58 protein-coding genes and 2 pseudogenes (2 of these 60 only partly in view) are annotated in these 55,458 nt (G+C 73.4%); 28 read left to right on the forward strand and 32 right to left on the reverse strand.

Annotation, left to right across the window (positions count from 1 at the left end; translation table 11 throughout):
* The 5 genes from AES38_RS14175 to AES38_RS14195 all read left to right on the forward strand — a co-directional run.
* Positions 1-633: the 3' portion of an MBL fold metallo-hydrolase gene (locus AES38_RS14175; RefSeq protein WP_210768430.1), read on the forward strand. 147 nt of this gene lie to the left of the window's left edge; only the last 633 of its 780 coding nucleotides appear in the window; its start codon lies off the left edge, out of view; it ends in the stop codon at positions 631-633.
* Positions 630-1,367, forward strand: a complete 738-nt coding sequence (locus AES38_RS14180) for a histidine phosphatase family protein (RefSeq protein ID WP_053775515.1) — start codon at positions 630-632, stop codon at positions 1,365-1,367. The genes AES38_RS14175 and AES38_RS14180 overlap by 4 nt, the downstream gene beginning before the upstream one ends.
* A complete protein-coding gene (locus AES38_RS14185; RefSeq protein WP_053775516.1) occupies positions 1,351-2,244 on the forward strand; it encodes an NAD(P)H-hydrate dehydratase in 894 nt (297 codons plus the stop codon). The genes AES38_RS14180 and AES38_RS14185 overlap by 17 nt, the downstream gene beginning before the upstream one ends.
* Before the next feature lie 92 nt (positions 2,245-2,336).
* Positions 2,337-2,540: a hypothetical protein gene (locus AES38_RS14190; RefSeq protein WP_043667874.1), complete on the forward strand. Its 204-nt coding sequence runs from the start codon at positions 2,337-2,339 to the stop codon at positions 2,538-2,540.
* Positions 2,541-2,677: 137 nt separating this feature from the next.
* Complete coding sequence (locus AES38_RS14195) at positions 2,678-3,370, forward strand: hypothetical protein (protein WP_053775517.1); 693 nt, start codon at positions 2,678-2,680, stop codon at positions 3,368-3,370.
* A 62-nt stretch (positions 3,371-3,432) separates the two neighbouring features.
* On the opposite strand, the gene AES38_RS14200 is transcribed toward AES38_RS14195, so the two are convergent.
* Positions 3,433-3,648, reverse strand: coding sequence for a hypothetical protein (locus tag AES38_RS14200; RefSeq protein WP_053775518.1), 216 nt, complete (start codon positions 3,646-3,648; stop codon positions 3,433-3,435).
* A 111-nt stretch (positions 3,649-3,759) separates the two neighbouring features.
* On the opposite strand from AES38_RS14200, the gene deoC reads away from it, so the two are divergent.
* Positions 3,760-4,482: a deoxyribose-phosphate aldolase gene (gene deoC / locus AES38_RS14205; protein WP_053775519.1), complete on the forward strand. Its 723-nt coding sequence runs from the start codon at positions 3,760-3,762 to the stop codon at positions 4,480-4,482.
* Complete coding sequence (locus tag AES38_RS14210; protein WP_053775520.1) at positions 4,482-5,777, forward strand: M18 family aminopeptidase; 1,296 nt, start codon at positions 4,482-4,484, stop codon at positions 5,775-5,777. Before deoC ends, AES38_RS14210 begins: the two co-directional genes overlap by 1 nt.
* Positions 5,778-5,902: 125 nt before the next feature.
* Here the strand turns inward: AES38_RS14210 and AES38_RS14215 are convergent, their stop codons facing one another.
* Positions 5,903-6,616: a DUF305 domain-containing protein gene (locus tag AES38_RS14215; RefSeq protein ID WP_053775521.1), complete on the reverse strand. Its 714-nt coding sequence runs from the start codon at positions 6,614-6,616 to the stop codon at positions 5,903-5,905.
* A gap of 55 nt (positions 6,617-6,671) precedes the next feature.
* On the opposite strand from AES38_RS14215, the gene AES38_RS14220 reads away from it, so the two are divergent.
* From AES38_RS14220 to AES38_RS14230, 3 genes are all read left to right on the forward strand, one after another.
* Positions 6,672-7,322: a dienelactone hydrolase family protein gene (locus tag AES38_RS14220; protein ID WP_053775522.1), complete on the forward strand. Its 651-nt coding sequence runs from the start codon at positions 6,672-6,674 to the stop codon at positions 7,320-7,322.
* Positions 7,323-7,422: 100 nt separating this feature from the next.
* On the forward strand, positions 7,423-7,842 hold the full coding sequence (locus AES38_RS14225; RefSeq protein ID WP_043583712.1) for a DUF4383 domain-containing protein: 420 nt from the start codon (positions 7,423-7,425) through the stop codon (positions 7,840-7,842).
* Between the two features lie 115 nt (positions 7,843-7,957).
* Positions 7,958-8,650, forward strand: a complete 693-nt coding sequence (locus AES38_RS14230) for a hypothetical protein (RefSeq protein ID WP_053775523.1) — start codon at positions 7,958-7,960, stop codon at positions 8,648-8,650.
* Between the two features lie 27 nt (positions 8,651-8,677).
* On the opposite strand, the gene AES38_RS14235 is transcribed toward AES38_RS14230, so the two are convergent.
* The gene (locus tag AES38_RS14235; protein WP_053775524.1) at positions 8,678-9,979 is read right to left on the reverse strand and encodes an ATP-dependent DNA helicase; all 1,302 of its coding nucleotides are present in this window, start codon (positions 9,977-9,979) and stop codon (positions 8,678-8,680) included.
* A 109-nt stretch (positions 9,980-10,088) separates the two neighbouring features.
* Here AES38_RS14235 and AES38_RS14240 point away from each other — a divergent pair, with 109 nt between their 5' ends.
* Together AES38_RS14240 and AES38_RS14245 are read left to right on the forward strand one after the other, a co-directional pair.
* Entirely contained in the window at positions 10,089-11,108 is a 1,020-nt protein-coding gene (locus AES38_RS14240) for a hypothetical protein (RefSeq protein ID WP_053775525.1), read from the forward strand.
* A gap of 112 nt (positions 11,109-11,220) precedes the next feature.
* Complete coding sequence (locus tag AES38_RS14245; protein WP_053775526.1) at positions 11,221-11,643, forward strand: VOC family protein; 423 nt, start codon at positions 11,221-11,223, stop codon at positions 11,641-11,643.
* Positions 11,644-11,651: 8 nt separating this feature from the next.
* Here the strand turns inward: AES38_RS14245 and AES38_RS14250 are convergent, their stop codons facing one another.
* From AES38_RS14250 to AES38_RS14260, 3 genes are read right to left on the reverse strand one after another with little or no spacing between them, the layout of a single operon-like run.
* On the reverse strand, positions 11,652-12,491 hold the full coding sequence (locus AES38_RS14250; RefSeq protein WP_053775836.1) for an ABC transporter ATP-binding protein: 840 nt from the start codon (positions 12,489-12,491) through the stop codon (positions 11,652-11,654).
* A gap of 19 nt (positions 12,492-12,510) precedes the next feature.
* The gene (locus tag AES38_RS14255) at positions 12,511-13,575 is read right to left on the reverse strand and encodes a FecCD family ABC transporter permease (protein WP_053775527.1); all 1,065 of its coding nucleotides are present in this window, start codon (positions 13,573-13,575) and stop codon (positions 12,511-12,513) included.
* Positions 13,572-14,630, reverse strand: coding sequence for a FecCD family ABC transporter permease (locus AES38_RS14260; RefSeq protein WP_053775528.1), 1,059 nt, complete (start codon positions 14,628-14,630; stop codon positions 13,572-13,574). The genes AES38_RS14255 and AES38_RS14260 overlap by 4 nt, the downstream gene beginning before the upstream one ends.
* Before the next feature lie 93 nt (positions 14,631-14,723).
* Between AES38_RS14260 and AES38_RS14265 the strand changes: the two genes are divergently transcribed.
* A complete protein-coding gene (locus AES38_RS14265) occupies positions 14,724-15,728 on the forward strand; it encodes an iron-siderophore ABC transporter substrate-binding protein (protein ID WP_053775529.1) in 1,005 nt (334 codons plus the stop codon).
* Between the two features lie 136 nt (positions 15,729-15,864).
* Positions 15,865-16,527 carry a DUF998 domain-containing protein gene (locus AES38_RS14270; protein WP_053775530.1) on the forward strand — a complete coding sequence of 221 codons (663 nt, stop codon included), beginning with the start codon at positions 15,865-15,867 and terminating at the stop codon, positions 16,525-16,527.
* Between the two features lie 33 nt (positions 16,528-16,560).
* On the opposite strand, the gene AES38_RS14275 is transcribed toward AES38_RS14270, so the two are convergent.
* From AES38_RS14275 to AES38_RS14335, 13 genes and pseudogenes are all read right to left on the reverse strand, one after another.
* The gene (locus AES38_RS14275) at positions 16,561-18,540 is read right to left on the reverse strand and encodes a bifunctional copper resistance protein CopD/cytochrome c oxidase assembly protein (protein ID WP_053775531.1); all 1,980 of its coding nucleotides are present in this window, start codon (positions 18,538-18,540) and stop codon (positions 16,561-16,563) included.
* Between the two features lie 132 nt (positions 18,541-18,672).
* Positions 18,673-18,960 (reverse strand): HU family DNA-binding protein, encoded by a 288-nt coding sequence (locus tag AES38_RS14280; protein WP_012039622.1) that lies wholly within the window; start codon positions 18,958-18,960, stop codon positions 18,673-18,675.
* A 131-nt stretch (positions 18,961-19,091) separates the two neighbouring features.
* Entirely contained in the window at positions 19,092-19,397 is a 306-nt protein-coding gene (rpsN, locus tag AES38_RS14285; protein WP_015491493.1) for a 30S ribosomal protein S14, read from the reverse strand.
* A gap of 2 nt (positions 19,398-19,399) precedes the next feature.
* On the reverse strand, positions 19,400-19,567 hold the full coding sequence (gene rpmG / locus AES38_RS14290; RefSeq protein ID WP_011187086.1) for a 50S ribosomal protein L33: 168 nt from the start codon (positions 19,565-19,567) through the stop codon (positions 19,400-19,402).
* The gene (rpmB, locus tag AES38_RS14295; protein WP_015491494.1) at positions 19,567-19,803 is read right to left on the reverse strand and encodes a 50S ribosomal protein L28; all 237 of its coding nucleotides are present in this window, start codon (positions 19,801-19,803) and stop codon (positions 19,567-19,569) included. Before rpmB ends, rpmG begins: the two co-directional genes overlap by 1 nt.
* 177 nt (positions 19,804-19,980) lie before the next feature.
* Positions 19,981-20,427 (reverse strand): Fur family transcriptional regulator, encoded by a 447-nt coding sequence (locus AES38_RS14300; RefSeq protein ID WP_053775532.1) that lies wholly within the window; start codon positions 20,425-20,427, stop codon positions 19,981-19,983.
* Positions 20,424-21,350, reverse strand: coding sequence for a metal ABC transporter permease (locus AES38_RS14305; RefSeq protein ID WP_053775533.1), 927 nt, complete (start codon positions 21,348-21,350; stop codon positions 20,424-20,426). Before AES38_RS14305 ends, AES38_RS14300 begins: the two co-directional genes overlap by 4 nt.
* On the reverse strand, positions 21,347-22,246 hold the full coding sequence (locus AES38_RS14310; protein ID WP_053775534.1) for a metal ABC transporter ATP-binding protein: 900 nt from the start codon (positions 22,244-22,246) through the stop codon (positions 21,347-21,349). The genes AES38_RS14305 and AES38_RS14310 overlap by 4 nt, the downstream gene beginning before the upstream one ends.
* Positions 22,243-23,196, reverse strand: coding sequence for a metal ABC transporter substrate-binding protein (locus tag AES38_RS14315; RefSeq protein WP_053775535.1), 954 nt, complete (start codon positions 23,194-23,196; stop codon positions 22,243-22,245). The genes AES38_RS14310 and AES38_RS14315 overlap by 4 nt, the downstream gene beginning before the upstream one ends.
* A gap of 72 nt (positions 23,197-23,268) precedes the next feature.
* Positions 23,269-24,671: pseudogene (locus AES38_RS14320) on the reverse strand (dihydrolipoamide acetyltransferase family protein).
* 41 nt (positions 24,672-24,712) lie between these two features.
* Positions 24,713-25,678 (reverse strand): alpha-ketoacid dehydrogenase subunit beta, encoded by a 966-nt coding sequence (locus AES38_RS14325; RefSeq protein ID WP_053775837.1) that lies wholly within the window; start codon positions 25,676-25,678, stop codon positions 24,713-24,715.
* A gap of 89 nt (positions 25,679-25,767) precedes the next feature.
* Positions 25,768-26,880, reverse strand: a complete 1,113-nt coding sequence (locus AES38_RS14330; protein WP_053775536.1) for a thiamine pyrophosphate-dependent dehydrogenase E1 component subunit alpha — start codon at positions 26,878-26,880, stop codon at positions 25,768-25,770.
* 9 nt (positions 26,881-26,889) lie between these two features.
* Positions 26,890-28,005 (reverse strand): pyridoxal phosphate-dependent aminotransferase, encoded by a 1,116-nt coding sequence (locus tag AES38_RS14335; RefSeq protein WP_053775537.1) that lies wholly within the window; start codon positions 28,003-28,005, stop codon positions 26,890-26,892.
* A gap of 70 nt (positions 28,006-28,075) precedes the next feature.
* Between AES38_RS14335 and AES38_RS14340 the strand changes: the two genes are divergently transcribed.
* Positions 28,076-28,471 carry a phage holin family protein gene (locus tag AES38_RS14340; RefSeq protein WP_043667795.1) on the forward strand — a complete coding sequence of 132 codons (396 nt, stop codon included), beginning with the start codon at positions 28,076-28,078 and terminating at the stop codon, positions 28,469-28,471.
* Positions 28,472-28,478: 7 nt separating this feature from the next.
* Here AES38_RS14340 and AES38_RS14345 read toward each other — a convergent pair whose 3' ends face one another.
* Both AES38_RS14345 and AES38_RS14350 read right to left on the reverse strand, forming a co-directional pair.
* Positions 28,479-29,861, reverse strand: coding sequence for a hypothetical protein (locus AES38_RS14345; protein ID WP_244629189.1), 1,383 nt, complete (start codon positions 29,859-29,861; stop codon positions 28,479-28,481).
* Complete coding sequence (locus AES38_RS14350) at positions 29,840-30,160, reverse strand: hypothetical protein (protein WP_053775539.1); 321 nt, start codon at positions 30,158-30,160, stop codon at positions 29,840-29,842. The genes AES38_RS14345 and AES38_RS14350 overlap by 22 nt, the downstream gene beginning before the upstream one ends.
* A gap of 134 nt (positions 30,161-30,294) precedes the next feature.
* Here AES38_RS14350 and AES38_RS14355 point away from each other — a divergent pair, with 134 nt between their 5' ends.
* Positions 30,295-30,822: a low molecular weight protein-tyrosine-phosphatase gene (locus tag AES38_RS14355; protein WP_053775540.1), complete on the forward strand. Its 528-nt coding sequence runs from the start codon at positions 30,295-30,297 to the stop codon at positions 30,820-30,822.
* Positions 30,823-30,835: 13 nt separating this feature from the next.
* On the forward strand, positions 30,836-32,218 hold the full coding sequence (purB, locus tag AES38_RS14360) for an adenylosuccinate lyase (RefSeq protein ID WP_053775541.1): 1,383 nt from the start codon (positions 30,836-30,838) through the stop codon (positions 32,216-32,218).
* 82 nt (positions 32,219-32,300) lie between these two features.
* Here purB and AES38_RS14365 read toward each other — a convergent pair whose 3' ends face one another.
* Complete coding sequence (locus tag AES38_RS14365; RefSeq protein ID WP_043668444.1) at positions 32,301-32,570, reverse strand: hypothetical protein; 270 nt, start codon at positions 32,568-32,570, stop codon at positions 32,301-32,303.
* A gap of 2 nt (positions 32,571-32,572) precedes the next feature.
* A complete protein-coding gene (locus AES38_RS14370; RefSeq protein ID WP_072174655.1) occupies positions 32,573-33,247 on the reverse strand; it encodes a DUF308 domain-containing protein in 675 nt (224 codons plus the stop codon).
* Between the two features lie 363 nt (positions 33,248-33,610).
* Between AES38_RS14370 and ppgK the strand changes: the two genes are divergently transcribed.
* Complete coding sequence (gene ppgK / locus AES38_RS14375) at positions 33,611-34,495, forward strand: polyphosphate--glucose phosphotransferase (RefSeq protein WP_081001914.1); 885 nt, start codon at positions 33,611-33,613, stop codon at positions 34,493-34,495.
* A 49-nt stretch (positions 34,496-34,544) separates the two neighbouring features.
* Positions 34,545-35,666: a glycerate kinase gene (locus AES38_RS14380; protein WP_053775543.1), complete on the forward strand. Its 1,122-nt coding sequence runs from the start codon at positions 34,545-34,547 to the stop codon at positions 35,664-35,666.
* Between the two features lie 54 nt (positions 35,667-35,720).
* On the opposite strand, the gene AES38_RS14385 is transcribed toward AES38_RS14380, so the two are convergent.
* Both AES38_RS14385 and AES38_RS14390 read right to left on the reverse strand, forming a co-directional pair.
* Entirely contained in the window at positions 35,721-36,905 is a 1,185-nt protein-coding gene (locus AES38_RS14385) for a glycosyltransferase (RefSeq protein WP_053775544.1), read from the reverse strand.
* Positions 36,906-36,932: 27 nt separating this feature from the next.
* Positions 36,933-38,480, reverse strand: a complete 1,548-nt coding sequence (locus AES38_RS14390) for a SulP family inorganic anion transporter (RefSeq protein WP_081001936.1) — start codon at positions 38,478-38,480, stop codon at positions 36,933-36,935.
* A 242-nt stretch (positions 38,481-38,722) separates the two neighbouring features.
* Here AES38_RS14390 and AES38_RS14395 point away from each other — a divergent pair, with 242 nt between their 5' ends.
* The 3 genes from AES38_RS14395 (at position 38,723) to AES38_RS14405 (ending at position 41,234) form a co-directional block, all read left to right on the forward strand.
* A complete protein-coding gene (locus AES38_RS14395; RefSeq protein WP_053775545.1) occupies positions 38,723-39,112 on the forward strand; it encodes a MerR family transcriptional regulator in 390 nt (129 codons plus the stop codon).
* Between the two features lie 85 nt (positions 39,113-39,197).
* Entirely contained in the window at positions 39,198-40,823 is a 1,626-nt protein-coding gene (locus AES38_RS14400) for a peptide chain release factor 3 (protein WP_053775546.1), read from the forward strand.
* A gap of 60 nt (positions 40,824-40,883) precedes the next feature.
* A complete protein-coding gene (locus AES38_RS14405; protein WP_053775547.1) occupies positions 40,884-41,234 on the forward strand; it encodes a CHY zinc finger protein in 351 nt (116 codons plus the stop codon).
* A 122-nt stretch (positions 41,235-41,356) separates the two neighbouring features.
* Here the strand turns inward: AES38_RS14405 and dnaB are convergent, their stop codons facing one another.
* From dnaB to AES38_RS14435, 6 genes and pseudogenes are all read right to left on the reverse strand, one after another.
* Positions 41,357-42,736: a replicative DNA helicase gene (dnaB, locus tag AES38_RS14410; RefSeq protein ID WP_053775548.1), complete on the reverse strand. Its 1,380-nt coding sequence runs from the start codon at positions 42,734-42,736 to the stop codon at positions 41,357-41,359.
* Positions 42,737-43,189: 453 nt separating this feature from the next.
* Positions 43,190-43,642, reverse strand: a complete 453-nt coding sequence (rplI, locus tag AES38_RS14415; protein WP_012039647.1) for a 50S ribosomal protein L9 — start codon at positions 43,640-43,642, stop codon at positions 43,190-43,192.
* A gap of 11 nt (positions 43,643-43,653) precedes the next feature.
* A complete protein-coding gene (gene rpsR, locus AES38_RS14420) occupies positions 43,654-43,917 on the reverse strand; it encodes a 30S ribosomal protein S18 (RefSeq protein ID WP_012039648.1) in 264 nt (87 codons plus the stop codon).
* 36 nt (positions 43,918-43,953) lie between these two features.
* Positions 43,954-44,499: a single-stranded DNA-binding protein gene (locus tag AES38_RS14425; protein ID WP_043667767.1), complete on the reverse strand. Its 546-nt coding sequence runs from the start codon at positions 44,497-44,499 to the stop codon at positions 43,954-43,956.
* Between the two features lie 102 nt (positions 44,500-44,601).
* Positions 44,602-44,946: pseudogene (rpsF, locus tag AES38_RS14430) on the reverse strand (30S ribosomal protein S6); the annotation flags it as partial.
* Between the two features lie 184 nt (positions 44,947-45,130).
* A complete protein-coding gene (locus AES38_RS14435) occupies positions 45,131-46,561 on the reverse strand; it encodes a CCA tRNA nucleotidyltransferase (RefSeq protein WP_053775549.1) in 1,431 nt (476 codons plus the stop codon).
* Positions 46,562-46,654: 93 nt separating this feature from the next.
* Between AES38_RS14435 and AES38_RS14440 the strand changes: the two genes are divergently transcribed.
* The 6 genes from AES38_RS14440 (at position 46,655) to AES38_RS14465 (ending at position 54,705) form a co-directional block, all read left to right on the forward strand.
* Positions 46,655-48,949: a DUF6049 family protein gene (locus tag AES38_RS14440; RefSeq protein ID WP_053775550.1), complete on the forward strand. Its 2,295-nt coding sequence runs from the start codon at positions 46,655-46,657 to the stop codon at positions 48,947-48,949.
* Positions 48,950-49,014: 65 nt separating this feature from the next.
* The gene (gene murJ / locus AES38_RS14445) at positions 49,015-50,613 is read left to right on the forward strand and encodes a murein biosynthesis integral membrane protein MurJ (protein ID WP_053775551.1); all 1,599 of its coding nucleotides are present in this window, start codon (positions 49,015-49,017) and stop codon (positions 50,611-50,613) included.
* A 157-nt stretch (positions 50,614-50,770) separates the two neighbouring features.
* Positions 50,771-51,805: a thioredoxin-disulfide reductase gene (gene trxB / locus AES38_RS14450; RefSeq protein WP_053775552.1), complete on the forward strand. Its 1,035-nt coding sequence runs from the start codon at positions 50,771-50,773 to the stop codon at positions 51,803-51,805.
* A gap of 77 nt (positions 51,806-51,882) precedes the next feature.
* A complete protein-coding gene (gene trxA, locus AES38_RS14455) occupies positions 51,883-52,206 on the forward strand; it encodes a thioredoxin (protein WP_043667755.1) in 324 nt (107 codons plus the stop codon).
* A 173-nt stretch (positions 52,207-52,379) separates the two neighbouring features.
* Positions 52,380-53,702, forward strand: coding sequence for an aminotransferase-like domain-containing protein (locus AES38_RS14460; RefSeq protein ID WP_053775553.1), 1,323 nt, complete (start codon positions 52,380-52,382; stop codon positions 53,700-53,702).
* 34 nt (positions 53,703-53,736) lie between these two features.
* Positions 53,737-54,705, forward strand: coding sequence for a D-alanine--D-alanine ligase family protein (locus tag AES38_RS14465; RefSeq protein ID WP_053775554.1), 969 nt, complete (start codon positions 53,737-53,739; stop codon positions 54,703-54,705).
* A gap of 80 nt (positions 54,706-54,785) precedes the next feature.
* Here the strand turns inward: AES38_RS14465 and AES38_RS14470 are convergent, their stop codons facing one another.
* Positions 54,786-55,458: the 3' portion of a ParB/RepB/Spo0J family partition protein gene (locus AES38_RS14470; RefSeq protein ID WP_053775555.1), read on the reverse strand. It continues 332 nt past the right edge of the window; 673 of the gene's 1,005 nt are visible here — the last part of the coding sequence; the start codon falls outside the window, past its right edge; its stop codon occupies positions 54,786-54,788.

Below are 55,458 nucleotides of genomic sequence, written 5' to 3' on the forward strand. Positions count from 1 at the left end.
CCGGCCACCTGGCCGCACCTGCTGCGCGCCCTCCGTGCCATCGGCCGCACCCCCGACGACGTGCGCGCGATCGTGCTGACGCACGGGCACTGGGACCACGTCGGATCCGCCGCCCGTGCCGCGCGCGAGCTCGGCGTGCCGGTGCACGTGCACCCGGGCGACGCGCACCTCGCGCGCCACCCCTACTCGTACCGCCGCGAGCGCACGCCCTTCGTCTACCCGCTCCGCTACGGCCGGGCGATCCCCGTGGTCGCCGCCATGGCCGCCGCCGGCGCGCTCCGCGTCGAGGGCGTCGGCGCCGTGACCGACCTCGTCGCCGGGCCGCTCGACGTGCCGGGGCGCCCCGTCGTGATCCCCACGCCCGGCCACACCGACGGCCACGTCGCGCTCCACCTGCCCGACCGCGACGCGCTCATCACGGGCGACGCGCTCGTGACGCTCGACCCGTACACGGGACGCACCGGCTGCCGCATCGTCGCGGGCGCCGCCACCGCGGACAGCGGACGGGCGCTCCGGTCGCTCGCCGCCCTCGAGGAGACGGACGCGCGCATCGTCCTGCCGGGGCACGGCGCGCCCTGGACGAACGGGATCCGGGCCGCCGTCGCCGCCGCCCGCGCGGTGGGCCCGTCATGACCGGCCTCACCGAGCTGTGGCTCGTCCGGCACGGCGAGAGCACCGCGAACGTCGCCGCGAGCCGGGCCGACCGCGAGGGAGCGGAGGTCATCGACATCGACCACCGGGACGCGGACGTGCCGCTGTCCGCGACCGGCGAGGCGCAGGCCCGCGCGCTCGGCCGCTGGCTCGCGAGCCGCTCCGACGTGCCCACGACCGTGTTCTCGTCGCACTACCTGCGTGCCCGGAGCACGGCGGCGCTCGCCCTCGAGGAGGCGGGCATCGACGTCGCGGTCCGGCAGGACGAGCGCCTGCGCGACCGCGAGCTCGGGATCCTCGACCTCCTCACCTCCCGCGGCGTCGACGCCCGCCACCCCGACGAGGCCGCGCGCCGCCGCTTCCTCGGCAAGCTCTCCTACCGGCCGCCGGGCGGGGAGTCGTGGGCCGACGTGACGCTGCGGATCCGGTCGTTCCTGCAGGACCCCGAGGTCGAGGCCGCGGACGGCCGCGCCCTCGTCACGACCCACGACGCCGTCGTGATGCTCTTCCTCCACGTGGGCCTCGGCCTCACCGAGGCGGAGCTCCTCGACTTCCAGTCGACGCACACCGTGGCGAACGCGTCCGTCACGATCCTCGAGCGGTCCGCCCCGCGCGGCCCGTGGACCCTCCGGACCTTCTCGGCCACGGAGCACCTCGACGGGCAGGGCGCGCCCGTCACCGAGCACGGAGGAGAACCCGATGAGCGACGACGATGACGCCGTGTCGGACGGCCCCGCGGAGGTCGTGACCCCGGCCGGCCTGCGGGACTGGGCGCTGCCCGCGGCGACCGGATCCAAGTACGGCCGCGGCCAGGTCGTGGTCGTCGGCGGCGCCCTCCGCTCCCCCGGCGCGGCCATGATCTCCGGCCTCGCGGCGCTGCGGGTCGGCGCCGGCCGGCTCACGCTCGCGGTGGGTGCGTCCGTGGCGTCCACGGTGGCCGTCGCCGTGCCCGAGTCCGGCGTCGTGCCGCTGCCCGAGACCGCGGACGGGCACGTGCGCGGCGACGGGATCCGCGACGCCGCGGACGACATCGCCTCCGCCGACGCCGTGCTCGTCGGCCCGGGCCTCGACGACGCCGACGAGGCCGAGCGCATGGTGGCGCTCCTGCCGACGATCGTGGGCGACGACGCCGTCGTGGTGCTCGACGCCTTCGCCCTCGGGGTCCTGCCGTCGTGCCGGGAGGCGGCGGCGCGCCTGGCCGGGCGGCTCGTGCTCACGCCCAACTCCTCGGAGGCCGCGCGGCTGCTCGACCGCGAGGCGGGCGACGACGCCGTGGCCGACGCCCGCGAGATCGCCCGCGGGTACGCGGCCGTCGTCTCGATGAGCGGTGTGGTCGCCGCCCCCGACGGACGCGCCTGGACGATCGGCGCGGGCGGCAGCGGACTCGGGACCTCCGGATCCGGCGACGTGCTCGGCGGGGCGATCACCGGCCTCTGCGCCCGGGGCGCGGATCCGGCGCAGGCGGCGGTGTGGGCGACCCACGCGCATGCGGCCGCGGGCGACCGGCTCGCCGTGCAGGTCGGGCCGCTCGGCTACCTCGCGAGCGAGCTGCTCCTCGAGCTGCCGCGCGTGCTCGTCGAGCTCGAGGCGTGAGCCGGTCCCTCCCCAGGGCCCGGCGCTCGGGCATCCGCTGGGGATCCCGGTCGGGCCCGGTCGCCGCGTCCTGACGGTCGTAGGGTCGGACCATGACTGATTCCACGTACACCGCACAGCTGGTCGGCCCCGACGGCACGGAGGAGACCGAGGTCGAGTTCCTCAACGGCGAGCCCGTCAAGAGCTTCGTCCGCGCCACCTCGCTCAGCGAGGAGGAGGTCGTCTGGGAGATCGACCCCGACGCCGACGGCTACGTCTACCGTCCCGCGGGCATCCCGGGGGCCGACTACTCCTGATCCGCGGCGCCGCGCACGCGAGCGGCCGGAGTGTCCACCCCCGACCATCCGCCCACGAAGGGGGAGGGGGCGCGTAGCGTCCGAGGCACACGCCGACAGGGATCCCCGTCCGGCGGAGACGCACGGAAGGAACCTTCATGAGCACCCCGGACACCCCGCGCGACAGCGCGTCCGACGACGGTCGCGACCGCGTCGGTCGCGACGACCGGCGTCACGACGTGGATCACGACCGCACCGCCGTCGCCGCCGGCGACCACGACACGCTCCGCCAGGACGTGCTCGCCCGCGAGAAGGACCGCTTCGGCGGCATCAAGTTCGGCTCGGCCTTCTTCGGCTGGCTCACCGCGACCGGCACGGCCGTGATCCTCACCGCGCTCGTCGCGGCGACGGGCGCCGCCGTGGGCCTCGGCCAGAACGGCGGGGACACCGGCGAGGCGGCCGACGCCGCCGCCCGGAACGCCGACACCGTCGGCTGGGCCGGCGCGATCGCCCTCGCCGTCGTGATCCTCATCGCCTACTACTGCGGCGGCTACGTCGCCGGCCGCATGGCCCGCTTCGACGGCGCCAAGCAGGGCCTCGCCGTGTGGCTGTGGGCCGTGATCATCGCGATCGTCGTGGCCGTGGTCACCGCGGTCGCCGGGTCGCAGCTCGACGTGCTCGGCAGCGTCAACGCGTTCCCGCGCATCCCGATCGGCGAGGGAGACCTCACGCTCGTCGGCATCGTCACCGCGGTCGCCGTCGCGCTCATCAGCCTCCTGGGCGCCGTGCTCGGCGGCCTCGCCGGCATGCGCTTCCACCGCAAGGTCGACCGCGTGGGCCTCGGCCGCTGACGCCGGCCTCCGCCTGCACGCCGACGCGGCCCGTCCTCCCCGAGGACGGGCCGCGTCGGCGTTCATGCCGAGAGGAAGGCGACGCAGCAGAGGATGCTGATCGCGATCCAGCCGAGCGAGGCGAGCGTCCATGGGAGGACGGGCCGGGCGAAGAGCTTCGCCCGCCCCCAGCCGTGCTCGCGGACACCCTTCCACGCGCCGACGCACTGCAGCGCCATCCCCACGAAGAGCGCCCCGAGGGCCACGTACAGGAGAGCGCTGGTCGTGTCGACGGACATCACGTGTCGCACGCTGTACGCCCGGTGTCGCGACGACAGCCCCCCGCCCGGCCGGGCCGATCCGCGCCCCGGCCGTAGGATCGAGGTCCCGCACGACGTGAGGAAACCCGCATGAGCACCAGCCCGTCCACGCCCCCGGCCGACACCGCCGCGATCGCCCGCATCATCGACCACACGCTCCTCAAGCCCGAGGCCACGCGCGACGAGGTCGCCGCGCTCGTCGCCGAGGCCGTCGAGCTCGGCACCTACTCGGTGTGCGTGTCGCCGTCGATGCTGCCGCTGGAGCTGCCCGCGGGATCCGACCTCAAGGTCGCCGTGGTCTGCGGCTTCCCCAGCGGCAAGCACCACAGCGACATCAAGGCCGCCGAGGCCGCGCTCTCCATCCGCCAGGGCGCCGACGAGGTCGACATGGTCATCGACGTGGGCGCCGCCCGCGAGGGCCGCTTCGCCGACGTCGAGGCCGACATCCGCGCCGTGCGCGAGGCCGTGCCCGCGCCCGCCGTGCTCAAGGTGATCATCGAGTCGGCCGCCCTCGACGACGACCAGATCGTCGCCGTCTGCCAGGCGTCCGTCGCCGCCGGGGCCGACTTCGTGAAGACCTCCACGGGGTTCCACCCCACCGGCGGCGCGACCGTGCACGCGGTCGAGCTGATGAGCCGCACCGTCGACGGGAAGGCCGGCGTGAAGGCGTCCGGCGGGATCCGCACATACGAGACCGCCGTGCAGATGATCGAGGCCGGCGCCACGCGCCTCGGCGTCTCCGGCAGCGCGGTCGTGCTCGCGGGCCCGGTGCAGACACCCGAGAACGGCGCGCTCGGATCGAGCGGCTACTGATGCCGGCGGACCGCCGCGCGCACCTCGCCGACCTCGGCCTGTTCATCCAGGCCTCCCCCTCCTCGTTCCACGCCGCCGACGAGGGCGCCCGCCGCCTCGAGGCCGCGGGCTTCGCGCGCCTCGACGAGCGCGACGCCTGGCCCGTCGGCGCTGGCCGCCGGTTCATCGTCCGCGACGGCGCGCTCCTCGCGTGGATCCAGCCCGCCGGCGCGCACGCCACCACGCCCTTCCGCGTGCTCGGCGCCCACACCGACTCCCCCGGCTTCAAGCTGAAGCCGAAGCCCACCGTCGGATCCGACGGCTGGGTGCAGGCCGGCGTCGAGGTGTACGGCGGCCCGCTCCTCAACTCCTGGCTCGACCGCGACCTCGAGCTCGCCGGCCGGCTCGTCACGCGCGACGGCCGCCGCCACCTCGTCCGCACGGGCCCGCTCCTGCGCTTCCCGCAGCTCGCCGTGCACCTCGACCGCGGCGTCAACACCGACGGCCTGCGGCTGGATCCGCAGCGCCACATGTCCCCGATCCTCGGCACCGGCTCCCCCGCGGACGCCGACGTGCTCGGCCACCTGGCCGGGCTCGCGGGGCTCGCCGCGGACGACGTGCTCGGCTACGACGTGGGCGTCGCCGACACGCAGGCGCCCGGATCCCTCGGCCTCGACGGCGAGCTGTTCGCCGCCGGCCGCATGGACAACCTCAGCTCCGTGCACGCCGGCCTCGCCGCGCTCCTCGAGCTCGCGGCCACCGCGGACGACGACCCGGACGCGCCCATCGCGGTGCTCGCCGCCTTCGACCACGAGGAGGTCGGATCCGCGACCCCGTCGGGCGCCGCCGGCCCGATCCTCGAGGACGTGCTCGGCCGCATCTCCGCCGGCCTCGGCGCCGGGTCCGAGGAGCGCCGTCGCGCGTTCGCGTCGTCCTGGTGCCTCTCCGCCGACGCCGGCCACGCGGTGCACCCGAACTACCCGGACCGTCACGACCCCGCCAACCGGCCGGTGCCGAACGGCGGCCCGCTGCTGAAGATCAACGCGAACCAGCGGTACGCGACGGACGGCGTCGGCGCGCGCGAGTGGGCGCTGGCCTGCGAGCGCGCGGGCGTCCCCACCCAGGAGTTCGTCTCCAGCAACGCCGTGCCGTGCGGCTCGACCATCGGGCCCATCACGGCGACGCGGCTCGGGATCCGCACGGTCGACGTCGGCATCCCGCTGCTCTCGATGCACTCGTCCCGCGAGCTGTGCGGCGCCGACGACCCGGGGCACCTCGCCGCCGCGGCCGCCGCGTTCCTCCGCCCGGCCGCCTGATCCCGGCCGCCTGAGGCCGACCGCCGTCCGCACGCACGCTCACGCCTCCGGGGACCCGGCCGCGCACGACGAGGGCCCGACGCGATCCGCGCCGGGCCCTCGTCACGCGGATCGCGACGCGCGGATCAGCCCTCGTACGACGCCAGCAGCGCGCGCATCTTCGTCAGCTGCTCCTCCTGGGCCGCGGACATGGCGCCCGCGAGCTCGAGCGCCTCGGTCGAGGTGCCGAGCTGCGCCTCCCCGTCGGCCAGCTCGATCGCCACCTCGTGCCGGGCGATCATCCCCTGCAGGAAGAGCCGGCCGGCGTCCGCGCCGGTCGCGGCCTGGAGGGCCCGGACCTCGGCGTCGAATGCCGCGTCGCTCATCTCCTCCGTGTCGGTCTGCGATCCGGAGCCCGCCGCGGCGCCGTCCTCGGATCCGGTGCCCGCCTCGGATCCACCGGCCACGCCGCCCGCCTCCTCGCGGTCCTCGGTGCCCTGGGCGCCGGACGCGCCCTCCTCCTCGCCCCACCCCTCGGCCAGCTGCGCGAGCGTGCGCGCCTGCGGGCCCTGCTCATCGCGGATCTGCACGGCCAGCTCCTCCGCCCCCGGCGGCAGGTCGCGCACCTGGAGCGCGGCCACGGCGAGCTCGACGGATCCGGCGGCGTGGTCGCCCATCTCCTCCGCGAAGGAGAGGTCGGCGCGGTTCCAGCCCTCGGACTCCGTCTCGATGGGCGCGGCCGCGTCGGCGCTCGGGCTGGCGGCGTCCTCGGGCGTGCGCGGGGGCGTCGAGCAGCCGGCGAGCCCGGCGGCGAGGACGATGGCGGTCGTGGCGGCGGCGAGTCGGTAGCGGTATCCCATGGGACGATCCTCCTCCACGGCGCGGCGCGTGACGGCCCGACGATAGGTTCTCCCCATGCCCGAGATCGTCGACCTGCCGCATCCGGGCGTCACGCTCGAGTTCGGGGAGCCCGGGAAGCCCGTCGTCGTGCTCGTCCACGACGACCACGGACGCCTCCCCTGGCTCGACCAGTACGCCCTCGCGCTGGCCCGCGCCGGCTTCCACGTGCTCGTCCCCGACCTCTACGACGGTCGCGCCACCCTCGACGACGGCCTCGCGGCGAGCCTGGCCGCGCAGCTCGACGTGGGGTACGCCCTCGGCACGATCCGCGACGGCATCGACTCCGCGCGGGCCCGCGGATCCGAGCGCGTCGGCCTCGTCGGCTTCGCGCCCGGCGGCTGGCTCGCGCTCCTCGAGGCGCAGGACGGCGGCGCGGACGCCGTGGTCGCGTACTGCGCGAGCCTCGGGCCCGAGGAGCACGGCGTCATCCCGTGCGCGGTGCTCCTCCACCTGGCCGAGCACGACGAGTGGATGGACGACCAGCGGCCCGAGGCGTTCATCGGCCGCCTGCGCGAGCACGGCACCCCGGTCACCTCGCACACCTACCCCGGCACGCTCCCCGTCTTCCCCAACGCGAGCCTCCGCGACCGGCTCGACCCCGACGCCGCGGCCCTCGCCTACCGCCGGACGGAGGCGTTCCTCGCCGACCATCTCGGAAACCCGTGACCGATCAGTGTCGCATCGGCACCAATCCACGCGCGTAAGCGGTACGAATGTAGGGAGCCTGGGAGAACCCCGGCTCTTCCCTACCAGTGGAGGCACCATCATGAGCTCGTCCCCGAACCGCCTGCTCGGCACCGTCTTCGGCGCCGTCTACGTCCTCGTCGGCCTTCTCGGCTTCCTGTTCCCCCCGCAGAGCGGCGGGTTCTTCTCCTCCGACGGCGGTCTGCTGCTCGGGATCTTCATGGTGAACCCGTTCCACAACGTGGCCCACCTGCTGATCGGCGCGGCCCTCCTCATCGGCGGCCTCTCCAGCGTCGCGTCGGCCAAGGCCGTGAACTCGACCATCGGGTTCGCGTACCTCGCGCTCGGCATCGTCGGCTTCTTCCTCGTGAACACCGACTTCAACATCCTCGCGCTGAACACCGCGGACCACTTCCTGCACCTCGGCAGCGCCGTCGTGCTGCTGATCGTGGGCCTCGGCGCCGAGAAGGGCGTCCGCAACCGCGCCGCCCGCGCCGCCTAGGCAGCACCGCCGCCGCGCCGCTGCACCGGGCGCGTCACGCATCACCGCACGTCAGCACCACCAGCACGCAGCACCGCACCACCCGCGGCGCCCGGGACGACGAAGGGACCAGCACGTGTCACTGCTCATCCGCCACTGGCTGGCCCTCGCCGCCCTGGGCGCCGCGCTCATCCACCTGGCCGTCGGCGCGGGATCCCCGCCCGCGGCCATGGTGGCCCTCCTCCTCATCGGCGTCGCCGAGGGCGCGTGGGCCGTCGCGGTCCTCCGCTCCGACCGCCTGCCGGTGCCCGCCTGGGCCGTCGTCGGCGCGCTCGTGCCGGTCGCCGGCTGGGCGCTCCTCGTCACCGCCGCGGTCGTCATGTCCGCCCCGGGCATCACGAGCGACCTGCCCGCGATCCCCATGCTCGCCGCCACCCTGCTCGACCTCGTGGTCGCCGCGGTCGTCGGCCGCCACCTCCGCGCCCGCGCCGAGACCGACGCCCGGGCCGTCTGCACGGCCGTCGAGGCGGGGTTCCCGGCCGAGGCGGCGCTCGTCGGATCCGGCGCCGCGCTCTCGTCCGCGTCGCCCGCCTCGCCCGCGGCCGCAGCGCCGACCCGCGCTCCCGCAGCCTCTCCCGCGCCCGCGCCCGCCGAGTCGGAGCCCACGGGCGGCCGCTACCTCGCGGGCGTCCTCGTCGGGGCGTTCGTCGTCGCCGGCCTCGTCACGCCCGCGCTCTCGCTCACGCGCGCCGGCGAGTTCGCCGTGCCGCACGGCCAGCACAGCACCCTCGACCTCGACGGCATCCAGGGCGAGCACTCCGGCCACTGAGCCGGAGCACGGGCGGCCGCCGCGGGATCAGCTCGCGGGCGTGACCGCCGGCGTCACGCGGATCCGCGTCGCCTCGCTCATGAACCGCCGCACGTTCTCGTCGACGATGATGTCGCCCGGGCGCAGCGGCCGCGTGAGGTACAGGCCGCCGATGTCGGTGATCCGGCTGAGCGCCACGTACGTCTGCCCCGGGCTGAACACGCGCGCCCCCAGGTCGACGACGGCCCGGTCGTAGGTCTTGCCCTGCGACTTGTGGATGGTGACCGCCCACGCCAGCCGCAGCGGGAACTGGGTGAAGTCGGCCACGACGTCGCGCCGCAGCTGCTTGGTGGTGGGCGAGTACGAGTACTTGTGCTTCTCCCACGTGACCGGCTCGACCTCGTGCACGACGCCGTCGAGCTCGACGTACACGTTCGTGTCGATGCGCGTGACGACGCCCACGGATCCGTTCACCCAGCGCTGGTCGACGTCGTTGCGGAGGAACATCACCTGCGCGCCGATCTTGAGGTCGAGCTTCTCGTCGGCCGGGTAGGTGCGGCCGCCGAAGTCGCCCGTGACGTCGGCGGTGGCGGTGAGCGAGCGGCCGGGCAGGCGCTTGAGGGCCTCGGCGTTGATCCGGTTCACGGTGTCGTTGCGGGTGGCCAGCGTGATGGCGCCGTCGGTGGGCGCGGGCCTGGCGCCTGCCGCGTTGAGGACGCCCGCGATCTCCGCCGTGACGCGCCCGTGGCGCACGGCGTTCAGCATCTCCTTGAACGCCTCCTCGTGCTGCCGGTGGATCTCGGTGAGCTCGTAGATCCGCAGCTGCGCCTCCTCCCACACCTTCGCGTCGAAGAACCACATGGAGCGGTAGCGGTCGGCGAAGTAGGCGCGCTCGTCGCCGTCGCCCGGCACGGGGGCCAGCTGGTACGGATCCCCGAAGAGCACGACCTGCACGCCGCCGAACGGCACGTCCTTCTTGTGGCGCGCCTGGCGGAGGCTGCGGTCGATGGCGTCGACGAGGTCGGCGTTGACCATGGAGACCTCGTCGATGACGAGCGTGTCGATGGTGTTGAGGAGCTTCCGCAGCTCGCCCGTCTGCTCGATCTCCTCGTCGGCGATGACCCCGATGGGCAGCTTGAACAGCGAGTGGATGGTCTGCCCGCCGACGTTGAGCGCCGCGACGCCCGTGGGCGCGCAGATCACGATCTGCTTCTCGGTGTTCCACGACAGGTGCGTGAGGAGCGTCGACTTGCCGGTGCCGGCGCGGCCCGTGACGAAGATGTGGTCGCGCGTGCCCTCGATGGCCTGGAAGACGGCGGCCTGCTCCGGGGAGAGGGGGACCGTGCTCACGCGGGGCTCCTGGCGGGTCGGGGACGGGAGGGTGCGCGGATGCGCACTCGAATCTACCCCGGCGCCCGCCGCCGGGAGGCCCCAATGCCCCGCCCGTAGGATGATCCGCATGCCGAGCCCCGCCGTCGCCGCGCGCGGCGAGCTGCGTCGGGCCGCCGTCGTGTGGTCCCTGCTCGCGGTGCTCCTCGTCGGCGCCTTCCTCGGCACGGTCGCCTCGCTCAACCGGGGCACCTTCAGCGCGCACGGGTTCGTGCGCTCCTACCTCGACGCGCTCGCCCGCGAGGACAGCCGCGACGCGCTCGCCACCCCCGGCGTCGTGCTGCCCGACGAGGGCAGCCGCGCGCTCCTCGACGCCCGCGCGCTCCCCGGCCTCGCCGACGTCGAGCTCGTGTCCGACGAGCCCGCGGGCGACGGCGAGCGCGCGGTCACGTACTCCTACACGCTGCCGTCGGGGCCCGGATCCACGGAGTTCCGCGTGCGCGAGCTGCCCGCGGCGCTCGGCCTGTTCGCGCGGTGGGAGTTCGCGACGAGCCCGGTCGCGGCGATCGACCTCGAGCTGCGGCACGCGGCCACGTTCACGGCCAACGGGCTGGCGGTCTCCGCGACGGCGGGCGGCGACGCGGCGGCGGGCGCCGGATCCACGTACCTGGTGCTCGCGCCCGGCGCGCTCGCGCTCGACCACGCGTCCGAGTACCTCCAGGCGCAGGAGGCCGAGGTCGCCGTCACCGAGCCGGGGAGCGTCGTGCCCGCCCGCGTGGACGCCGAGCCGACGGACGACCTCGTCGCGTCGGTGCAGTCGGAGGTCGAGGCGTACCTCACCGAGTGCACCACGCAGTCCGTCCTGTACCCGTCGGGCTGCCCGTTCGGGAAGACGATCCGCGACCGGATCACGGCGCCGCCCGTGTGGAGCATGACCGCCATGCCGCAGATCACCCTGCAGCCCGCGAGCGACGACCCGGCCGACCTCGACTGGGTCGTGCCGTCGACGGTCGGCACCGCGCACATCAGGGTCCCCGTCCGCTCGCTCTACGACGGCAGCGTGAAGGACCTCGACGAGGACGTGCCGTTCAGCGTCAGCTGGCGCGTGAGCGTGGACGAGGCCTCGGGCGTGCGGATCCAGGGCCGCTAGCCGCCGGCACCCTGCCCGCGCGTGACGGTGCGCACCGGCGACGACCGGGCCAGGATCGGGACGCAACAGGGTCGCCGCGACCGCGGGGATCCGCCAGCCGAGGAGCGCCCCCATGTCCGCGATCATGACCCCCTACCTGTCCTTCCGCGACCAGGCCGCCGAGGCGCTCGGCTTCTACCGGGGGATCTTCGGCGGCGAGGTCGAGACCACGACGTTCGGCGAGGGCGGCCTGGTCCAGGACCCGGCCGAGGCCGACAAGGTCATGCACGGCCGGCTGACCTCGGACGCGGGCTTCGTGCTCATGGCGTCGGACACGCCGGCGTCCATGGGCGTGCCGAGCGGATCCGCCATCACGCTCTCGCTCTCCGGCGACGACGAGGGGGTGCTCGGCGGCTGGTGGGACGCGCTGACGGCCGACGGCACGATCGTCCTGCCGCTCGAGGTGGCGCCGTGGGGCGACCGGTTCGGCATGTGCACGGACCGGTACGGGATCGACTGGATGGTGTCGATCAGCCCGGCGCCGACCGCCGCCTGAGACGCGCCTCAGGCCCAGCGGCCTCCGCGCGGGATCACGAGGGGCGTGCGCGAGACGGGGTCCTCGATCACGAGGCACGGCAGGCCGAAGACCTCCTCGACGAGCTCCGACGTGACGACGTCGCCCGGGGCGCCCGCGGCGACCACGCGGCCGTCGCGCATCACGATGAGGTGGTCGGCGTAGCGCGCGGCGTGGTTGAGGTCGTGCAGCACGGCGACGATCGTGCTGCCGTCGCGGTGCAGGTCGGCGAGGAGGTCGAGCAGCTCGATCTGGTGGGCGATGTCGAGGAACGTCGTCGGCTCGTCGAGGAGCAGCACGGGCGTCTGCTGCGCGAGCGCCATCGCGACCCACACGCGCTGGCGCTGGCCGCCGGAGAGCTCGTCGACGTGGCGGTCGGCGAGGTCGGCGACGCCCGTCGCGGCCATCGCCTGCTGCACGGCCTCCTCGTCGGTCGGCGTCCACTGGCGGATGAGGTTCTGGTGCGGGAACCGGCCGCGCGCGACGAGGTCGGCCACCGTGATCCCGTCGGGCGCGATGGCGCTCTGCGGGAGGAGGCCGACGATCCGCGCCGCCTCCTTCGCCCGGTACGACGCGAGCGGGCGGTCGTCGAGGAGCACGGCGCCCGCGGTCGGCGCGAGGAGGCGCGACAGGGCGCGGAGCAGGGTCGACTTGCCGCAGGCGTTGGGGCCCACGATCACGGTGAACGAGCGGTCGGGCACGGACACGTCGAGCCCGGAGGAGATCACGCGCCGGTCGTAGGAGAGCGTGACGCCCTCGGCGCGGAGGCGCGGGGCGGCGGGACCGGTCGGCCGGGCGGCTGCGGTGTCGTCCACGGGTGGGTCTCCCATCGGGTCGGGGGCGTCGGCGTCAGGCACGGCGGGACGCCTCGCGGATCAGCAGCGCGATCAGGTAGAGCCCGCCGACGACGACCGTGACGATCCCCACGGGCACCGTCCCCGGCAGCGCGTGCTGTGCGGCGGAGTCGGCCGCGAGCAGCAGCAGGCCGCCCGTGAGCGCGGCCGGCACGAGCGGGAGGCCGGCGCTGCGGGTGAGGCGGCGGGCGATCTGCGGGGCCGCGAGCGCGACGAACGCGATCGGCCCCGACGCCGCCGTCACGATCGCGGTGAGGGCGACCCCGAGGACCAGGAGCGCGAGCCGCGTCGGCTCGGCCCGCACGCCGTGGGCGCGCGCGGCGTCGTCGCCGAGCTCGAGCTGCCGCAGCGGCGCCGAGAGCAGCAGGATCGCGGGCGCCAGCACGAGGAGGGCGACGAACGCGGGCAGCGCGCGGTCCCAGCCGACGAGCGCGAGGGATCCGGCGCCCCAGATCGAGGCGGCCATGGCCACCTCCGTGCCCGCCTTCAGCAGCAGGAAGGTGTTGACGCCGTGCAGCACGGCCGTGACCGCGATGCCCGTGATGATCAGCCGGAACCCCTGCACCCCGCCGCGGTACGCGAGCAGGTAGACGACGAGCGCCGTGCCGAGCCCGCCCGCGAGCGCGCCGACCGCGGTGGGCAGGAAGGACGCGCCGGCCAGCGTGGTGACGACGAGGGCGCCCGTGTACGAGCCCGTCGAGAAGCCGATGACGTCGGGCGACCCGAGCGGGTTGCGCGTCAGCGACTGGAAGACCGCGCCCGCCACCCCGAGCGCGGCGCCGAACGCGACGGCGGCGAGCACGCGCGGCAGGCGCCACTCGAGCACGATGGTCGACGCGAACGAGCCGTCGGGGAGCAGCATCGCGCGGATCACCTCGGGCACCGTGAGCGGGAAGTCGCCGGTGCCGAGCGCCACGAGCGCGAGGGCCGCGGTCGCCACGGCGAGCGCCGCGCCCACGAGCACCTCGCGGCGGCGCAGACGCGTTCCGACCACGGGAAGGCGGACGGTGCCGGGGAGGCGCGCGACGGGTCGGCGGCCGGCGCGGGCGGGCGCGCTCACAGCGCCGACGCCCTCTGCCGGCGCACGAGCAGGATCAGCACGGGCGCGCCCAGCACGGCCGTCACGATCCCCGCGGGCAGCTCGGCCGGCCGCAGCACGACCCGGCCCACGATGTCGGCGGCGAGCAGGAGCACGGGCGCCAGCACGATCGTGTACGCGAGGATCCAGCGCTGGTCGGGCCCGACGATCCAGCGCGCGACGTGCGGGATCATCAGCCCGACGAACGCGATCGGCCCGGCCATCGCGGTCGCCCCGCCCGCGAGCAGCGTCACGGCGACGACCGCCACCGCGCGCACCACGACCACGTTCGCGCCGAGGGAGCGCGCGAGGTCGTCGCCGAGCGCGACCGCGTCGAGGCTCCGGGCGATGAGCGCGGCCAGCAGCACGCCCACCGCGAGGAACGGCGCGACGGGCACGAGGGCGTCCCAGCCCCGGTCCTGGAGCGAGCCCGACTCCCATGCGCGCATCGCGCTGAAGCCCTGCGGGTCGGCGAGCAGCATCCCCGAGGTGATCCCCGCGAGCACCGCGCCGAGGGCGACGCCCGCGAGCGTGAGCCGCACCGGATCCCCGCCGCCGCGCCCCGCGGATCCCACGACGTAGACCACCACGGCCGCCACGAGCGCCCCGCCGAAGGCGAACCAGAGGTAACCGCTCACGGCGGTCACACCGAGGACACCGGTGGCGATGGCCACCGCGAAGGCCGAGCCCGCCGTGACGCCGAGGATCCCGGGATCCGCCAGCGGGTTCCGCGTGACAGCCTGGATGAGCGCGCCCGCGACCCCGAGCGCGAGGCCCGCGGCGAGGCCGACGAGGGTGCGCGGCACGCGGAGGTCGGTGATCACGACGAGCTCGGCCGGGTCGCGCGGCCGCCCCGCGAGCGCGTCGACCACGGCGCCGAGCGGGATGTCGCGCGACCCCACGGCGATGCTCGCCAGGCACGCCAGCACGAGCACCCCGAGCGCGAGCGCGAGGCCCGCCGAGCGCGAGAGGCCGCTCCGTGCCCGGCCCGCGGGGGCGTCGGGGGCGGAGGCGCGCGCGAGGACCCGGAGCGACATGGCCCGGTCAGCCTACCGTGCTCTTAGGTTAGGCTGCCCTTGCCTGACGGGATCCGCACCGGCCCGTCATCTGTACCCGAGAGGCCCCGCACAATGAGGTTCCCCACCACCGGCTCCGCGCTCGTCGCGCTCACCGTCGCGACGCTCGCCCTCACCGGATGCAGCGCCGCCTCCGACCCGGCGGCCTCCGCCCCGCCGGCGTCCGGCTCCGCCACCGGCACCTTCCCCGCCACCGTCGACACGAAGTTCGGCGAGGTCACCGTGCCGAGCGAGCCGAAGCGCGTCGTCGCCCTCGGCTGGGGCGACGCGGAGACCGCGCTCGCGCTCGGCGTGCAGCCCGTGGGCGCGTCCGACTGGCTCGGCTTCGGCGCGGACGCGGACGGCGTCGGCCCGTGGGCGCAGGGGCTCTACACCGAGGAGCCGCAGCTGATCGAGACGCTCGAGCCCTCCTACGAGGCGATCGCGGCGCTGAAGCCCGACCTCATCCTCGACACCAAGGGCTCGGGCGACCAGGCCCGCTACGACCGCCTGTCGCAGATCGCGCCCACCATCGGCGTGCCCGAGGGCGCCGACAGCTACCTCACCGACATGGAGGACCAGGTCGACATGGTGGCCGAGGCGCTCGGCCGCGAGGACCAGGGCGACGCCCTCCTCGACGCGGTCGACGAGCGGTTCGACGCGGTCGAGGCGGCGCACCCCGGCTGGAAGGGCAAGACCGTCACGGCGGCCACCAGGACCAGCGAGGGCTGGGGTGCGTACGTCGAGGGCAGCGAGCGCGTGGCGTTCCTGGAGAAGCTGGGCTTCGAGCAGAGCCCGACCATCGCCGGGATCCCCGCGAACGCCGGCGGCTTCTCGGTCGACGTGTCCTCCGAGCAGCTCGACCTGCTCGACGCCGACGTGATCGTCGCGTTCCCGATCTTCATCGACAAGGCCGTGATCACCGACGACCCGCTGTGGCAGGCGATCCCCGCGGTCGCGGCCGGCCACTCCATCGTCCTCGACGGCGACGTGTCCTCCGCCTACTCGATCGGCACCACGCTCTCCACGGGCTACGCGCTCGACCGGCTCGTGCCGCTGCTGGAGACCGCGACGTCCTGATCCGGATCCGCAGCCTCGAGGGCCCGTCGCGCACACGGCGCGGCGGGCCCTCGTCGTCGCATGGACGCCGTCCCCTCGGGCGTCCGCCATCATCGAGGGGTCGCGTCCCATCCAGGCGCCTCCCCGAAGGAGACCGATGAGCACCCGCACCGCCCCCGTCCCCGCCGCCGCCGGCATCGCCTGGGTCGCCGCCGCGGTCGTCTACGTCGGCACCGAGGCCATCGCCGCTTCCGCCTTCCCCGGTTACAGCTACTCCGCCAACTACATCAGCGACCTCGGCGTCCCCGAGGTCGCCGAGTTCCAGGGCCGCACCATCGACTCGCCGCTCTCCGCCGTGATGAACGCGGGCTTCGTCCTGCAGGGCGTCCTCTACCTGGTGGCCGCCGTCATCGCGACCCGCGCCCTCCGCGCCGGTCCGCGCCACGCGTTCCTCGCCCTCGCCGTCGTGCACGCCGTCGGGATCACGGTGGTCGGCCTGGTCCACGGCAGCGCCTCGAGCGCGGCCAGCGGCATCGGCTGGATGCACGTGGTGGGCGCCGGCATGGCGATCATCGCGGGCAACGTCGCCTCGATCGTCGCGGGAGCGGGTGGCCGGCACGCGTCCGCGCCCCGCGGCTTCCGCGTCGCGAGCGTCGCGCTCGGCGTCGTGGGCCTGGTCGCGCTCGTCGTGCTGCAGTCGCTCGGCGGATCCGACGTCGACGGGATCTGGGAGCGCGGCTCCGTCTACACCGTCACCGCGTGGGAGCTCATTGCCGGCATCGCCGCGCTCGTGGCCGCCCGCCGCGTCCGCGCCGCCTGACGCCCCCTCGGGCGCGCCCGCAGCGCCCGACGATCAGCGCCGCTCGGTCGCCCGCAGCGCCTCGAGGTTCCGGTTGTAGGCCTCGAGCTCGGCATCGCCGTCGCGGTCGGCCTTGCGGTCGTACCGCACGGAGTCGCGCGTGTCGCTCCGGCTCCACATGATCGCCGTGACGATCGCGAGGACCACCGTGGGGATCTCGCCGATGCTCCACGCGATGCCGCCGCCGGCCTGCTGGTCGGCCAGCGCCGACTCGCCCCACGGCCGGCCCATCGCGCCGAACCAGTCGGCGAGCAGCAGCCCGGTGCCGGTCATGAGCGAGAGGCCGAAGAACGCGTGGAACGCCATGGTCGCGAGCAGGAGCAGCAGCCGCATCGGGTACGCGAGGCGCACCTTCATCGGGTCGACGCCGATGAGGTTCTGCGTGAAGAGGTACCCGACGATGAGGAAGTGCACGATCATCCACTGGTGCCCGATGTGGTCGGTCGTGGCCCAGCTGAACAGCGGCGAGTAGTAGAAGACGATGAGCGACCCGGCGAAGAGCACGGCCGCGATGACCGGGTGGCCCACGAAGGACGCGAACCGCGAGTGCACCGCCAGGAGGATCCACTCGCGTCCGCCGCGGCTGCCGTCCTGCCGCTTGCGGATGGCGCGCATGGCGAGCGTCACGGGCGCGCCCGGCACGAGCAGCAGCGGGATCACCATGGCGAGCACCATGTGCGCCAGCATGTGCGAGCTGAAGAGGTACTTCTGGTAGACGTTCACGCCGCCGTTGGTGATGTAGAAGAGCCCCACCATGCCGGCGACCCACAGGATCGTGCGGTGCACGGGCCACGCGTCGCCGCGCTTCCGCAGGCGGTGCACGCCGGCCAGGTAGAAGAAGATCCCGAACGCGCACAGCAGGATCCAGAGCAGGTCGAGGTTCCACTCCGTGAGGTAGCGCAGGGGCGTCAGCTCGGGCGGCAGGGGCTCGCCAGTGAGGATCTGCGCGGGCGTGGGATCCGGCAGCTGCGTCGCGACGACCTGGCTCACGGGCGGGGCCGTGCGGGCGAGGGCCGCGGCGACGCCGGACGCGACGCCCATGAACGCGAGCTCGGCGGTGACCAGCCACCAGAACGGGCCGCGCGCCGCGGATCCGCGCTCCTCGAGCCGCCCGATGAGCACCCGGCGGTACGCGGCGCCGAACAGGCCGAGCGCGAGCAGGGCCGCGACCTTGATGAGGACCAGCAGCCCGTAGGCGGTCAGCAGCCGGTCGAGCGACCCGACCCGGATCTCCGCGCTCACGTACCCGGACGCCGCGACGACCACGAAGCACACGAGCGCCACGGCCGAGTAGCGCCGGAGCACCGGCACGAGCCGGTCGCCGTCGAGCTTCGACCGCAGCAGCACCATCGTGAGCAGGCCCCCCAGCCACACGGCGGCGAAGACGAGGTGGAGGCCGAGCGCGTTGACCGCGGCGTCGTGCCCCTCGGTGCCGCCCGCGTGGCCCTGCTGCGCCATGGGCACGAGGCCGCCGACCGCGATGACGAGCACGAACGCGATGGCCGTGTGGTTGCGCACCGCGAAGCACAGCACCGTGACGGTGGCGGCGATCAGCGTGGTGGCGAGCCAGGCCTGGCCCACGGAGATCTGCGTGAGCACGAGCCCGAGGCTCGTCCCGAACTCCGCGCTGAAGGAGAAGGGCGTGCCCGAGACGCTGAGGAAGGTGAAGAACGCGGTGATCGCGGAGGCGACCGTCCAGAGGGCGGCGCCGGCTGCCGCGATGTCGAGGGCCCGGCCGTACTCCGGGCGCTGCCGGGAGAGCGCGAAGGCCGCGAGCAGCAGCGCGCCGATGGCCGTGGCCGCCGAGATGTTGACCATCATCTTCGCGGCGGGCAGCCCGTAGCGGACCACGGGACCCGCGTCCTCGAGGAGCTGGGGAGCGGCTCCTCCGCCGATGGCGAGCGCGGCCAGCAGGGAGAGGAACGCGACGATGAGGAGGGCGGATGGCCCCGCGACGCGGAGGAGTCTGGGCATGAGGGGATCAGCCTAGCTCGCCCGTCCTGACGGGCGGCTGGCGGCCGCGGGGCCGTCCGCGACCGGCCCGGGACGCGACAGCGGGGGCGCCGACCGGAGTCGGCGCCCCCGCTGGGCGTGAGGTGAGGAGGACTACTTGACGGCGGCCTTGAGCTTGCTGCCGGCGGAGACCTTGACGCCCTTGGACGCCTTGATCTCGAGGGGCTCGCCCGTCTGCGGGTTGCGGCCCGTGCGCGCGGCGCGAGCCGTCTGCTCGAACGCGACCCAGCCCGGGATGGTGACCTTGACGCCGTCGGCGACGTTGGTCGCGACGGTGGAGAAGAGCGCGTCCAGCACGCCGTTGACGGCGGCCTGGCTCTGGCCCGACTCCGCGGCGACGGCGGCAACGAGCTCGGTGCGGTTGAGTGACTTGTCAGCCATGGGTGTCCTCCTCGGACCTGGTGCCGTTCATCTCGAGCGGCCGTGTGGTGGATGGTGTCTGTCTACGTCAGCGGACCGTTCGACCCGACGGGGCCATCGGCGGTCCGTTCGGCCGTACGGCCGCTTGGAACCTACCAGCTGGACTTCGTGATGCCCGGAAGCTCGCCGCGGTGGGCCATGTCACGGAAGCGCACGCGGGAGATGCCGAACTTCGACAGGTTGCCGCGGGGGCGACCGTCGATGCCGTCGCGCTGGCGGACGCGGACGGGCGAGGCGTCGCGCGGGAGGCGCTGGATGCCGGCGCGGGCCGCCTCGCGGCTCTCGTCGGTGCCGTTCGGGTCCACGAGGGCCTTCTTCAGCTCGAGGCGCTTCGCGGCGTACCGCTCGACGATGACCTTGCGCTGCTCGTTGCGGGCGATCTTGCTCTTCTTGGCCATGGTTAGCGCTCCTCGCGGAAGTCGACGTGCTTGCGGACGACCGGGTCGTACTTCTTCAGCACGAGGCGGTCGGGGTTGTTGCGGCGGTTCTTGCGGGTCACGTACGTGTACCCGGTGCCAGCCGTCGAGCGGAGCTTGATGATCGGACGGACGTCCTGCTGCTTGGCCATTAGATCTTCACCCCACGACCGAGGAGGTCCTTGACGACGGACTCGATGCCGCGGGCGTCGATGACCTTGATGCCCTTCGCGGAGAGCGTGAGCTTGACGTTGCGACGCAGCGAGGGGACGTAGTACGTCTTCTTCTGCACGTTCGGGTCGAAGCGGCGCTTGGTGCGCCGGTGCGAGTGCGAGATGTTGTGTCCGAAGCCGGGGACGGCGCCGGTCACCTGGCAGGTTGCTGCCATGGTTTCCTCCGTAGGTACCGTAGGGCGAGACCGCCCTACCCAAGATTTCTTGTCGGCACGCCGGGACCCCGGATCTCGATGAGGAGGGGGATCGGCGCACATGCGAGCGGATGAGCCGCTCGGCCAAGGATCGAGGCTACGCGACGACACGCCCGGACGCAAGCCGGAGGCCCGGGATCATGCGGATGCGGGCGTCCCCGCCTGGCGCGCGGAGGCGTCGGCGGAGGCCGCGTCGGCAGCGCGGCGCGTGCACTCGGCGCAGAGGCCGAAGACGTCGACCACGTGGCTCGGCGCCGTGAAGCCGTTGCGGGCCGCGACGTCGTGCGCCCACGACTCGACCTCGTCGGCCGCGATCTCGACCGTCTTGCCGCAGACCCGGCAGATGAGGTGGTGGTGGTGGCCGCCCGTGGCGCACGTGCGGTAGAGCGCCTCGCCGTCGGGCGACTGCAGGGAGTCCGCGTCGCCCTCGGCAGCGAGGTCGCCGAGCGCCCGGTAGACCGTGGCGAGGCCGATGGGGGATCCGGCGTCGTGCAGGCGCGCGTGCAGCCGCTGCGCGCTCACGAAGTCCGAGGACGCGTCCAGCGCCTGCCGCACGGCCTCCCGCTGCCACGTGTTCCGCTTCATGCCCGTGCCCTCCCGGCGGGCGATCCTCCCCGCCCTGCCAGGGTACGCGTCCCGCCCGACGTCCCGGTGCGCGCGCGGATCGCCTCGATGATCCGGCAGACCAGGTAGATGGTGAACGAGATCGTGGTGACGTACGGGCTGATCGGGATGCTGCTGCCGAGCGCCAGCATGATGCCGCCGACGATGCTCGTGAGCGCGAACAGCACGCTGAGCGACACGACGACCCGCGGCGTCGAGGAGACGCGCATGGCGGCGGCGGCCGGCGTGACCAGCAGCGAGAGCACGAGCAGCGCGCCGACGATCTGGATGGAGACCGCCGTGCCGAGCCCGAGCAGCACCATGAACACGATGGAGAGCAGGCGCACGGGGATGCCCCGCGCGGCCGCCACGTCCGGGTCGACGCTCGCGAACATCAGCGGCCGCCAGACCACGGCGAGCCCCAGGATGACGACCGCGCCGATGGCCACGAGGTAGCCGAGCTGGGGGTTGTCGACCGAGACGATCTGGCCCGTGAGCAGGCCGAACTTGTTGCTCGCGCGGCCGTCGTACAGGGCGAGGAACAGGATCCCGAGGCCCAGGCCGAACGGCATGAGGACGGCGATGATCGAGTTGCGGTCCTTCGCGCGCGTGCCGAGCACGCCGATGGCGATCGCGGCGATGAGCGAGCCCACGAGGGATCCGCCGACCACGTTCACGCCGAGCAGCAGGGCCGCCGCCGCGCCCGCGAACGAGAGCTCGCTCACGCCGTGGACCGCGAAGGCGAGGTCGCGCGTCATCACGAACACGCCGATGAGGCCGCCCACGACGCCGAGCACGGCGCCCGCGATGATGCTGTTCCGCAGCAGCGCGACGAGCGCGCCGTAGTCGGAGAAGTCGAACAGGCGCGACCAGACGTCGCCCGCGTCCGCGAGCAGGTGGATCACGCGGCCCTCCCGTCGGCCGAGCCCGAGCCGGTGTCGGCGTCGGCGTCGGCGCCGTGGAGGCCGTGCGGCCCGTGGTCGCCGTGCTCGTCGTGCTCCTCGTCGTCGTGCGAGTGGTGCCCGTGCGGGTCGTCGGTGGCGCCCACCACGACGATGCGGCCGCGCACGCGCACGACGTCGACGGGCGTCCCGTAGAGCGAGCTCAGCACCTCCGAGTCGAGCACCTCGTCTGGCGCTCCGATGCGGAAGCGCCCGCCCACGAGGTAGAGGACCCGGTCGACCATGTCGAGCACGGGGTTGATGTCGTGCGTGACGAACACCACGGCGGCGTCCGTCTCGCGGCGGTGCCGGTCGATCAGCTCGCTGACCACGCGCTGGTGCGCGAGGTCGAGGCTGAGGAGCGGCTCGTCGCAGAGGAGGAGCCGCGGATCCGACGCGAGCGCCTGGGCCACGCGCAGGCGCTGCTGCTCGCCGCCGGAGAGGGTCGCGACCGGCGCGTCGGCGTACGCCGTGGCACCGACCGCGTCGAGCAGCTCGTCGATCCGAGCGCGCTCGGCCCGCCGGCTGATCGGCAGACCCCAGCGGTGGCCGGTGACGCCGAAGCCGACGAGGTCGCGCGCGCGCACGGGCGTGGACGCGGTGATGAGCTTCTGCTGCGGGACGTAGCCGATGCGGCGCGCACCGCGCCGCACCGGCTCGTCGAGGAAGCGCATCTCCCCCGACGTGAGGCGCTGTGCCCCGAGGACGGACTTCAGGAAGCTGGTCTTGCCGGATCCGTTCGGGCCGAGCACCGCGACGAACTCGCCGGGCGCCACGTCGAGGTCGAGTCCGCTCCAGAGGGTGCGCGCGCCGAACGCCAGCGTCGCGTCCCGGAGGCTGAGGACGGGTGAGCCGGTCACGATCCCCGGATCGCGGAGGCCACGGCGTCGACGTTCTGGGTCATCCACTCAACGTACCCGCTGCCCGCGGGCAGGTCGGCGGGGAGCGTCTCGGTGACCGGGACGACGGGGACGCCCGCGGCCTTGGCGGCGGCGACGACCTGGTCGGTCGTGGCGCCCGTGGTCTGCGCGTTGTAGACGAGCGCGGCGACCTTCTTCTCCGAGAAGAGCGCGAGCGTCTCCTTCAGCACGTCGGCGGGGACGTCGGTTCCCTCCTCGATCGCCTCGCTGAACTCGTCCGGCGTGCGGTTCTCGAGGCCCATGGCGCTCGTCATGTACAGGGGCACGGGCTCGGTGATGGCGACGCCCTTGCCGGTGCCCGCCGCCTTCGCGTCGGCCTCCGCGGAGGCGATGCCGTCGAGCTTCGCGGTGAACGCCTGCTCGTTGGCCTCGAAGGTGGAGGCTCCGGCCGAGTCCGCCTTCGAGAACGCCTGCTCGATCTCCTCGGCCAGCTTCTTCATCGTGGGCACGTCGTACCAGACGTGCTCGTTGAACTCCCCCTCGGCCGGCTCCTGGTCGTAGCCGGAGATGTCGGCGGCGTTGAGGAGGACGGGGCTCTTGCCGCCCGGGAGGGCCTGGATCATCGTGTCGACGAAGTCGTCGTAGCCGCCGCCGTTCTGGATCACGACGTCGGCCGTGGAGAGGGCCAGCTGGTCGCGCGACGTGGCCTGGTACTCGTGCGGGTCCTTGTCCGGGCTGTCGATGATGGAGGTGACCTTCACGTCGTCTCCGCCGATCTGCTTCGCGATGTCGCCGTAGACGTCGGTCGAGGCGACGACCTCGAGGGTCCCGTCGGCGGACGCCGAGGCGGTGGCGTCTCCCGAGGGGGAGCCGGATCCGGAGGCGCAGCCCGCGAGGGGGACGGCGAGGAGCGAGGCGGCGAGCAGGGCGGTGAGGGGGCGACGGTTCATGGATCCGACGATACGGTACTGATAACGGTTGTCAGTACCAACGGGGCACCGCTGTGGACTCCGCGTCCGGGGTCACTCCAGCAGCAGCGCCGGCTCCTCGATGATGCTCGCCACGTCGGCCAGGAACCGGCTCGCGACGTCGCCGTCGACCACGCGGTGGTCGAAGCTCGCCCCGATGGTCGTGACGAAGCGCGAGCGCACCTCGCCGTCCACCACCCACGGCTTCTGCTTGATCGTGCCGAGCGCGACGATGGCGACCTCGCCCGGGTTGAGGATCGGCGTGCCCGTGTCCATCCCGAAGACGCCGATGTTGGTGAGCGTGATGGTGCCCTGGCTCATGTCCGCAGGGCTCGTCTTGCCGTCGCGGGCCGTGAGGGTCAGCTGCTCGAGCGCGCGGGCGAGCTCCAGCAGCGACATGGCCTGCGCCTCCTTGACGTTCGGCACCACGAGCCCGCGCGGGGTCGCGGCGGCGACGCCGAGGTTCACGTAGTGGCGGACGATGATCTCCTGGTCGGTCCAGGAGGAGTTGACCGTGGGGTTCCGGCGGACGGCCCAGATCATGGCCTTGGCCATGATGAGCAGCGGCGAGACCTTGACGCCCGCGAAGTCGGTGGACGCCTTGAGCCGCTTGACGAACTCCATCGTGCGGGTCGCGTCGACGTCGACGAACAGGCTCACGTGCGGCGCCTGGAACGCGCTCTGCACCATGGCCGCCGCGATGACCTTGCGGACGCCCTTGACGGGGATCCGGTCCTCGCGGGCATCCGGCCACTCGGGCGTCTCGATGTTCTTGAACACGCTCGCCTGCTGCGCGGTGCGGATCACGTCCTCGCGGGTGATCTCGCCGACCAGCCCGGTGGCCTCCACCTCGGCCAGGTCGACCTCGAGGTCCTTGGCGAGCTTGCGGATGGGGGGCTTCGCGATGATCGGCACGGCGGAGGCGGCCGGCACCGAGGCGGGACGCGGGGCGCGCGCCGCGGGGCGCCGGCCTCGGCGCCCGGACGGGATGCGGGCCGGGCGGGTGCGGTCGCGCCCTGCTCGGGGCGGCGGCGCCGGCTCGCGACCTTGCCGACCGTGCCGTAGCCCACGAGCACGGCGCCCGAGGTGTCCTCGGCGGCGGGCGCGGGCGGGGCGACGGGCTCGCGGTCCTCGATGGCCGTGTCGTCCTCGATCACCGCCTCGCCCGGGAGCGCCATCTGCGCGGGCGTCTCGGCCGGGCCGGACAGGCCCGGCGAGCCCTGCGCGATCGCGATGATGGGCGTGCCCACCTCGACGGTCTGGCCCTCCTGCACGAGGAGCCCCGAGACCGTGCCCTCGTACGGGCTCGGCAGCTCCACGAGCGACTTCGCGGTCTCGATCTCGACGATCACCTGGTTCAGTGCCACCTGGTCGCCCGGCTGCACGCGCCACGAGACGATCTCGGCGTCGATGAGGCCCTCGCCCACGTCGGGCAGGGTGAACTCGGAATCAGCCATCGTGCGGTCCTCTTCTCCGTGCCGCGGGGGCGGCGGGCGTCTTAGTAGGCGAGCGAGCGGTCGACGGCCTCCAGGATGCGGTCGGCATCCGGGAGGTACAGCGTCTCGAGCTTCGCGGGCGGGAACGGGGCGTCGAAGCCGGAGACGCGGATCACCGGCGCCTCGAGCGAGTAGAACGCGCGCTCGGTGACCGTGGCCGCGATCTCGGAGCCGACGGACACGTGGCCCGGCGCCTCCTGCGCGACGACGAGGCGGCCCGTGCGCTGCACCGACTCCAGGATGGGGCCGTAGTCGACGGGCGACAGCGAGCGCAGGTCGACGACCTCGACGCTCGTGCCCTCCTCGGCCGCGAGCTCGGCGGCCTGCAGCAGCATCGACACCATGGCGCCGTGGCCGACGAGCGTGACGTCGGTGCCGGAGCGGACGACGCGGCTCTCGTGCAGGCCGATGCCGGGGGCGGAGAAGTCGACCTCGCCCTTCGGCCGGTAGCGGGCCTTCGGCTCGAAGAACATGACCGGGTCGTCCGACTTGATGGCCTCCTGGATCATCCAGTAGGCGTCGTGCGGCGTGCTCGGGCTCACGACGCGGAGGCCGGGGGTGTGCGCGAAGTACGCCTCCGGGCTCTCCTGGTGGTGCTCGATGGCGCCGATGTGGCCGCCGTAGGGCACGCGGATCACGACGGGCATGCGCATGGCGCCCTCGTGCCGGTTGGTGATCTTGGCGAGCTGGCTCGTGATCTGGTCGAAGGCCGGGTAGATGAAGCCGTCGAACTGGATCTCGCAGATGGGCCGGTAGCCGCGCATCGCGAGGCCGATGGCCGTGCCGACGATGCCGGACTCGGCGAGCGGGGTGTCGATGACGCGGCGGGCGCCGAAGTCGCGCTGCAGGTGCTCGGTGATGCGGAAGACGCCGCCGAGCGGACCGATGTCCTCGCCCATGAGCAGGACCTTGTCGTCGTCCTCGAGCGCGCGGCGGAGGCCGGCGTTGAGCGCCTTCGCCATGGGCATGCTCTCGATGCCGGCGGGCGCTCCCGCGGTGCCCGCCGCTCCGGCGGCGGCGGCCGCCCCGGCGGCCTCGGCGCGGTCGATGGTGTCGGTCATCGGGTCCCTCCCAGCGAGGCCTCGTAGCGCTCGAGCCACTCGCGCTGCTCGGCGGTGACGGTGTGCGGATCCGAGTAGACGTGGTCGAAGATGCCCGACAGCGGCGGGCCGGTCAGCTCGATGGTGCGGCGGCGGACGTCGGCGGCGAGGTCCTTGGCCTCCTCGTCGATGCCGTCGAACAGCGACTGCGGCGCGCCCTGGTTGCGCAGGTACGCCTCGAGCCGGGCGATGGGGTCCTTCGCGACCCAGCCCTGCAGCTCCTCGTCGGTGCGGTACTTCGTGGGGTCGTCGCTCGACGTGTGGGCGCCGACACGGTACGTGAGCGCCTCGATGAAGGACGGGCCGCGGCCGTTCCGCGCGTCGTCGAGGTGCTTGGCCGTGACGGCGTAGCTCGCGAAGACGTCGTTGCCGTCGACCTGCGTGCTCGGCACGCCGAAGCCGCGCGAGCGGAGGTAGAGGGGCGTGCGCGACTGCGTGGTGACGGGCACGGAGATCGCCCAGTGGTTGTTCTGGAGGAAGAAGACCTGCGGGGTCTGGAAGCTCGCGGCGAAGACGAACGCCTCGCTCACGTCGCCCTGGCTCGTGGCACCGTCGCCGTAGTAGGCGATGACCGCGGTGTCGCGGTCGGGGTCGCCGGTCGCGACGTCGCCGTCGAACGCGACGCCCATCGCGTAGCCCGTGGCGTGCAGCGCCTGCGAGCCGATGACCAGCGTGTAGAGGTGGAAGTTGCCGACCGCCGGATCCCAGCCGCCGTGCGTGACGCCGCGCATGAGGCGCACGATGTCGACGGGGTCGATGCCGCGGATCAGGGCGACGCCGTGCTCCCGGTAGGCGGGGAACACATGGTCCTGCGGACGCGTGGCCCGACCGGATCCGACCTGCGCCGCCTCCTGGCCCGTGCTCGGCGCCCAGAGGCCCAGGTGGCCCTGGCGCTGGAGGTTGGTGGCCTCGAGGTCGAACGCCCGCGTGAGGCGCATGTCGCGGAGGAAGCCGCGATGGTCGTCCTCCGTGAGTCGCTCGAAGTACGGGAGGAACTCCTCGGCGGAGTCGCTCGGTGCGAGCTCGCCCGCGGGGGTCAGGAGCTGGACCGTCACATCGCTTTCCGGCATCGTCCCAACCTACCGGCGCGCCGGGTGGCCCTCCGGCAGCCCCCGGACAATTCCCGCCGACGCGTTCAGTAGCTTCCGGACAGAGGCGGTTTCGCCGATGGTGACGCGGATCCCCTCGGATCCGAACGCGCGCACCACGAGGCCCGCGGCGGCCAGCTGCGCCTCGACCTCCGCGGTCTCGGCGCCCGTGGCGAGCCAGACGAAGTTGCCGTGGGGGCGGGGGACGTCCCAGCCCTGCTCGGTGAGCGCGCGCCAGGCCTCGTCGCGATCCCGCGCGAGCACGGCGACGCGCTCCAGGAGCTCGTCCTCGTGCTCGAGCGACGCGAGCGCCGCGTGCTGCGCGTGGCCGGTGACGGAGAGCGGGATCGCGGCCGAGCGGGCGGCGTCGAGGATCCTCGGGTGCCCGACCGCGTAGCCGATGCGGAGGCCCGCGAGCCCGTAGGCCTTGGAGAAGGTGCGGAGGACGACGAGGTTCGGGTGGTCCGCGAGGAGGCGCATGCCGTCGAGGGCATGCTCCGGGGCGACGAACTCGCCGTACGCCTCGTCGAGCAGCACGAGCACGTCGCGGGGGACGGCCGCGAGCAGGCGCTCGAGGTCCTCCTGCGTCACCAGCGTGCCGGTGGGGTTGTTCGGCGTGCAGACGATGACGACGCGCGTCTGGTCGGTGACGGCCGCGATCATGCCGTCGACGTCGTGCGAGTGGTCGGGCAGGTTCGGGACGGGGACGCCCGTGGCCCCCGCCACCGTGATGAGCGTGGGGTAGGCCTCGAAGGAGCGCCAGGCGTGGACGACCTCGTCGCCCGGGCCCGCGGCCGCGGTGATGAGCTGGGACAGGATCGCGACCGACCCCGCGCCCGCGTGCACGTGGTCGACCGTGACGCCGAAGCGCTCCGCGAGCGCCGTGCGCAGCAGGGTCGCGCCGGCGTCCGGGTAGCGGTTCACGTCGCGCACCTGGTCGATGCGCGCGAGGACCGACGGCAGGGGATCGAAGGGGTTCTCGTTGCTGGAGAGCTTGAAGTCGTCCTCGCCGGCGGGCTTGCCCTGGCGGTACGCGACCATGGCCGCGATCGCGGGGCGGAGCCGCACGGGAGCTGCGGCGTCGAGCGGGGCGTGTTCGGGGGTCACCGGGCGATTCTAGGGGCGGGGCCCCGACGCGCCCATGGTCGCACCGGGTGCGGTCTGGGAGGATCGCAGCATGTCCCGCTTCCTCGTCCGCGTCGTCATCAACGCCGTCGCGCTCTGGCTCACCACGCTCATCGTCTCCGGCACGGTCGTGACCGCCTACGAACCGGGCGACACCACGGCCACCGTGCTCACGTACCTGCTGCTGGGCGCGATCTTCGGCGTCGTGAACGGCGTGATCGGCACGGCCATCCGCATCGTCGCGTTCCCCCTCTACATCCTGACCCTCGGCCTGATCGCGCTCGTCGTGAACGGCCTGCTCTTCCTCCTGGTGGGCGCGATCTCCGACGCGCTCGGCTTCGGCCTCACGGTCGAGGGCTTCTGGTGGGGCGTGCTCGGCGCCCTCCTCATGGCGCTCTTCAGCTGGCTGGTGGGGCTCGTGCTGCGCCCGGTGACCTCCCGGGTCTGACCCCGGATCACATCCCGCCCCGCCGCGCGTGCGTCGGGGCGTGGGGCACGCGCTCCGCTCGGTAGAGGTGGGAGGCGACCGGGGTCGCGCCGTCGAGGAACCCGTGGAGCTCGGCGCGCACCCGCACCAGCAGCGGCGAGCGCGACGCGTCCATGTCGGCCGCCGTCGCCCGGTACGTGTCCAGGTCGTGGGCGTCCAGCGGGCCGGCCGGTGCGGTCGGGCCGAAGGCCGGGGCGCGCACCACGACGTCGTCGCCCGCGTCGCCGGCTGACGGGCGCGCGCCCCCGAGGCCGGGGACGGGATCGTCCGTGTGCTCCACCGCGACCCCGTCGATCCCCTGCCGCAGCGGCAGCTCGCCGACCGGCGACCCGAACGTGAGCTCGTGGGTGACGCGGAAGCCCGGGTCGTCGCCCGCCGAACGGGCGAGGATCCCGCCCATCGAGTAGCCGACGACGTACACCTCGTCGTCCGCGGTGGCACCCGCGTCGTGGAGCGCCGTCTCGGCCGCCCGCACGGCCGACCCGCCCTCGGTCGCGAGCGCCGTGGCCGCCGACGCGGGCCCGAAGTCCTCGCGCCCGGTGCGCGGATCGAGCGTCACCATGCCGCCGAGGTACGCGACGAAGCGCCGACCCCCGTCGGGTGCCCGGTACTCCTCCACGCGCATCTGCGGTGCGCCGGGGACGGGATCGGGGATGCGGGCGGCGAGGTCGGCGAGGCTCGCCGGCGCCGGCCGCAGCGCGTCGGGCCGCACGTGCACCGCCGCGGACCCGTCGCGCAGGAGGCCGATGCCGCCGAGCAGGGCCAGGAGGCCCGCGGTCGTCGACCGCACCGCGTCGTCGCGGTCCGCGGCATCCGGCGAGGCGTGCGCGGCCGCGTCGGCCACGTCCGAGACGACGGCTCGGACGGCCCCCGGGACCATCAGCCGACCCGGGCCGTCCGGCCGCAGGGCGATCAAGCCGCCGAGCCCCAGGGCCCCCAGGGCGTCCACCGGCAGCCGGACGAGGTCGTCGAGGAGGCCGCCGGGATCCGCCGCTGTGCTCGCCCCTCCCCCGTCCCCGGACGCGGACCGCACGCAGCGGTCGACGTCGCGCTCCCCGTCCGCGTACTCGGCGGCCGCACGACGCAGGTCGACGGCGAGCGCCCGCGCGTCGTGCGCGGCCGACGCCAGGAGACCGCGAGGGACGTCGAGGCCCGCGTCGTGCTCGCCCGTGACCCGGGAGACGAGGGGAGGGAGGGCGAGCGCCCGGGCGTGCTCGTCGAGGCGCTCGCCCGCGTCGTCGAGGTCGACGGCGAGGCGCGCGAGGTCGTCCGTGACGACGGACGTGGTGCCAGCCGTGGTGACGACGAGGCCCGGCGCGTCGACGCCCGTCACGGGTGGGAACCCGGGCATCCGGCCGCGGATCCCGCGCCCGGGCGCGCGTCGTGGAGGAGGGTCGCGGCGAGCGCCACCCGGCCCGCGAGGTCGTCGAGCGAGCGCGTGAAGGCGTCGTGCGCGCGGCCGGACCAGGACGGATCGTCCCGGCACGACGCGATGCGGCGCCGGGTCTCCCCCACCGCATCCGCCAGCGTCGCCAGCGCGTGCGCCCGGGTCTGCTCCTCCACGAGCACCAGCCCCGGCGTGCCGCCCTCCCCCGGCGGGACCCCGCCTCCGAGCGGATCCCCGCCGACCCCGTGCGCCTGCTCCTGCACCGCGTCCCCTTCCCCTGTCCGACGACCCGCATGCTGCCGGAGGGACGGCCGGGCGCCCGGCCTCGGCGGCGCATCGGGGGACGAGCTCGGGTCCGGGGGATGTGGGGAGGGACGGCAGCCGACAGAATGAGCGCATGGGAGCCCCCGAGTCCCCGGTCACGACGGCGCCACCCGTCTTCCGGATCGCCTTCGTCTGCACCGGCAACATCTGCCGATCGCCCATGGCGGAGGTCGTGTTCCGGGACCTGGTGCGGCGCGCCGGCCACGCCGACCGCGTCTGGGTCACGAGCGCCGGCACGGGCGACTGGCACGTGGGCGAGCAGGCGGACGCGCGCACGCTCGCCGCGCTCGAGAGGGTCGGGCTGTCGGGATCCGCGCACCGCGCCAAGCAGTTCGACCCGGACACCCTGCCGGACCTCGACCTGGTCGTCGTCTTCGACCGCGGCCAGGAGCGGACGCTGCGCCAGTGGGCGCGGACCGAGGCGGACCGGGCGAAGATCCACCTGCTGCTGTCGTTCGATCCTCCACAGGCGCACCTGCGGGACGTGCCCGACCCGTACTACACCGACGCGGCGATGTTCGACCGGGTTCTTGGGATGATAGATCGAGCCGCCCGGGCCCTCCTCACGCAGGTGGAGCCCGGCATCCGTCCCCCCAGCTAGGAGATCACCCCGCATGAGCCCGTTGCCCCCGCAGGTGCTGAGCCCCCTCGACGGTCGCTACGCCCCCGTCGTCACCGAGCTCGGCGAGCACCTCTCGGAGGCGGGCCTCAACCGGGCGCGCATCCACGTCGAGGTCGAGTGGCTCATCCACCTCACCGACCGGTCGCTCCTCTCCTCCTCTCCCTTCACGGAGGAGCAGAAGGCGGCGCTGCGGCGCGTCGTCGCGGAGTTCGGGCAGGAGCAGATCGACGCGCTCGCCCGGGTCGAGGCCGTCACCCGGCACGACGTGAAGGCCGTCGAGTACTTCGTGCGGGACCGCCTCGCGGAGCTGGGCCTCGGGCACGTCGCGGAGCTCACGCACTTCGCCTGCACGAGCGAGGACATCAACAACCTCTCCTACGCGCTCGTCATCGACCGCGCCGTGCGGGAGGTGTGGCTGCCGAAGCTGGTGTCCGTCATCGGCGCGCTCCGCGAGCGGGCCCTCCTGTTCCGCGACGACGCGATGCTGTCGCGCACGCACGGGCAGCCGGCCACCCCCACCACGCTCGGCAAGGAGCTCGCGGTGTTCGTGCACCGGCTCGAGCGCCTGCGCGCGGACGTGGAGGACGTCGAGGTGCTCGGCAAGTTCAGCGGCGCCACGGGCACGTTCGCCGCGCACCTCGCGGCCGACGCCGACGTCGACTGGCCCGCCGAGTCGCGCGCGTTCGTCACGGGCCTCGGCCTCGTGTGGAACCCGCTCACCACGCAGATCGAGTCGCACGACTGGCAGGCCGAGCTCTACACGCGCATCGCGCACGTCAACCGGGTGCTGCACAACCTCTGCACCGACGTGTGGACCTACATCTCCATGGGCTACTTCCGGCAGATCCCGCAGGCGGGCGCCACCGGGTCGTCCACCATGCCGCACAAGATCAACCCCATCCGGTTCGAGAACGCCGAGGCGAACCTCGAGCTGTCGAACGCGTTCCTCGACTCGCTCTCCTCGACCCTCGTCACCTCGCGCCTGCAGCGCGACCTCACCGACTCCACGACGCAGCGGAACGTCGGCGTCGCCCTCGGCCACTCGCTGCTCGCGCTCGACAACATCGGGCGCGGGCTCCTCGAGATCGACGTCGACCGGGCGCTGCTGGCGTCCGACCTCGACGCGAACTGGGAGGTGCTCGGCGAGGCCATCCAGACGGTCATCCGCGCGGAGATCGTCGCGGGACGCAGCTCCATCAGCGACCCCTACGCGGTGCTGAAGGAGCTCACGCGCGGCAAGCGGGTCGGTCGCGACGACATGCGCGCGTTCGTGTCCGGGCTCGACATCGGGGACGCGGCGAAGGCGCGGCTGCTCGAGCTGACGCCCGCCGGGTACGCGGGGCTGGCATCGCAGCTGGTCGACCGCATCCTCTGAGCCGGGAGGCCGGGACCCTCGTCGAGGCGGGATCCCGGCACCCGTCCGCGGGACGGATCGAGCCGGCGCCGAGCCGGGCGGCTCAGTGCCGGGTCGGCCGATCCGGGTGGTCCTGCTCGTCCATGTCCTGGAGCTCGTCGCGGTTCGGCTTGAACGACAGAGCGAGCATGGCGAGCATCACGAGCGCGCCGATGAACGCGACGCCCGTGAAGACGACCACGACCGTCCACGACTGCGCGTCGCCCGGTCGCGTGCTCAGCGCCACGATGAGGCCCACGAACGCGGCGAGCGCCGCCGCGATGCCGAGCAGCTCGGCGGGGCGCATGCGGTCCTTGCGGATGTCAGAAGTCACGGTCAGCTCGCGCTCTCGGTCGTTCGGGGGGCGTCCGCCGCGGAGGTCGCGGTGGGCGTGGAGGTGCCCCACTTCATGCTCAGGGCGGCGATGACCAGGAAGACCCCGACGATCGCCGCGTAGGCGCCCAGCAGGCCGACGGCCACGACGGGCGCGGTGAGCTGGCCCTCGCGCTGCTCGACGCCGCCGTACTGGACGAGGAGGTCCGGCGGGACCAGGAGGAAGGCGACGGCGAGGACGACGGTGAGCGCGCCGGCGGTGATCGCGTCGGTCGCGCCCGGCACGCGGCCGCGCGAACGCAGGCCGGAGACGAGCTCGAGGAAGCCGGTGATCGCGGCCCAGACGCTGACGACGTAGAGGAGCACCAGGACGCCGCCGTCGCGGGCGAGCAGCGCGGCGACGCCGGCCACCACGGTGAGCGCGCCCTGGACGATGGCGCTCGTGCGGATCCGCGCGGCCGGTCCGCGGAGCGCCCGGGCGCCGAGGCCCGCGGTGATCAGGCCGGAGACGATCGCGAAGGCGCCGAACGCCACGAGGCCGAGGGCCGGCGAGTGGTCGCTGGAGAAGGTGATGAACGCGGCGAGCGCGAGGGCGGGCAGTGCGCGCAGGAGGAGCACGGGCCAGTACGCCGCCCGGAACGTCAGCTCGTCCTCGGACACGGCAGCCTCTCTCTCCATCCGGGCCAGCCTACTCGGTGGGTTCCTGGGCGGACGCTCGGCCGGACGCGCGCTGACGGCTCCTCGGGGCTGGCCTAGGCTCGGAGAGTGACGAGTCCCCTCCCCCGTCTGGTCGCCGCGGCGACCGGTGCGGTCGTCGGGCTCGCGGTCGTCTGCGCCGTGGGCGTGGCCTGCGGGATCGTCTACGCGCACCGGGCGTTCTGAGCCCCGGCGGCCGAGGGGTCGCCTGCTCGGGAGGCGCGGGCCGGGTCCGCCCGTCCCGCCGGTCCGTCCGCGCGCGATCCACCGCAGCACCCGCGCACGCCGCACCAGCACCAGCACCGCGCGGCTGCCGCACCCCGTCCGCTACCGAGAGGCCCCGCCGTGCCCCAGCCCGAGACCGCGCCGCGACCCGCCTCCGACGGCGGCCGGGCGACCGCCGGGTTCATCCCCGTCGACCGCGCCGTCGTCGCCGCGCCCGAGGGCGCCGAGGCGGCCCTGGCCCACAGAGACCGCCTGGCGCTCGGCATCGACATCGGCGGCACGACCCTCAAGGCGGGCATCGTCGACGTGACCACGGGGATCCGACTCACCGAGCGCATGACGGTCGGCAAGCCGGTCGGCGGCGAGCCCGAGGACATCGCCGACGTCATCGCCGAGATCGTGCTGGAGCTCACGCCGGACGAGGACCTGCCCGTGGGCGTCGGCGTCCCGGGCATCGTGCGCGACGGGATCGTGCGCTCCTCCGCCCACATCTCCGACCGCTGGCTCGGCATGGACGCGCGCACCGCGATCCGCGAGCGCAGCGGGATCGACGTGCTCACCGTGAACGACGCCGACGCCGCCGGGGTGGCCGAGCTCGAGTACGGCGTGCTGCAGGGCCGCGGCGGCCTCGTGATCCTCACCACGCTCGGCACGGGCATCGGCACGGCGCTGCTGCACGACGGGACGCTCATCCCGAACAGCGAGCTCGGCCACGTCCACATCGACGGCGGCGACTACGAGATGCAGGCCGCGTTCTCCGCGGTGCGGCGCGAGGGGCTGACGTTCGAGGTCTGGGCGGCGCGGCTCGAGCGGTACTACCGGCACCTCGAGTCGATCATGTCGCCCGACCTCATCGTCGTGGGCGGCGCGGCGGCGCACGAGTTCGCCCGCTTCTCGGGGTTCCTGCACCTCGACACGGAGATCATCGCCGCGAGCCGGGGCAACGACGCCGGGCTCGTGGGCGCCGCGCTGCTGGCGCATCGCACGGGCGTCGCCCCGGACTGAGCCGGGCCGGCGCCCGGCCGCGGGGCGCGCTCCGCGGCAGACTGGCGGCATGAGCACCGCCGCTCCCCGCCCGCTGCGCGTCGTCATGGCGCCCGACTCGCTCACCGGATCCGCCACCGCCGTCGAGGCCGCCCGGGCGCTCCGCCGCGGCTGGCTCCGTGCGCGCCCCGCCGACGACGTGGTGATCGCGCCCATGGCCGACGGCGGGCAGGGCACCCTCGACGTGCTCGCCGCGGCGGTCCCCGGTGCGCGGCGCGTGCCCGTCCGCGTCACCGGCCCCGACGACCGTCCGGTGGACGCGCACTGGCTCCTGCTGCCCGACGGCACCGGCGCGGTGGAGGTGGCGTCGACGAGCGGGATCACGCTGCTCGATCCGCTGCGTCCCCTCACCGCGCACACCCGCGGATTCGGCCAGGCGATCCGGGCGGCCCTCGACGCCGGCGTGCCGCGCCTCCTGCTCGCGCTCGGCGGCAGCTCGTCCACCGACGGCGGCGTGGGCGCGCTGCGCGAGCTCGGCGCTCGGGTCGTCCGCGCGGACGGGTCCCCGGCGGGCGACGGCGGCGGCGCGCTGGCGGGGATCGCCGTGCTGGACCTCGCGGGTCTCCACGCGCTCCCGGCCGGCGGCGCGCGGATCCTCGGCGACGTCGACGCGCCGCTCACCGGCCCCGCGGGCGCCGCCGCCGTGTACGGGCCGCAGAAGGGCGCGACGCCGGCCCACGTCCGCGCGCTCGATGCCGGCCTCGCGCACCTCGCGGCGCTCCTCGACATCGACCCGGCCACGCCCGGATCCGGTGCCGCCGGCGGCACCGCCGCGGGGCTGGCCGCCTGGGGCGCCCTCCCGACGTCGGGCTCCGCGGGCGTCGCCGAGGCGATCGGGCTCGCCGGCCTCGTCGCGGGCGCGGACGTCGTGGTCACGGGCGAGGGCCGGTTCGACGCGCAGTCGCGGACCGGCAAGGTGGCCTCGCGCGTCCTCGACCTGGCCCGCGAGCACGGCGCCCGCGCGATCCTCGTGGCCGGCGCGATCGCCGTGCCGACCGACGGCTTCGCGGCCGCGCGCTCGCTCACCGAGCTGGCGGGATCCGCCGACGCCGCGCGCGCCGACGCGGCCGCGTGGCTCGAGCGGGCGGCGGAGGACGTCGCGCGCGACCACCTGGCGACGCGCGCGAGCTGAGCTGCGGGCGACGGGACGGCGGGCGCGACGCAGCCCCGCGGATCCCCCGCGCTGCTACCGGTCCGCCCGCTCCCGCAGCAGCCGGTACTCCTCGGCGACGTCCGCCGCCGCGACGTCCCAGGTGCGCCCGGCGGCGTGCTCCCGCGCCGACGCCGACAGCCGGGCGAGTGCGGGCCCGTCGGCGAGCAGGTCGCGGATCGCCCGGGCCCAGTCGGCGGGATCCCGCGTGGCCACGAACACCCCGCTCACGCCCTCGCGCACGCTGTCGACGAGCCCCTCCGTGCGCGACGCGACCACGGGCGTCCCGCACGCCGCCGCCTCCAGCGCGACCAGCCCGTACGTCTCCGCGGCCGACGGCATGAGCGCCAGGTGCGCGCCGGCGAGCGTGCGGGCGGTCGCCGCACGGTCGAGCGCGCCGACGAAGACGACGTCGTCCTCCAGCCCGAGCGACCGCACCAGCGCGTGCAGGCCGGCGGCGTAGGCGTCGCGGCCGGGCGAGACGCCGCCGGCGATCACGAGCAGCGGGCGGGTGGCGGGATCCAGCAGGGCGAGGGCCCGGAGCGCCACGTCCTGTCCCTTGAGCGGCTGGATCCGGCCGAGCAGCACGACGCGCACGCGACCGCCGCCGCCGCGCCCCGACGGCTCCCGCAGGAACGCCTCCTCCACGCCCGGCGCCACGACGTGCACGGTCGCCGGATCCGCGTCGTACGCCTCCACGAGCAGCCGCCGCTCCGACTCCGCGGACGCCACGACGAGGTCCGAGGCGCGCACGAGCCGCGCCTCGTCCGCGAGCCGCTCCTCCGGCTCCGGGGTGTCGCCCGGCACGAGCCGGCGGTTCTTGCCGGCGGACACCGAGTGCAGCGTCAGCACGTGCGGCACGCCCCACGCCCGCGCGACGGGCAGGGCGGCCACGGCCGACAGCCAGTAGTGGCTGTGCACGACGTCGGCGGGCGGCAGCGCGGCGAGCGCGGCGGCGAACGCGTCCGTGATCCCCGGCAGCTCCTCCTTCGGCACCGGCCCGACCGGCCCCGCGCGCAGCGCCAGCAGCTCGACGCCGGGCGCGACGCGCATGGTCGGCGGGTCCGCGGGATCCGTCGCGCGCGTGATCAGCCGCACCTCGTGCCCCTGCCGGCCGAGGCTCCGCGCGAGCTCCAGCAGGTAGACGTTCAGCCCGCCGGCGTCGCCGGTGCTGGGCTCCTGGATCGGCGACGTGTGCAGCGAGACGAACGCGATCCTCATGCGCCCGATCCTACGAGCGGCCCGCGATCAGCCCTCGCCGCCCAGCCGCCCCGCCAGCCGGCCGTGCATGCGGAGGCTGGCGTCGTTCATGCCGTGGATCTCGACCGCGGTCCCGCGGCGCGCGTACTTGGTCGTGATGGCGTCGAGCGCGGCCACCGTCGAGGCGTCCCACACGTGGGATCCGCTCATGTCGATCCGCACGCGCGTGGGATCCTCCGCGTACCGGAACTGCGTCGTGAGGTCGTTGCTCGACGCGAAGAACAGCTCGCCGACGACGCGGTACTCGGCGGTCGCCTCGCCGTCTGCGTGAGTGACGACCGCGCGCTCCACCGTCGCGAACCGCGCCACCCGCCGCGCGAACACGACCATCGCGGCGATCACGCCGACGACGACGCCGATCGCGAGGTTGTGCGTCGCGACGACCACGGCGACCGTCAGCACCATCACGAGGGTCTCGCCGAGCGGCATGCGCTTCAGCGTCGATGGCCGGATGCTGTGCCAGTCGAACGTGCCCACCGACACCATCACCATCACGGCCACGAGCGCGGCCATCGGGATCACGGCCACGACGTCGCCGAGCACCACCACGAGCACCAGCAGGAACACGCCCGCGAGGAACGTCGAGATGCGGGTGCGCGCGCCCGAGACCTTCACGTTGATCATCGTCTGGCCGATCATCGCGCAGCCGCCCATGCCGCCGAACAGGCCCGAGAGCACGTTCGCGGCGCCCTGGCCCCACGTCTCGCGCGTCTTGTGCGAGGGCGTGTCGGTGATGTCGTCCACGAGCTTCGCGGTCATCAGCGACTCGAGGATGCCGACGAGCGCCATCGCGAGCGCGTACGGCCCGATGATCCCCAGCGTCTCGAGCGTGAGCGGCACCTGCGGCAGGAACAGCTCGGGCAGGCTCCGCGGCAGCTCGCCCTGGTCGCCGACCGTGGGCACGGCGAGCGCGCCCAGCACGGTCGCGGCCGTGAGCAGCGCGATGGCGACGAGCGGCGCCGGCACCACGCGCGTGACGCGCGGCAGCAGCACGAGGATCGCGATACCCACCGCCACGAGCGGGTACACGAGCCACGGCACGTCCACCAGGTTCGGGATCTGCGCCGTGAAGATGAGGATCGCGAGCGCGTTGACGAAGCCGACCATCACCGACCGCGGGATGAAGCGCATCAGCCGCGCGACGCCGAGCACCGCGAGCACCACCTGCAGGAGCCCCGCGAGGATCACGGTGGCGAGGAAGTGGTCCATCCCGTGCTCGCGCGCGACGGGCGCGATGACGAGCGCGACGGCGCCCGTGGCCGCCGAGATCATGGCCGGTCGGCCGCCGAGGAACGCGATGGTCACCGCCATGACGAACGACGAGAAGAGGCCGACGCGCGGATCCACGCCCGCGATGATCGAGAACGAGATCGCCTCGGGGATGAGCGCGAGCGCCACCACCAGCCCGGCGAGCGCCTCTCGCGTGAGGATGCGCGGCGTGCGGAGCGCCTCGAGCACGGTGGGCGAGGGCGACGGCGCGGCGCTGCCGGCGGATCCGGGGCCCGACGGGGTGGGCTCGGCGGCGGCGGGGGGCATGGCGGTCACGGGGCTCCGATCGGATGGCGGCCAGGGGCGGGTGGGCGGATGGTGGGCTCCGCGATGGGCTCACGCCGGCGGCGCCGCTCGCGCGGCACGCACCGGAGCGCCGGATTCCGCACCCCCGTTCGGGGACAGACGGCGACGGCCCGGCCATCGGGGAGAATGGGCGGGAGCGGTCGCCCGGCCGCGCCCATCATACCCTTCCCTCACGTGAGGGGAGAGTCCCCCTGGAGGCCCGCATGACGCGACCTGCCGGCCCCGCGACCATGCAGATCGGCGAGCTCGCCGAGCGCACCGGCCTCTCGCACCGCACGCTCCGCCACTACGACGAGACCGGCCTGCTCCGCCCGTCCGGTCGCTCCGAGGGCGGCTTCCGCCTCTACACCGACGAGGACCTCGAGCGCCTCCTCCTCATCCGGCGGATGAAGCCGCTCGGGTTCTCGCTGGAGGAGATGATGCGCCTGCTCGAGGTCACCGACGCCCTCGACGCCGCCGGTCCCGACGACGACGTGGCCGCGCTCCGCGCCGCCCTCGCCGCGTTCATCGCCGACGCGGAGGAGCGCCGTCGACGCCTGGCCGAGCACCTCGGCATGGCCGACGAGTTCCTCGACCGCCTCCGCGCGCGCTGATCCCGCGGGTCGCCCGCACCCGCGGACCCCGTCCGCCCCGGCTCCGCGGCGGAACCCTCCCGTGACGGCCTCGTACCATGGGGAGGTGTCGACCATCACCCCTCCCCGCGCGCCCGCCTCGGCCTCCGCCTCCCCCGTGCTGCGCGAGGCGTCCCGCCGTCGCACCTTCGCCGTCATCTCCCACCCCGACGCGGGCAAGTCCACGCTCACCGAGGCGCTGCTGCTGCACGCGCACGCCATCGGATCCGCGGGCGCCGTGCACGGCAAGCAGGGTCGCAAGTCCACGGTCTCCGACTGGATGGACATGGAGAAGGAGCGCGGCATCTCCGTCAGCTCCGCGGCGATCCAGTTCACCCACCGCGACACCGTCATGAACGTCGTCGACACCCCCGGCCACGCCGACTTCTCCGAGGACACCTACCGCGTGCTCTCCGCGGTGGACGCCGCGATCATGCTCGTCGACGCCTCCCGCGGCCTCGAGACCCAGACCATGAAGCTGTTCGAGGTGTGCCGCCAGCGCCGCATCCCGATCATCACCGTCATCAACAAGTGGGACCGCCCGGGCCGCGAGCCGCTCGACCTCATGGACGAGATCAAGGAGCGCACGGGCCTCCTCCCCACCCCGCTCACCTGGCCGGTCGGCGAGTCCGGCGCGTTCTTCGGGGTCGTCGACCGTTCCACGGGCGAGTGCGTGCACTTCACCCGCACGGCCGGCGGCGCGAGCATCGCCCCCGAGACGCGCATGTCGCCCGACGAGGCCCTGGCCGCCGCCGGATCCGCCTGGACCGACGCCGTCGAGGAGAGCGAGCTCCTGCACGAGGAGGGGCAGGACCACGACGAGGAGTCGTTCCTCGCCCGCCGCACCACGCCCGTGCTGTTCGCGGCCGCCGTCCTGAACTTCGGCGTGACCCACATCCTCGACGCGCTCGACGCCATCGCCCCGGCCGCGCAGCCCCGGCCCGACGAGCAGGACCGCACGCGTCCCGTCGAGGACGACTTCTCCGGCTTCGTGTTCAAGGTCCAGTCCGGCATGAACACCGCGCACCGCGACCGTCTCGCGTTCATGCGGATCTGCTCGGGCGTCTTCCACCGCGGCATGACGGTCACGCACGCCCAGACCGGCCGCCCCTTCGTCACCAAGTACGCGCAGCAGCTCTTCGGCCGCGAGCGCTCCACCGTCGACGACGCCTACCCGGGCGACGTGGTCGGCCTCGTCAACGCCTCCAACATCCGCGTCGGCGACACCCTCTTCGACGGATCCCCCGTCACCTTCCCGCGCCTCCCCCAGTTCGCGCCCGAGCTCTTCCGCGTCGTGCGCTCGAAGGACACGAGCACGCACAAGCAGTTCCGCAAGGGCATCGAGCAGCTCGACCACGAGGGCGTCATCCAGGTGATGCGCTCCGACCTCCGAGGCGACCAGGCGCCCGTCCTCGGCGCCGTCGGCCCCATGCAGTTCGAGGTCGTCGTCGAGCGCATGACGAACGAGTTCCGCGCGCCGCTGCGCATGGAGCCGCTCGAGTACCAGGTGGCCCGGATCACCGACGCGGCCTCCGCGCCGGCCCTCGCCAAGACGATCGGCGTCGAGGTGCTCGTGCGCTCGGACGGCACGCACATCGCCCTCATCACAACCCCCTGGCGCCTCAAGGCCATCGAGCGCGACAGCCCCGAGCTCACCCTCGTCGACGCTGCCACGGCCCTGCCGGACGCGTGACGCGCGCGTGACCACCTCAGCCGGTCACAGGTCCGTCCCCGTGCACAGCGGAATGCACGCGTGACCGCCTCAGCCGGTCACGCCGGAGCGGACGAGCGGATCGTCGTCTTCGGTCCGGCGATCGACGACGAGACGCGCTGCGTCCACTACGGATCCGCCCTCGACGTCGTCGCCCTCCGCGCCCCCTGCTGCGACGCCTGGTACCCGTGCCACCTCTGCCACGCGGCCGTCGCAGACCATCCCCTCGAGGTGATCCCCCGCGCCCAGCAGCACCTGCCGGCCGCCCTCTGCGGCGTCTGCCGCGCGACGATGAGCGTGTCCGACTACCTCGCGGCGGACTCCTGCCCAGGCTGCGGCGCCGCCTTCAACCCCGGCTGCGCGGCCCACGCGCACCTCTACTTCGCGCCCTGACGCGGGTCGGTGCCGCGAGCTACGGACACATTCCGCGCAATGGCGACGCGTGACGGGCCCGGGTGCACGACCCGGATCACCGAGCTCGACGAGCGTGGGCCCGCTCCGGCGAGCGGGGTCGACTAGCCGCCCGCGGGCATGTCCGCGAAGCGCGAGAAGTGCCCGTGGAAGCCGACCGTGATGGTGCCGGTCGGGCCGTTGCGGTGCTTGGCGACGATGAAGTCGGCCTCGCCCGCGCGCGGGTTGTCCTTCTCGTAGGCGCTCTCGCGGTGCAGCAGGATGACCATGTCGGCGTCCTGCTCGAGCGAGCCGGACTCGCGGAGGTCGGAGATGGCCGGCATCTTGTCGGCGCGCTGCTCCGGGCCACGGTTCAGCTGCGACAGCGCGATGACGGGCACCTGCAGCTCCTTCGCCATGAGCTTGAGCGCACGCGAGAACTCGGAGACCTCCTGCTGGCGCGACTCGACCTTCTTGCCGCTCGTCATGAGCTGCAGGTAGTCGATGACGACGAGCTTCAGGCCGACCTTCTGCTTGAGCCGGCGGCACTTGGCGCGGATCTCGACGAGCGTCATGTTCGGGCTGTCGTCGATGTAGAGCGGGGCGTCGTTGATGCGCCCTCGCGTCTGCGCGATGGTCGTCCAGTCGCGCGCGTCCACGGTGCCCTTGCGCATGCTCTGCAGCGGCACGGACGCCTCGGCGGAGAGGAGGCGCATCGCGATCTCGCTGCGCCCCATCTCGAGGCTGAAGAAGATGGAGGGCATGTCGTACTTGATGCTGGCGGCGCGCGCGAAGTCGAGCGCCAGCGTGGACTTGCCCAGCGCGGGGCGCGCGGCGACGATGATGAGCTGACCCGGGTGCAGGCCGTTGGTGAGCGCGTCGAGGTCGGCGAAGCCCGTGGGCACGCCGGTCATCTGGCCGTCCTTGCCCTTCGCGGCCTCGATCTCGTCGATGGCGACCGTGACCGCGTCCGTCAGCGGCACGTAGTCCTCCGCCTCGACGCCGCCCGTGACGCCGTAGATCTCCGCCTGCGCGTTGTTCACGAGGTCGACGACCTCGCCCTCGCTGGCGTAGCCCATCTGGACGATGCGCGTGCCCGCCTCGACGAGACGACGCAGCACCGCCTTCTCGGCGACGATCGACGCGTAGAAGCCCGCGTTGGCGGCCGTCGGCACGACGCTGGTGAGCGTGTGCAGGTAGTCGGCGCCGCCGGCCCGCGTGAGCTCGCCGAGCTTCGTGAGCTCGTCCGTGACCGCGATGACGTCCGTGGGCTCGCCGTGCGAGTACAGCGACAGGATCGCGTCGAAGATGATCTCGTGCTTGGGGATGTAGAAGTCGATCGCACGCACCTGCTCGACCGCGTCGGCCACGGCGTCCTTGCTGAGGAGCATGCCGCCGATGGCGCTCTGCTCGGCGAGGAGGTCGTGCGGCGGCGTGCGCTCGTGACCGGCGCGCTTGTCGCGCTCGTCACGTTCGCCGGCGAGACCCAGGTGGGCGATGGACACGTGCGGCTCCCCTCGGTCGGCTGGGCGGATGCGCCCGCACGACCGTTCTAGCTCGGACCACCGACACCGCTCGAGGGGCGTCGGCCGGACCGCTCACGGGTCCTTCGCGACCCGTTCGACGGGCGCTGCCCCACGATATGGATCGACCCCTCCCGCCACCAAATGCACCTGTGGACGGGGGTGTGGACAAAGTGGGCGAAACGCCGGGGATCGTGTGGACTACCTGGGGAGAAGCCTGTGCAGTACTGACGGATTCGATCGGGGAATCCGGCTCTGACCAGGTACTCGTAGTTCCACACCCGATGTGGGAAAACTAGTCTGCACCAGGGCTTGAGAGTTCTTCTGCTAGGGCCGCACCTGTGGATGGGCCTGGGGAACGAGGGCCCTCTGACCGCCTCGTTAACGACCGGTGGCGGTGGGCATCACGCCCACCGCCACCGTCTTCGTGCAGCGTTACTTCGCGGCGACGACCTGCAGGCTGATCGTGGCGACGATGTCGTCACGGAGCCGGATCGTGGCCTCGTGGTTCCCCGTGGCCTTGATGGCGTTGGGGATCTCGATCTTGCGCTTGTCGACCTGGCCGATGCCGGACTCCTCGACCGCCTTGGCGATGTCGGACGTCTTGACGGAGCCGAAGAGGCGCCCGCCCTGGCCGGCCTTGACGGTCAGCTTGACGATCTTGGCCTCGAGGCGGCTCTTGAGGTCCTGCGCCTCCTCGATGGTCGCGTGCTCGCGAGCGGCACGCGCGGCCTTGATCTGCTCGATCTGCTTCTCGCCGCCGCGGCTCCAGATGACCGCGAAGCCCTGGGGCACGAGGTAGTTGCGGGAGAACCCGTTCTTGACCTCGACGACGTCTCCGGGGGAACCGAGGCCGGAGACCTCGGTCGTCAGGATTACTTTCGACATTCCATTACCCCTTAACGGCCGGAGCCGGCGTAGGGGAGAAGTGCCATCTCACGCGCGTTCTTGACTGCGCGCGCGATGAGGCGCTGCTCCTGCACCGAGACACCGGTGATGCGACGAGCGCGGATCTTTCCCCGCTCGGAGATGAACTTGCGGAGGGTGGCGACATCCTTGTAGTCGATGACGCCGACGCGGATGGACTTCGCCGGGGCGGCGTTCTTGCCGCCCTTGGCTCCGCGGAGAGGCTTGCGGCGGTCGCCGCTGCTCTTTCCAGCCATGATTCTTCCTGTCTTTCTTGCGTAGTTCGACGAGCCCTAGAAGGGCGTCTCGTCGTTGAAGTTGCCGGGGTTGGACCAGCCGCCGTCGCCGCCCGAGCCGCCACCGGAGTTGCTCGCGGGGGTGCCCCACGGCTCCTCGGCCACCTGCTGCTGGGGCTGCCCGCCGCCGAACTGGCCGCGGTTGCCACCGCCGGAGTTGCCTCCGCCGTTGCCGCCGCCCGAGGCGCGGGTGACCTGCGCCGTGGCGTACCGGAGCGAGGGGCCGATCTCGTCGACCTCGAGCTCGATGGAGGTGCGCTTCTCGCCCTCCTTCGTCTCGTACGACCGCTGCTTGAGGCGGCCGGTCGCGACGACACGCGAGCCCTTGGTGAGCGAGGACGCCACGTGCTCGGCGAACTCGCGCCACACGCTCGCACGGAGGAAGAGGGCGTCGCCGTCCTTCCAGTCGTTGCTCGCGCGGTCGAAGGACCTCGGCGTGGAGGCGATGGTGAAGTTGGCTACCGCCAGCCCGTTCTGCGTGTACCGCAGCTCCGGATCACTGGTGAGGTTGCCCACGACCGTGATGATGGTTTCGCCGGCCATCGACTACTCCCCGGTCTTCTCGCTGGAAGCGGCCTGCGCCGCCGGCTTGCCGGGCGTCGCCGGGGCGGCGTCCGTGGCGGGAGCCTGGGGCGCGGCGTCTGCGGCCTTGGACGTGGCGGCGGCCTTGCGGGCGGCCTTCTCGTCGGCGAGCTTCGCAGCGGAGGCGACCATGGCCATGGCCTCCTCGGCACGCAGCACCTTGGTGCGCATGACGGCCTCGGACAGACCCAGCTGGCGGTCGAGCTCCTGCGTGGCCTCGCTCGTGGCGGTGAGCTGGACGACGGCGTAGATGCCCTCGTTCTTCTTGTTGATCTCGTACGCCAGTCGACGACGGCCCCAGACGTCGACGTTGTCGACGGTGCCACCGCTGGTGCGGATGACGTTGAGGAACTTGTCGAGACTGGGAGCGACGGTGCGCTCATCGATCTCGGGATCGAGGATCACCATGAGTTCGTACTGATGCGTCACTAACCCACCTCCTTCGGACTTGAACGGTCGCAGACGATCTGCGACAGGAGGGTATGTGCATCTGTCCGCGCGGGGCAGGGGAATCCCGTTGCCGGGCGGACAACCTCGCAAGACTACCGGATGGGGAGGAGGGGCGCCAGGCCGGCGGTCGCGACGAGGCGGATCAGGCCTGCTCGGCGGCCCACCACGCGACGAGGCGGCGCTCGGCCTCCTCCGCGGGGAGCGGTCCCTCGTCGAGCCGGAGCTCCAGGAGGAAGCGGTACGCGCGACCCACGACCGGGCCGGGCGGCACGTCGAGGATGCGCATGATCGCCTCGCCGTCGAGGTCGGGGCGGACGGCCGCCATCTCCTCCTGCTCGGCGAGCTCGGCGATGCGGGCCTCGAGGTCGTCGTAGGCGAACCCCAGGCGGTCGGCCTTGCGACGGTTCTGCGTGGTGACGTCGGCGCGGGTCAGCATGTGCAGGCGCTCGAGCTCGGGACCCGCGTCGCGCACGTAGCGGCGGACGGCGGAGTCGGTCCAGCCGCCCTCCGTGTAGCCGAAGAAGCGGAGGTGCAGCTCGATGAGGCGGGCGACCGACGCGATCGTGTCGTTGTCGAAGCGGAGCGCGCGCAGCCGGCGCTTGGCCATCTTGGATCCGACGACGTCATGGTGGTGGAAGGTGACGACCCCGCCCGGCTCGAGGCGGCGCGTGGACGGCTTGCCGATGTCGTGCAGCAGCGCCGCCAGGCGCAGCACCAGGTCGGGGGCCTCGCCCGGGTGCCGGGATCGCTCGTGGTCGATGGCCTGGTCGAGCACCTGGAGCGAGTGCTGGTAGACGTCCTTGTGGCGGTGGTGCTCGTCGGCCTCGAGCTTCATGGCCGGCAGCTCGGGCAGCACGTGCTCGGCGAGGCCGCCCTCCACGAGGAGGTCGAGGCCCGCGCGCGGCTCGGGCGTGCGCAGCAGCTTGGAGAGCTCGTCGCTGACGCGCTCGACCGAGATGTCGAGGATCCGCGGGGCCATGTCGCGGATGGCGGCGAGCGCGGCGTCGTCGAGGCGGAAGCCGAGCTGGGAGGCGAAGCGGACGGCGCGCATCATGCGGAGCGGGTCGTCGCCGAACGAGACCTCGGGGGCGACGGGCGTGCGGAGCACCTGGGAGAGGAGGTCGTCGATGCCGTTGGACGGATCCACCAGGACCACCTGCGGAAGGCGCACGGCGAGCGCGTTCACGGTGAAGTCGCGGCGCACGAGGTCCTCGTCGAGGGAGGAGCCGAACTCGACCTCGGGCTTGCGGGAGACGCCGTCGTACTGGTCGGTGCGGTACGTGGTGATCTCGACCTGCTCGCCCTTCACGCGGGCGCCGATGGTGCCGAACGCGCGGCCGATGTCCCAGTGCGCGTCGGCGACGGGCTCGACGATCTCGAGGATGCGGTCGGGACGGGCATCGGTGGTGAGGTCGAGGTCGGTCGCGGCGCGGCCGAGGAAGGCGTCGCGCACCGGTCCGCCGACGAGGGCGAGCTCGTGGCCCGCCTCGTGGAACGCGCGGGCGAGCACGGCGACCGGGGGCGATGCGGCCAGCTCGCGGAGACGCTCGAGGGCCTGTGCGACGCTGTGCATGGTCGGACAGTCTACGGCGGCGGCGCGACGGGCATCCGGCGTCCACGGCGAGCGCACACGGGCCGCGCGGGGCGGGCGCTTTAGAATGCCCAGATGCACGCCGCGCCTCGACACGACGCCGGCCCCACCCGCACGGACAGAGCCCTCCGGCTGATCCGGCGATCCGCTCGACGCACGATCTCCACCCTCGTGTGCGTCACGGTCGCCGCCGGGACGCTCGCCGCCGGGACGGTCGCCGGTCCGTCGACCCCGGCGCACGCGGCCACGGAGGGCGTGACGCTCACCGTCACCCCCGCGGCCCAGGGGATCCTGAAGCCCGGCGAGGACCTCGCGGTGACCGTCTCCGTCGTGAACGCGACGGACGCCGCGGTACCGGCGGGGCGGATCGACCTCGACCTCAACCGCACCGTGCTCGACACGCGCACGAGGCTCGACGGATGGCTCGACACCGCGTCCACCGACGCGAACGCGCGCACGGGGCCGCGCATCGGCCGCGCCGACTCCCCCGAGGTCCCCGCCGGCGGCACCGTCGACGTGCCCGTCACCGTCCCGGCCGCGACCGTGGCGCTGCAGGGCAGCCGGGGCGGCTTCGGGCCGCGCGGCATCACGGCGGAGCTCGAGGCGGGCGGCGCGGACGTGGCGACCGGCCGCGGGGCCGTCGTCTGGAGCCCGGGCGCGGATCCGGCGCCCACTCCCGTCACCGCGGTCATGCCGCTCACGGTGCCGCCGAGCGGATCCGACTTCGTCGACGCCGAGGCCCTGGCCACCTACACGTCCCCGAGCGGCACGCTCACGCGCCAGCTCGACGCCGTCGTCGACCGGCCCGTGGCGGTCGGGATCGACCCGCGCATCATCGCGTCCATCCGGATCCTCGGCGTCCAGGCCCCGCCGTCCGCCGTCGAGTGGCTCCAACGCCTCCGCACGATGCCCAACGAGACCTTCGAGCTCGCCTGGGCGGACGCCGACGTCGCCGTGCAGTCGCAGGCGGGCGCCACCACGCTGCTGGCCCCGACGGACACGACCTACGCCGTGCAGGCGAGCCGGTTCGCCGCGCCCGGCTCGACCCCCTCGCCCACCCCGTCGTCGACCGGCACGCCCGCACCGACGGGCACGCCCGCGGCAGGCGGCACGCGCGGCGGATCCGGCGCCAGCGGCGCCGCGTCGGCGTCCGTGGATCCCGCGGAGACGGCCGAGCCCACGAGCCCGGAGCCGAGCCCCACCCCCACGGCGCCGTCCCCCTCCCCTACGCCGACCCTCGCCGACCTCACGGCCTGGACCTACACGATGCCCGGCTTCTCCTGGCCGGCCGCCGGCACCGTCACCGCGAACGACATCGGAGTCCTGGCCGCGAGCGGCAGCACCACGGCGATCCTCGCCAGCGGCGATGTGAGGTCCACCGGCACCGCGCGCGTCGGCGCGACGGGCACCGTGGGCGACACCCGCGTGCTCGTGACCGACGCGCAGGTCTCGGCCCTCGTCGACCGCGCGCTCTCCGCGGAGACGGACGAGGCCTTCGGCATCGCCCTCGCGCAGCTTTCCGCCACCCTCGCGGCCGACGCCCGCGAGGCCGACGGGCACGTCGTCGTCGCCGGGCTCGAGCGCGGCTGGGCCGCCTCCAACGGCCGCCTGGGAGAGCTGCTGGACGCCATCCAGGCGCTCCCGTACAGCGACACGGCGCCGCTGACCTCGGCGCTCGGCAGCGCGAGCGTGCCCCTGCAGGTCGTCGACCACCCGGAGGACGCCGACCGCGTGAACCGGGTCGCCGGGTCCCTCTCGCTCGAGGCGCAGGTGGCCGCGTTCTCGAAGGCGGTCGAACGGCCCGAGCTCATCACCGGCCAGCAGCGCCTGCTCCTGCTCGCGACGCTCTCCAACCGCTGGCGCGACGACGCCGACGGGGCCGTGACCGTCCAGGACGGTTACATCGCGCAGGCCGACGCCATCCTCTCGTCCGTCGCCATCACCACACGGCAGAACACCGTCATCAGCGACACGTCGAGCCTGCTCATCAACGTCAGCAACGCGCTCGACCAGCCCGTCACCGTGCGGATGACGATCATCGCGGGCAGCGGCAGGATCCGCGTCGACGACTCCGTGGTCGTCACCGTCCCCGCGCACGGCAGCGCGTCGGCCCGCCCGCCCATCACCTCCATCTCGAACGGCGACCTCGTGGTCACCGCGCGCCTCACCACCGAGGACGGCTCCGTGCAGATCGGCGACAGCGCGCCCGTCGAGCTGCTGATCCGCGCCGGCTTCGAGGCCGTCGTGACGACCCTGTTCGTGGTCGCCGTCGCGCTGCTGTTCGGGTTCGGGCTCTTCCGCAGCATCCGCAAGCGCCGCCGCGCCCGTGCCCGGCAGCTCGCCGGCCTGCCCGAGGAGACCGATGACTGACCGGATGACGCCGCCCGCCCCCGGACGGGACCGCGCGTGACCGCGGCCCCGCTCCCCGCGGCGGCATCGGCCGGGCGTCCGCCCTGCTCGCGTCGGGCACCTTCGTCTCCCGCATCCTCGGGTTCGTCAAGGCCATCGTGCTGCTGCAGACGATCGGCGCGACCCTGGGCAGCTCCAACGCGTTCTCGAACGCGAACCAGCTGCCGAACAACATCTACGTGATCATCGCGGGCGGCGTCCTCAACGCGGTCCTCGTGCCCCAGGTGGTGCGCGCGGCCAAGCACGCGGACGGCGGCGCCGGCTACATCAACAAGCTCGTGACCATCGCGATCGTCGTGCTCGGCGGCGTCACGGTCCTCGCGACCGTGGGCGCACCCGTGGTCTCGCGCCTCTACGCCGCGACCCTGCCCCCGGACGTCTTCGCGCTCGTCGTCGCGTTCGCGTACTGGTGCCTGCCGCAGATCCTCTTCTACGGGCTCTACGCGGTGCTCGGCGAGGTGCTGAACGCCCGGGGGTCCTTCGGGCCCTTCACGTGGGCGCCCGTCCTCAACAACGTGGTCGCCATCGCCGGCCTCCTCCTCTTCCAGGCGATGTTCGGATCCGGGAGCCGCCCGGTCGACGACTGGAGCCTCGACAAGATCATCGTGCTGGCCGGATCCGCCACCCTCGGCGTCGTCGCCCAGGCGCTCATCCTCTTCGTCTTCTGGCGACGCGTCGGCCTCCGCTTCCGCTTCGACTTCGCGTGGCGCGGCGTCGGCCTCGGCACAGCGGGCCGCCTCGCCGGCTGGACCTTCGGCATGCTCGTTGTGACGCAGCTCGCCGGCATCGCGCAGTCCAACGTCGCGAACATCGCGGCGACCTCGGACAGCCCGTCGAGCACGATCCTGCTCAACGCGTGGCTGTTCTTCATGCTCCCGCACTCGATCTTCGCGGTCTCCATCGCCACCGCGTACTTCACGCGCATGAGCACGCACGCGGGCGAGGGCGACCACGACAGCATGCGGACGGACCTCTCCTCGGCGATCCGCACGGTCGCCCTCATGACCGTGCTCTCGACGGCCCTCATCGCGGTGCTCGCCGGGCCCGTGGCGCGCGTCATGGTCTCGGGCGACATCGGCGAGGTCCGCGGCTACGGCGTCGTCCTCATCGCCTTCATCCTCGGGCTGCCGGCGTTCAGCACCCTGTTCGTCCTGCAGCGCGCCTTCTACGCCCTGTCAGACACGCGCACGCCGTTCCTCATCCAGTGCGCGCAGGTCGTGGTGTTCATCGCCGGAGCGCTCGTGATCTCGCAACAGCCGGTCGAGCTCATCGGCGTCGGGCTCGCGGTCCTGCAGACCGTCACCGTCACGGGGCAGGCGCTCCTCGCGGCGGTGGTCCTGCGCCGACGCATCGGCCGCATCGACGGCCGCCGGATCCTCCGCAGCGCCGTCCGCTTCGCCGTCGCCGCCGTGCCCGCAGCGCTCATCGGCAACGCGCTCCTGGCGCTGATCTCGGGCGGCCCGTTCGAGGGCGTCGGCGTCGCGTCGAAGGGCTCGGCGCTCCTCGTCGGGATCGCCGTGGCCGCCGTCATGACGGCCGTCTACCTCGCCGCACTGGCGGCCATGCGCTCGTCGGAGCTGCAGCAGCTCACGGGTCCCGTGCTGCGCCGCATCCGCCGTCGCTGAGCCTTCCGCCCACGCTGAACAGGACCGGTCCCACGGGCCTGTCCGCAGCGGTGTCCCGGCCAGGTGGAGGCGGAGGAATAGCCGCTACCGTGGGTCTGTTGCAGAGGTGAGCGGGCGCCGGGACGGTGCCCCGCCGAGCAGTGGAGGAGAAGCCGTCGTGCGTCAGATCATCATCATCGGTTCGGGTCCCGCGGGATACACGGCCGCCATCTACGCCGCGCGCGCCAACCTCACCCCCCTCCTCATCGCCAGCTCGGTCGAGGCCGGCGGCGAGCTCATGAACACCACCGAGGTCGAGAACTACCCGGGCTTCCCCGAGGGCATCCAGGGTCCCGACCTCATGATGGCGATGCAGGCGCAGGCCGAGCGCTTCGGCACCGAGGTCGTCCTCGACGACGTCACGTCGGTGGACCTGACGGGCGACGTCAAGCGCGTCACCCTCGGCAACGGCGACGTGCACGAGGCCCTCGCGGTCATCGCCGCCACCGGATCCGCGTACCGCAAGCTCGGCCTCCCCGCGGAGGACCGCTTCAGCGGCCACGGCGTCTCCTGGTGCGCCACGTGCGACGGCTTCTTCTTCCGCCAGAAGACCATCGCGGTCGTCGGCGGCGGCGACAGCGCGATGGAGGAGGCCACGTTCCTCACCCGCTTCGCGGAGAAGGTCTACGTCATCCACCGCAAGGACACCCTGCGCGCCTCCAAGATCATGCAGGAGCGCGCGTTCGAGAACCCGAAGATCGAGTTCGTCTGGAACGCGCAGGTGGTCGACATCACCGGCGGCGAGAAGGTCGACGGCGTCGTCCTCGAGGACACCGTCACGGGCGAGCAGCGCCCGCTCGCGCTCGACGGCCTCTTCATCGCCATCGGCAACGACCCGCGCACGCACCTCTTCCACCAGCAGCTGGAGCTGACCGCCGAGGGCACCATCGCCGTCGAGGGCCGCTCCTCGCGCACGAACCTGCCGGGCGTGTTCGCCGCCGGCGACGTGATCGACCCCACCTACCGCCAGGCCATCACCGCCGCGGCGTCCGGCACCGTCGCCGCGCTCGACGCCGAGCACTTCCTCGCGTCCCTGCCCGACACGCTGCTCGACGCGGCGTCGGACGGTCCGGACGGACCCGCGGGCCATGGCGCTCCGGCAGCTGGCAGCGCGGTGGATCCCGACGGCGAGCTCGTCGGCGCCGAGCAGTAGTCCTCGGCGCTCCGGCGCCCCCATCTGAAGGACCCGGGAACCGCCCGGGTCCACCCGAACCGCACGAAGGAGCACCCATGTCCCACTCCCGCGACGTCACCGACGCCAGCTTCCAGGCCGACGTCCTCGACGCCGAGAAGACCGTCATCGTCGACTTCTGGGCCCCCTGGTGCGGCCCCTGCAAGGCCGTCTCCCCGGTCCTCGACCAGATCGCCGCCGAGAACCCCGGCATCGAGCTCGTCAAGATCGACGTGGACGACAACCCCGAGGTCGCGATGAAGTACAAGATCACCTCGATCCCGGCCATGAAGGTCTTCCAGAAGGGCGAGGTCGTCAAGACCGTCATCGGCGCCAAGCCGAAGCCGGCCCTCGAGCAGGAGTTCGCCGACTTCCTCAAGTAGACCGCTTGCGCCGAGTGCGCGACGAGCACCACCCGGAGGGTCCGGCACCACGAGGTGCCGGGCCCTCCGTCGTCCTCGCGATCCGAGCCGCGCCGTCCGTGCGCGGCCACCGACGGGGATCCCCCACGGCCTCCCGTTAGGCTGATCGGCAATCGGACAGTGAGAGACGTGACGTGACACCTGCAGGCAGCCCCCGCGATCCCGCGGGCACCAACCTCGACCCTTGGTTCCCCCACTACGCGGAGAGGACCTCGGGCCTCAGCGCCTCCGAGGTGCGCGCCCTCTTCGCCGTGGCCTCGCGCCCGGAGGTGGTGTCGCTCGCCGGGGGCATGCCGTTCGTCTCCGCCCTCCCGCAGGAGCTCATCGTCACGGCGATGGAGAAGGTCATGCGCGAGCGCGGACCCGTCGCCCTGCAGTACGGCGGAGGCCAGGGCACTCCCGAGCTCCGCGAGGACATCCTCGAGGTCATGGCGCTCGAGGGGATTCGCGGCAGCGTCGACGACATCGTCACCACCACGGGCTCGCAGCAGGCGCTCGACCTGGTCACGAAGCTGTTCATCGACCCGGGCGACGTGATCCTCGCCGAGGCCCCCAGCTACGTCGGCGCCATCGGCGTCTTCCGTAGCTACCAGGCCGTGGTCGAGCACGTGATCATGGACGACGACGGCCTCGTCCCCGAGGCGCTCCGCGAGGCCATCGCGCGCATCCGCGGCGAGGGCCGCACCATCAAGTTCCTCTACACGGTCCCCAACTTCCACAACCCGGCGGGCGTCACCATGTCGGCCGCCCGCCGTCCGGAGATCCTCGAGATCTGCCGGTCGAACGACATCCTCGTCCTCGAGGACAACCCCTACGGCCTGCTCTGGTTCGACCGCCCCGCGCCGGACGCGATGCGGAGCCTCGACGACGAGGGCGTCATCTACCTCGGCTCGTTCTCGAAGACGCTCGCCCCGGGCTTCCGGGTCGGCTGGGCGCTCGCGCCGCACGCCATCCGGGAGAAGCTCATCCTCGCCCAGGAGTCGGCCGTCCTCTCCCCCAGCTCGTTCAGCCAGCTGATCATCTCCGAGTACCTGCACGCCTCGGACTGGAAGGGCCAGATCGACACCTTCCGCGGGGTCTACCGGGAGCGGCGCGACGCCACGCTCTCCGCCCTCCAGGAGCACCTGCCCGGTCTCTCGTGGACCGTGCCCAACGGGGGCTTCTACGTCTGGCTGAAGCTCCCCGAGCAGCTCGACTCGAAGCAGATGCTCCCGCGGGCCGTCACCGCGCTCGTGGCCTACACGCCCGGCACCGCCTTCTACGCCGACGGCCGCGGTCGCGACGCCATCCGCCTGTCGTTCTGCTACCCGACACCCGAGCGCATCCGCGAGGGTGTCCGCCGGATGGCCGGCGTCATCGACGACGAGCTGGACCTGCTCAGCACGTTCTCCGGCACGGGCTCGCTCGCGTCGCGCACCACGACGTCCGTGGCCGCCCCGCCGCCGGACCTCGACTGACCCCGCCCCACCGACCACGATCGGATCCAGCACCATGACCGCACACGAGCCCCTCTCCGTCGTCGTCCTGGCGGGCGGCATCTCCCATGAGCGTGACGTGTCGTTGCGCAGCGGCCGTCGCGTCGCGGACGCCCTCCGCGGCGTGGGCGTCAGCGCCTCCCTGCGTGACCCGGACGCCACGCTGCTGGACTTCCTCCGGGACACCCCGCCCACGGTGGTCTGGCCCGTCCTCCACGGCGCCAGCGGCGAGGACGGCGCGCTCCTCGGCCTGCTCGAGCTCGCCGGCGTCCCGTACGTCGGCTCGTCGGCGCGCGCGGCGCGACTCGCCTGGGACAAGCCCACCGCCAAGGCGCTGGCGGAGGCCGCCGGGATCCGCACCCCCCGTTCCGTGACGCTTCCGAAGGACACGTTCCGCGAGCTCGGCGCCGCCGCCGTCCTGCGGCTCGTCACGGAGGCGATGCCGGCTCCCTACGCCGTGAAGCCGGCTCGCGGCGGATCCGCGCAGGGCGTCACCATCGTGCGCGACGCGGACTCCCTCCCCCGCGCCATGGTCGACGCGTACACCTACGGCGACGTCGCCCTGATCGAGCAGCTCGTCGAGGGCACGGAGCTCGCCATCGGCGTCCTCGACACCGGCGACGGGCCGACGGCGATGCCCGCGACGGAGATCGTCCCCACGTCGGGCGTCTACGGCTACGAGGCCCGTTACAACGCCGGCCTCACGCGCTTCTACACGCCTGCGCGCATCCCACCGGCGGCGGCGCAAGCGGCCGCCGAGGCAGCAGTGGGGATCCACCGGGCCATCGGCATCGGGCAGGTCTCACGCGTGGACGTCATCGTGGACGCCGCCGGCGACCCCTGGTTCCTCGAGGTCAACGTCATCCCCGGCCTCACGGAGACGTCGCTCCTCCCGCAGGGGCTGGCAGCCGCGGGCATCGACGTCGGCGACCTCTACCGCCGGCTCGCGGACGCCGCCAGGGCGACGGCCGTCACCACCGCCTGACGTCTCCGCCCGAACACGACTCAGGAGAGCGCACGACCTCGTGCGCTCCCCTGTGGCATCCGCGGCACCGTTCGACGGTGTCAGCTCACGTCGGCATCCGGGACGCCCATCTCCTGCATGATCCGGGTCAGGTCGCCCATCGTCGCGAAGTCGATCACCATCTGCCCCTTCTGCGCGGACATCGTCACGCGGACGCTCGTGTTCAGGTGGTCGCCGACGCGCTGCGCGGCCTCCTCGAGGTGCGCCGTGCGCGCGTTCGCGGCGCTCTTGCGCGGCTTGACGACGCGCTGGCCGCGCTGTGCGGCCGCCTCAGCGGCCCGCACCGACAGGTCCTCGTTCACGATCTTGTCGGCGAGGTGCCTCATCGCCTCCTCGTCGCCCGAGGAGAGGATCGCCCGCGCATGACCCGCGGAGAGCACGCCGGCGGCCACGCGGTGCTGCACGTCCTCGGGCAGACGGAGCAAGCGGATGGTGTTCGTGATCTGGGGGCGGGAGCGTCCCAGCCGCTGCGCGAGCTCATCCTGGGTGATCGCGAAGTCGGCCAGCAGCTGCTGGTATGCGCTCGCCTCCTCCAGGGGATTCAACTCCGATCGATGGAGGTTCTCGAGCAGGGCGTCGCGCAACATCGACTCATCGGCCGTGTCCTTGATGACAGCCGGGATCGTGTCGAGCCCCAGCTCCTTGGTCGCCCGCAGGCGCCGCTCCCCCATCACCAGCTCGTAGCGGGTCCGCCCATCTGCGTCGGCGCCGAGC

Source organism: Clavibacter capsici (genome assembly GCF_001280205.1).
Taxonomy (GTDB): Bacteria; Actinomycetota; Actinomycetes; order Actinomycetales; family Microbacteriaceae; genus Clavibacter; species Clavibacter capsici.

Coding starts and splice junctions, on each gene's coding strand:
- AES38_RS14425 (WP_043667767.1), bottom strand. CDS start 44,499: ATGGCCGGCGAAACCATCATCACGGTCGTGGGCAACCTCACCAGTGAT.
- AES38_RS14195 (WP_053775517.1), top strand. CDS start 2,678: ATGAGCACCCCGGACACCCCGCGCGACAGCGCGTCCGACGACGGTCGC.
- deoC (WP_053775519.1), top strand. CDS start 3,760: ATGAGCACCAGCCCGTCCACGCCCCCGGCCGACACCGCCGCGATCGCC.
- AES38_RS14390 (WP_081001936.1), bottom strand. CDS start 38,480: ATGCCCCCCGCCGCCGCCGAGCCCACCCCGTCGGGCCCCGGATCCGCC.
- AES38_RS14345 (WP_244629189.1), bottom strand. CDS start 29,861: ATGCCCGGGTTCCCACCCGTGACGGGCGTCGACGCGCCGGGCCTCGTC.
- AES38_RS14260 (WP_053775528.1), bottom strand. CDS start 14,630: ATGTCGCTCCGGGTCCTCGCGCGCGCCTCCGCCCCCGACGCCCCCGCG.
- AES38_RS14355 (WP_053775540.1), top strand. CDS start 30,295: ATGGGAGCCCCCGAGTCCCCGGTCACGACGGCGCCACCCGTCTTCCGG.
- AES38_RS14380 (WP_053775543.1), top strand. CDS start 34,545: ATGAGCACCGCCGCTCCCCGCCCGCTGCGCGTCGTCATGGCGCCCGAC.
- AES38_RS14180 (WP_053775515.1), top strand. CDS start 630: ATGACCGGCCTCACCGAGCTGTGGCTCGTCCGGCACGGCGAGAGCACC.
- AES38_RS14245 (WP_053775526.1), top strand. CDS start 11,221: ATGTCCGCGATCATGACCCCCTACCTGTCCTTCCGCGACCAGGCCGCC.
- AES38_RS14385 (WP_053775544.1), bottom strand. CDS start 36,905: ATGAGGATCGCGTTCGTCTCGCTGCACACGTCGCCGATCCAGGAGCCC.
- AES38_RS14240 (WP_053775525.1), top strand. CDS start 10,089: ATGCCGAGCCCCGCCGTCGCCGCGCGCGGCGAGCTGCGTCGGGCCGCC.
- AES38_RS14325 (WP_053775837.1), bottom strand. CDS start 25,678: ATGCCCATGGCGAAGGCGCTCAACGCCGGCCTCCGCCGCGCGCTCGAG.
- AES38_RS14440 (WP_053775550.1), top strand. CDS start 46,655: ATGCACGCCGCGCCTCGACACGACGCCGGCCCCACCCGCACGGACAGA.
- AES38_RS14370 (WP_072174655.1), bottom strand. CDS start 33,247: ATGGAGAGAGAGGCTGCCGTGTCCGAGGACGAGCTGACGTTCCGGGCG.
- AES38_RS14185 (WP_053775516.1), top strand. CDS start 1,351: ATGAGCGACGACGATGACGCCGTGTCGGACGGCCCCGCGGAGGTCGTG.
- AES38_RS14395 (WP_053775545.1), top strand. CDS start 38,723: ATGACGCGACCTGCCGGCCCCGCGACCATGCAGATCGGCGAGCTCGCC.
- rpmG (WP_011187086.1), bottom strand. CDS start 19,567: ATGGCCAAGCAGCAGGACGTCCGTCCGATCATCAAGCTCCGCTCGACG.
- rpsR (WP_012039648.1), bottom strand. CDS start 43,917: ATGGCTGGAAAGAGCAGCGGCGACCGCCGCAAGCCTCTCCGCGGAGCC.
- AES38_RS14435 (WP_053775549.1), bottom strand. CDS start 46,561: ATGCACAGCGTCGCACAGGCCCTCGAGCGTCTCCGCGAGCTGGCCGCA.
- rpsN (WP_015491493.1), bottom strand. CDS start 19,397: ATGGCCAAGAAGAGCAAGATCGCCCGCAACGAGCAGCGCAAGGTCATC.
- AES38_RS14465 (WP_053775554.1), top strand. CDS start 53,737: ATGACCGCACACGAGCCCCTCTCCGTCGTCGTCCTGGCGGGCGGCATC.
- AES38_RS14280 (WP_012039622.1), bottom strand. CDS start 18,960: ATGGCTGACAAGTCACTCAACCGCACCGAGCTCGTTGCCGCCGTCGCC.
- AES38_RS14200 (WP_053775518.1), bottom strand. CDS start 3,648: ATGTCCGTCGACACGACCAGCGCTCTCCTGTACGTGGCCCTCGGGGCG.
- purB (WP_053775541.1), top strand. CDS start 30,836: ATGAGCCCGTTGCCCCCGCAGGTGCTGAGCCCCCTCGACGGTCGCTAC.
- AES38_RS14270 (WP_053775530.1), top strand. CDS start 15,865: ATGAGCACCCGCACCGCCCCCGTCCCCGCCGCCGCCGGCATCGCCTGG.
- AES38_RS14190 (WP_043667874.1), top strand. CDS start 2,337: ATGACTGATTCCACGTACACCGCACAGCTGGTCGGCCCCGACGGCACG.
- AES38_RS14215 (WP_053775521.1), bottom strand. CDS start 6,616: ATGGGATACCGCTACCGACTCGCCGCCGCCACGACCGCCATCGTCCTC.
- AES38_RS14330 (WP_053775536.1), bottom strand. CDS start 26,880: ATGCCGGAAAGCGATGTGACGGTCCAGCTCCTGACCCCCGCGGGCGAG.
- AES38_RS14340 (WP_043667795.1), top strand. CDS start 28,076: ATGTCCCGCTTCCTCGTCCGCGTCGTCATCAACGCCGTCGCGCTCTGG.
- AES38_RS14275 (WP_053775531.1), bottom strand. CDS start 18,540: ATGCCCAGACTCCTCCGCGTCGCGGGGCCATCCGCCCTCCTCATCGTC.
- AES38_RS14300 (WP_053775532.1), bottom strand. CDS start 20,427: ATGAAGCGGAACACGTGGCAGCGGGAGGCCGTGCGGCAGGCGCTGGAC.
- AES38_RS14210 (WP_053775520.1), top strand. CDS start 4,482: ATGCCGGCGGACCGCCGCGCGCACCTCGCCGACCTCGGCCTGTTCATC.
- rpmB (WP_015491494.1), bottom strand. CDS start 19,803: ATGGCAGCAACCTGCCAGGTGACCGGCGCCGTCCCCGGCTTCGGACAC.
- AES38_RS14225 (WP_043583712.1), top strand. CDS start 7,423: ATGAGCTCGTCCCCGAACCGCCTGCTCGGCACCGTCTTCGGCGCCGTC.
- trxA (WP_043667755.1), top strand. CDS start 51,883: ATGTCCCACTCCCGCGACGTCACCGACGCCAGCTTCCAGGCCGACGTC.
- AES38_RS14265 (WP_053775529.1), top strand. CDS start 14,724: ATGAGGTTCCCCACCACCGGCTCCGCGCTCGTCGCGCTCACCGTCGCG.
- AES38_RS14250 (WP_053775836.1), bottom strand. CDS start 12,491: ATGGGAGACCCACCCGTGGACGACACCGCAGCCGCCCGGCCGACCGGT.
- AES38_RS14315 (WP_053775535.1), bottom strand. CDS start 23,196: ATGAACCGTCGCCCCCTCACCGCCCTGCTCGCCGCCTCGCTCCTCGCC.
- rplI (WP_012039647.1), bottom strand. CDS start 43,642: ATGTCGAAAGTAATCCTGACGACCGAGGTCTCCGGCCTCGGTTCCCCC.
- AES38_RS14220 (WP_053775522.1), top strand. CDS start 6,672: ATGCCCGAGATCGTCGACCTGCCGCATCCGGGCGTCACGCTCGAGTTC.